The organism is Klebsiella michiganensis, assembly GCA_000963575.1.
Lineage (GTDB): Bacteria > Pseudomonadota > Gammaproteobacteria > Enterobacterales > Enterobacteriaceae > Cedecea > Cedecea michiganensis_A.
In genome coordinates this window covers 1,324,639-1,382,309 of the sequence record CP011077.1, presented here as the reverse complement: position 1 = coordinate 1,382,309, position 57,671 = coordinate 1,324,639, and the positions used below count along the sequence as shown (strand labels likewise).

Here is a 57,671-nt window from a genome sequence, read left to right as displayed (position 1 = left end):
GTTCCAGGTTGCTTTGGCGCTATGAGGGACGCCATCAGGGATCCAGACGCCGCAGTCGGGCGGTACTATCCATATCTCATTTTCCACCCGGCAAACTACCGCCCCGTATAGCGCAATAATAAGTTGCCCCTTACGGTGGACGTGAACAGGCACCTCCTCTCCGTAATCGGCAAAATCAAGCCGGCGCGCTATGGCCGGGCCCGGTGCGGTATCGGGATCGTACAGGGTCGTGGCGGACAGTGGCTTCATGCTGATTGGCAACATTTAGGGATTTTTTGACAGAATAGGATATTTAGCGCTACCTGTAACGCGGCAATAATGGCCGCTATGAACAAAATAAACGTCTGCCGCCTTCCCCCTTTATGGGAAAAGCGTGTTACATCCGGCCTGCGGAATGATGCTAACGCCCTGCTTTATTCAGCCAAAAGCTTTGCGGCAGCTATGCTGGCGTATTACCTCGCTTTGTCTATCGGGCTGGGGACGCCTTCCTGGGCCATCGTCACTGTGTATATTGTGTCGCAAACAACGGTTGGGGCCTCGCTAAGCAAAGGAATTTATCGCCTGGCGGGAACGGTTGTCGGTGCCGCGGCGACCGTTCTGATTGTGCCTGCATGTGTGAATATGCCTGTGCTGTGCAGCGTGGTGCTCACCGGCTGGATAGCCCTGTGCCTTTATTTCTCTCTGCTTGAGCGCACGCCCCGCGCCTACGCCTTTGTGTTAGCGGGTTACACGGCGAGCCTGATAGGCTTCCCCGCCCTGCACGATCCCGGTTCAATTTTCGATACGGCAATCACTCGCGTGCAGGAAATTTCGCTGGGAATACTCTGCGCGAGCCTCGTCCACCGCTATGTTTTGCCAAAGCGAATCGCCGGACTGTTTAACGCCAAAGTCTCAGAAACGCTGCGCTCGGCGCGACAGGCCGTGGCGGCCTCGCTGAGCGGCGGGCCGTCGTCAGGCTCAAAACACCTGCACATGGCCCTGCCGCTTCAGATTTTACAGAGCCTCAACCACCATGTTCCTTTTGACTTTGCCCTTGCCGTTCCCGTCGGGCAGGCCAGAAATAAGCTGCACGATAAGCTCGCGCGCCTGTTAGTGGTGAACAGTGAACTAAACGACCGCAGGCAGTTGATAAACGTGCTGCAACCGCAGTTGCTCCGGCTGGCGAATGACGTCCAAAGCTGGCTCAATGATGCAGATACAGGCGAGCAAGGGATCACGGGCAAAGCGCTGGAAAAACAAAGCTCGGTATTAGCGAAAATGCTGGCTGCAGCGGCGCTTAATCCAGAAGAGGCGCTGCAGGCAAGTTTTGCCGCTTACCTTTATGAAGCCATCACTCTTCTGCTGCAGTGCGACAGGCTATATGAGGCAATCGCGCATTCAGCCCAGGAGCTGGCAGACGAGCCGGCAGCCAAAGGCTATGTGCTTCATCGCGACAGTCTGCCCGCGGCAAAGACCGCGCTGGGCGCTTTCACTCTGGTGTTAGTCGGGTGCCTGGTGTGGATTTATTCGGCCTGGCCGGACGGTGCCACGGCGGTGTCGGTTCTCGGGGTCTGCTGCACGCTGTTTGGCAGCTTCGACACCCCCGCGCCCCACCTTATGAAATACATTATTGGTTCTCTGTATGGCGTGGCGATAAGCCTGCTCTTCAGCTTTGCGGTCCTGCCGCAAATCACCACTTTCAGCGTGCTGGCCGCCTCACTCGCCCCCGTCTATTTACTGGCTGGATCGCTGCAGGCCAGGCCACCGACGACGTTTATGGCCATGGGGATAACCTTAACGCTCCCTATTTTATCCGGACTGGGCCCCCACTACGGCGGTGACTTCGCTGTGGCACTCAACACCGCCACCGCTTTATTCATTGCTATCGGCTTTGCCGTGTTTGGCATGGGGCTGCTGCAAACCGTGCGGGCCGATGCGGCAATAAATCGCCTGCTTCTGCTCTGCCGCCGCGACATCAAACGCAGCGCAAAAGGCACTTTCACGCCGGATGAGGTGTCCTGGACAAACCTGATGATCGACAGAACGGCATTACTGTTGCCGCGCCTGCCGCGAAACGAACAGTGCGCAGAGCAAATACTTAACCAAATGCTGCACTACCTGCGCACGGGCCTGGCCACGCTACATCTGCGGCAGGTACAGGCTCAACTCCCCCGGGAAACCGCCGCACAGATTTATGAGGTGCTTGGCCGGCTGGCCTGCGAAACAGACGTCCAAAAAATACAGGCAGATGTTTTCTCGCTGATAGACGCGCATTCTCCGGCGGCGGATGAGCTGACCCGGCGGCTTATTTGCGGGCTAATGGATTTGCATTGTGCCCTGAATATTTCAGCTAAGGAGCCGGCTAATGATTGGTGACGTAAATATTGGCGGGGTTTATCTCCCCGCCCTGCTGGTCATCGCGCTCGTCGCGCTGCTCTGCACTCTGTTTTTGCTTTCGCTGCTGATGCTCAACGGGGTTTACCGCCGCCTTCCCTGTCGGCCACTGATTGATTTCGCCGCTTATATTTTCACCGCATTCCTGCTAATGCAGGGGCTGAACGCCCTGGGGTTTATCGTATGAAATCGTTTTTTGCTCTCACAGGCCGCTACGCGCTGACGCTTATCGCGACCGCAACGGCCCTATTTATGGCTTTTACGATGTGGAAGCATGAATCACAAAAACCCTGGACGAGGGATGGCCGGGTTCGCGCCGACGTTGTTCAGATTGCGCCAGACGTCTCTGGCCCCGTGAGCAGCGTTGCCGTAAGGGACAACCAATGGGTGAACCGCGGCGATATTCTCTATTCCATCGATCCGCGCTGGCTAAAGCTCGCCGTCAGCAGTGCCCAGTCTGAAGTTGAAGTGAAGCGCCACGAAATGCTGATGCGCCAGGACGCCGCCGCGCGACGCACGCAGCTCCAGAGCGTAATTTCCAAAGAGGATTTACAGCAAACCCGCAGTGCGGCAAACGTAGCCGTGGCCAATTTCCAGGGCGCGCTGGCGGCGCTGGAACTGGCGCAACTCAATTTGGCCCATGCCACCGTTAAAGCACCGGTTGCGGGCTATGTGACGCACCTCAGACTTAGCCCCGGCGACTACGCCACCGCAGGCGTGACAAAAGTCGCCATCATTGATGCAAAGAGCTTCTGGATTGTGGGTTATTTTGAGGAGACGAAGCTGCGACATATCCGCGTGGGGAATCGTGCGCGGATAGCGTTGATGGGATTTGACCCCGTAATACCCGGCCATGTGGAGAGTATCGGCCACGGCATCGGCGACAGCAATGATGAAACCGGCGATCTTGGCCTGCCGGACGTTAATCCAACCTTTAGCTGGGTGCGCCTGGCTCAGCGGGTGCCGGTACGCATTCATATCGACAGGCTGCCTGAAGGCATTGAGTTAGTGGCGGGCTTATCCGCGAGTGTTTCTGTCACGCCTTAGCGCGCTGAATCCGGCTGAACAATGTTATTATCGCGGCCAGGCTAACAAACCCAGAGACCATAATGAACAACGAAATCGACCTGAAATACTATGACATCGCGGACGAGTACTCGACGGAGTCGGCAAAGCCCGTATCTGATGAGGAACGAGACGCCGTGGCGCGCTATTTCCAGCTGCTGATTACCCGCTTAATGAACAACGAGGAAATCAGCGAAGAAGCGCAGGGTGAGATGGCCGTTGAGGCAGGCCTTGCCGAACAGCGCATTGACGAAATCGCTGAGTTTCTCAATCAGTGGGGCAACGAGTAATTTCTGCCGCAACGCGTTTCCCCGTCAGAACGGGCTGTCGCATCTGGCAGCCATCGGATCGCCGCTGACGGGGTGAACAAAATGCAGTTCGCTGGCATGTAGCATCAGCCGCGTTGCCCATTCGGTGCCCGGCAGCGCAAGGCCACCATACAGATCGCAGCCCAGGATCGGATGCCCCAGATACTGCGCATGTATACGTAGCTGGTGAGTGCGTCCGGTTTCCGGTGTAAATTGCACCCTCGTCAACGGCAGCCGTGTGCCATTCTCCAGCTCACGATAAAAACGCGCCATAACCTTGTAACGCGACCGGGCTGGCTTGCCGCTGACGGAACATATCGACATCAGCGGAAACAGCGACGGATCTTTAGCAATCGCCGCGTCGATTACCCCTTCCTCTTTTTCAGGATGCCCGCACAGCAGCGCGGTATACATCTTTGCCACCGAACGCTGGCTGAACTGTTGGCAGAGCAAGGCATTGATCGTCTTATTAAGCGCAATCACCATCAGCCCGGAGGTGCCGAAATCCAGCCGATGCACCAGCGTGCAGCCGGGGAATATCTGTACCAGCCGATGATGCACCGAGTCGAGATTCTGCGGATTTTTCCCCGAAAGACTGAGCAGGCCGGAGGGTTTATTGATCAACGCCAGATGCTCGTCCTGATAAAGAATCTCTATCTCATCAAAGCAAGGCGGGGCAATAAAAGTATCAATAATCGTAGACATCAGGCTGCCCGGCTGGAGAGTGGAGGCGGATGATAGCGAATTTCCCGAGGCATTGCTCAATTATGACCCCCCATCCGGCCTGATAATTGCTCTACTCATTTCAGGAACGGATAATTTTTTCACGTTCTGGAAAACGTGACGCCTGAGCATGGAGTGCGGACTTATGCCTGTCATACTAAGGTAGTTTCTTCTTCTATTCGAATGAAGGAACTCCCCTCGAGCCGCAACACATTCATGTGCGAAACTCAGAGGCCGAAGCTAAATTCTGGCTATGTCCTTTTGTTACGCTTGCACGTAATGATGGTTTCAATTCCAGACAAGTTACCGAACTGGAAGGTTACGTTAAACATCACCGGAAATTATTTACAGAGGCATGGTATGGCTATTTCAGCTAAACATCTGAGCTTTGATGAGCAAAAAATGTGGGTGGAACTGAGAGATGGGCGCACGTTAGGCGTACCGTTGGAATGGTTTCCAAAGTTGCTCCATGCAAACCAGGCGCAGCGCGCCGACGATGAATTAAGCGCACGCGGTATTCACTGGGATGCTCTCAACGAAGACATCTCGATGGAAGGGCTGCTCGCCGGTCGCGGTGATGCAACCTTTCGTCCCCATGACGCGGCCTGAAAATAATAAAAATTCCACTTCGCCCGCCACAAAAAAGGGGCCATAAAGGCCCCGTTTAATGCTTAACTGGCTGAGCTATTTACCCTCACCGGCAATCTTCTTCACCTCATCCTCGGTTGCCGCAGGCGCGCCGTTCCCCCAGGAACCGCGCACGTAGTTCACCACGTCGGTCATCTCTTTATCAGACAACACACCTTTGTAGCCTGGCATCATGAACGGAATATTGCCCTGGGTTTGCGGCGTATGCGCCCCGTCGGCTATCACGCGGATAAGAGAGGACGGATCTTTTGCCATCACCGCCGAGTTGCCCACCAGCGACGGTACGTTAAAGTCCGTACCCTTCCCGTCCGGGCTGTGGCAGGTTGAGCAATAGCGCATGTAGAGGGTTTTACCGTCGGACGGCGACGAAAACACGGCAGCATTCACCGCCGTGGCCGCGTTTTTTTGTGGCTTGAAGTTGGCGATATACAGCGCGATAGCTTCCAGGTCGGCATCCGTCAGGTACTGAGTACTTTGGGTCACCACTTCGCCCATCGGGCCAGCAATAGCGTGATGCTGGCTGCGGCCTTTGCTCAGCAGATCTTTCACTTCCTGGGTGGACATATTCATGCCGCGCAGGGAAGGGGCATACCAGCCGTCGATCATCGCTCCGCTCAGGAACTCAGGGCTGGAATCATCGTAGCCTTTCTCCTGCATTGCCATGCCGCGTGGCGTATGGCAGGCGCCACAGTGGCCTGGGCCCTGTACCAGATAGGCACCTCGTTTGATTTTCTCCGCGTTATCCCCGTGGGCTTCAACCACCTCGCCGCCGGATTTCACATCATCCACGAACAGGCCGTTCCACACGCGCAGCGGCCAGCGGGCCGACAGCAGCAGCGGAATGTCATTCTCTTTGTTAGCGGTCGCCGCCGGGGTGACTTCCTTCATAAAGTAGTCGTACAGCGCCTTCACGTCCTCATCGGTCATTTTGGCGTAGGAAGGATAAGGCATCGCCGGGTAAAGGGCGTGCCCATCTTTGGCAATCCCCCGGCGAACTGCCTTCTCGAAATCTTCATAGCTGTAACTACCAATACCGTGGGTTTTGTCCGGCGTGATATTGGTGGAGTAGATATCGCCCACCGGCGTAGAAAACTTTTTGCCCCCGGCCATTGCCTGCCCGCCGTCTACGGTATGGCAGGCGACACAGTCTGACGCGCGTGCCACATACTCACCTTGCGACACGGCAGCGAAGCCGCTGGCAGAAAAGAGGATTGAGATAGCCGCTAAAATTCGTTTCATTTTTTGGTTACCCCATCGCCACAAGTTCGTTTACTGCACGCCATGCCTGGTCGATAGCCGCGTGGGCGTAGGCACTCCAGTCTGAGTCAGAGTTAGCAATCGTGATGCGGCCTATCGGCTGGCGGGCACGGTTGATAATTTCCGGCATTTTCTCCATGTCATCACTCAGGGAGTTAGCGTAATAGGCGTAACCGTGCGCCCAGCGGTTGACCGTGATTGCCGCGATATCGCGCTGGTGATCAAAGCCGGCGTGGCCCAGCATCTCCTGCAACTGAGAGCGGATCATCTGCTCATGGGCTTCAAAGGTAGAACCAAGCAGGAACGCACGGCCCCGGCGGAACTGCTCGCGCGGAGACATGTTGCTGCCCGGATAAGTCGGCACATACACCATGTGGATGCACATCGGGTCATCCGGCGTCTGCGGGTGATGGTAATCGCCCATGCTGACCGGGTAATCGAGCTTCACTCGGCTGTACGGCGCCGCCGGGGAATAGAATTCATGCACGCCGGTGTTTTTAAAAGCGCGCCAGTTGTTGACCACCACGTTGGTGTAGACCAGCGGCGCTTTGACGTTGAGGCGCAGATCTTCTTTCTGCTGCTCCGGCGCCTCCGGCACGATATACGGGATCATCATGTTGTAGCCCGCCATGATGGCGTTGCGGCTCTTCACGCGGTGCAGCTTGCCGCTCTGATTATTGATGTAGCTCACCACCACCCCGTTATCGGCATTGGCGGCATTAATCACGCTGCTGTTGAGGCGAATGCGGGTGCCGTTTTCCGGGCGATCCAGTAACTCGTAGTGCAGCCTTGCGGTGACGGAATCCTCCATCGTGCTGCCCGGCAGCGCTTCAGGAATCAGTTTGCGTACCATCAGGCGCGTCAGTCCGGCGTTGCCGTCCGGGAAGTGGTAGGTGTACGGCTCTTCAAGGTCAGCCAGCGCCTCTCCATCCAGCGGCGGTAAACCCATCGCCTCCATACCCGGCAGCGCACAGGCCCGGGCGTCGCCGCAGCTCACGCCTTCAATGCCGATGGCGAAGAAGTCGTTGGTACGCTGCTGGAAGTACATCAGCGCCATCTTGCTTAAGCCGACTTTCTTCTCAAGGAATTCATGATAGCTGTGGGTATCCAGCCATTCGCTTTTCTGCTCAACCGTCATGCCTGGCAGGTAATCGGCAGGGTTGACGTGCAGATCCAGCAGCGCCTTGCGGTCTGCCTCGCTGAGCGGGAAGTCGTTGATAAAGGCTTCGATGCTGCGGCCGTTCAGTCTGTCCGGCGGAATATCGTCCGACACCGCCCGGCCCGGGTCGCCGCTAACGATTTTGGTTTCACCGAAGTTCTTTTTATCGAAGAACACGCCGCGGCTCAGGTTCTGATCCGGGTAGAAGGTGGCGTCAAAGCTACTCTTCATTCGCGTGATACTGACGCCCAGAGAATCCATCAGGCCGTGAACTACCGGGCTGAAGTTGCTGTCAGGCGACTGGAATGACTCGCTGCCGCCGTAGCCGAGCAGCGTTTTACCGCCGACATTGAACTGGTTGCGCTTGGCGTGGCCGCCGAAGTCGTCGTGGTTGTCGAGGACCAGGATTTTGGCGTCGTTCCCCATTTTTTCGCGCCAGAAGCAGGCGGCCGCCAGGCCACTAATACCGCCGCCGACAACCACCAGATCGTACTCTTCTTCTACCGGCAGCTTAGCGAAGTCGAACTTTTCGTGCTCGCGGCCCAGGGCGTGCGCCATTTCGAACGAGCCGGGATGATTGCCGCGCAGACCGGTGAGGCCTGGCGGATAGTAATCTGCATTAATCACGGCGCTGCCGGGTGCTTTGCCGTTTGCCCTCACCAGTTCCAGAGGCGTTAAACCAGAGACAATTGCAATTGCCATCCCGTTAAGAAAGTCACGTCGGGTAATAGACATAGATAACCTTTTTTATCAGTCCTTTATACCCGTCATACTTCAAGTTGCATGTGCGTTACCTGCATCCGCTCACCTCAGTCACATAGTTATCTATGCTCCTGAGGATTCACGGCCTTGATGCCTTCCTGCAACTCGAATTATTTAGGGTATAGACATATTGTTAACCAAATGATAACAAACTCCCTGCCGCTTCGCTACGCGATAAGCCTGTTAACTATAGTGTCTTCTCTGGTACCGGGTGGCCTGCTCGCCGCCCGCTGATAACGGTCAGAAAGCGGCGTTCAGCGGGCTATTGGCGCGGCTTGAGCTCTTCGTCGAGTTTCTTCGAGTCGTAATAGTCGCCCTGCCAGCTGATTTTGCCGTGGCTGACTTTGATAAAGCTCACGCCTTCAAACTTGATGGGGTTGTGGGTCGCCGGGCTACCGCCCCACTCGCCGCTGTTGGTGCCGCTGAACGTCCAGCGGAAAGCGATGGTGTCGTGGTTGTAAACCGGCTCGCTGGTCATCTGCCAGTGCAGGTCCGGCACCGCCTTAATAAACGCGCCAATCACCTCTGTCTCGGCTTTGTCTTTCCCTTCCACCGGCGTGCCGACGGCGGCATCGTAATAGACCATATCACTGGCGAGATACTCCGCCGCCTGCCCCGCGTTATGGGCATTCCACGCGGCCATATAATTTTTCACGACGGAAAGCGGAGTGCTTTCGGCCAGCGCCAGGGCTGAAAAGAAAAACAGCGACAGCGCAGCAGCATTGACTATTTTCATCTCTAAGATCCTTATTCAGTGATATCGCACATGATGTGTTTGATCCGGGTGTATTCGTCGAGCGAATAAGACGAGAGGTCTTTGCCGTAGCCGGACTTTTTAAATCCGCCGTGGGGCATTTCCGCGCACAGCGGGATGTGGTTGTTGATCCACACGGTGCCAAAATCGAGGCGGGTACTGAAACGCTGTGCCCGGCCGTGGCTGCTGGTCCAGACGCTCGCCGCGAGGCCATACTCCACGTCGTTGGCTCTGCTGAGCGCTTCTTCTTCGCTGCTGAAAGACTGGATGGTCATCACCGGGCCAAAGACTTCGTGCTGGATAGCCTCATCGTGCTGCTTCAGCCCGGAGATAATCGTCGGCTCAAAGTAGAAGCCCGGGCCCGAGCCCTTTTTGCCGCCGGTTTCAATTTTTGCATGGGCCGGAAGCCGGTCAATAAAGCCCGTCACCTGCTCCAGTTGGTTGCGGCTGTTGAGCGCGCCGTATAAAGCCCCGCGGTCATCCGGCTCGCCGAAGGTGATTGATTTGGTTTTCTGAATCAGCTTTTCGAGGAAAGCCTCATACGCGGAAGCTTCAACGATGATACGCGTGGCGGCGGTGCAATCCTGCCCGGCATTAGAGAAACCGGCGGCGGTAATCACCTCTACAGCTTTGTTCATGTCCGCATCGGCAAACACCACCACCGGCGCTTTGCCGCCTAATTCGAGGTGCGCTTTGGTCAGGTTGGCAGCGGCAGAGGCGGCAACCTGCAGCCCGGCGCGGACGGAACCGGTTATCGACACCAGCGAAGCTTCCGGGTTGGACACCACCAGCGACCCCGTTCCCGCTTTGCCCAACACCACGTTGAATGCGCCCTGAGGGAATAAAGGTGCCGCAATTTCGGCCAGAATCAGCGTGCTGATAGGCGTGGTATCGCTCGGTTTCAGCACCACGGTATTACCCGCCGCAAGCGCCGGAGCGATTTTCCACACCGCCATCATGAACGGGTAGTTCCACGGCGTGACCTGCCCGACAATCCCCAGCGGTTCACGGCGAATGGTTGAGGTAAACCCGGCGGCATATTCCCCGGAAGCTTTGCCTTCCAGACAGCGGGCCGCCCCGGCAAAGAAGCGAATAGCGTCGCAGGAGGCTGCGATTTCATCGCGCTCGATAAAGTGTTTAAGCTGGCCGGTTTCCTGGCTTTGCACCTCCACAATACGCGCGGCGTTACGCTCAATTTCGTCGGCGAGCTTCAGCAGGGCACGCTGCCGCTCGGAAGGCAGGGAATGTTTCCATACTGCGAACGCCGCTTTTGCCGCCGCGTAAGCCTCACGAACCTCTTCTGCTCCGCCGTCAGGCGATTGAGCGTAAACCTCGCCGTTTACCGGGCTGACCAGATCAAACAGCGTGGCTGGCTGGCCCGCCACATATTGCCCATTGATAAAATGCTTCAGGGTTTGCATCGCCTTCTCCTCACATTAAACATAAACAATATTATGTAATATCTTTTGGTTGGCGACTTTTCAATCTGCGCTTTATAGCAACATGATCAACCCCACAATTTAACAATATTTTTACATGGCGATGCCGGGCAAGACGTGAAAACAGCCGTTTCTGGTAGCCCGTCGATGCCTTTCTTAAAGGCCCGGGCTGTGCTATCAATAACCGTTGATTCAGGGAATTTTAATCAGAGAGCACTATGATTACTCACGCAGTAATATTCGCACCTATAGGACAGGCAAGTCGATCCGATCAAATTGTGCAGCGGCTTTCAAATGCAATTATTACTGGTTTGCTTGAGGCAAATGAGCAGCTTCCTAATGAGGCCGACCTTGCCAAAATGATGGGCGTTTCCCACATTACAATACGTGAAGCCCTAAATACGCTGCGGGCGAATAATTTAATCCATACCGTTCGTGGGAGAAATGGCGGCAGCTTTGTTTGCGAAAATAGCGGCGAATTTCAGACGCCGCTTCACCCTTTTAAGACTATCAGTTCAGACTATATTTCAGACCTCGGCGAAATGCATTGCGCCATAATTAGCCACAGCGCCAGGCTCGCCTCCAGACGCATGACCAGCGCGGATATCACCCGACTGCGGGAGTTTGTTGAAGCGCTGAAATCTGCCAGCACGCCGGAGTTAAAAACCCAGGCAGATATGCGCTGCCTGCTGGCGCTTTCCGCCAGTTCCCAGTCAGCAAGGCTTGCCAACCAGGAGCTGCTGCTGCAGGCCGAATGGGCGTCTCTGGTGGCCATTCTTTACCGTGACGAAGCGGTTCATCGAGAAGTGATTGATGTTTATACCGAATTGATTGCTGCGCTGGAAACCCATAATGAGCCGGAGGCAGTGCGATTAGCCACGCAGCTAATTGACACCTTCACCCTCTATCTCATTGAAAGTAAATTAAAATATAAATAAAACCGACACAACAACACGGGCATCACCATGAATGTACCTGCAAGCCTCATCCCTTTTACCCGTAAGATTGACGACATTATTACCACCACCATCAAGGCAACCATTGCGCTTGCCGGGCAGGTTGAGTCCACGCTGGCGGCATTTCACGGCGACGATCACAAACTGCTGCTGGATCCTGCGGTAAAGCGATCCATCCAGGAACATATCAAAGAGACGCTGAACGAAACGCCTTACTGCTCAGGCTCTGGTTTTGCCAGCCACATTGCGGGCAGCACGGAGGAAAAAGAGTACTGGCTGCTGGAGTGGTGGTACAAAAAGGCCGACGGCGTAAAAAAGGTGAATCTCGACCTGGATCAGGCCACCCAACAGCGGCTGGATTTCAGGACCTTTGAGTGGTTTAAAGATGCTCAGGAAAACGGCCAGGCGTATATTCACGGCCCTTATGTCGATTACGTTTGTAATACGTCTTATACCTTAACGTCGGCTATGCCGGTTTATTTTCACCAGCGTTTCATCGGCGTGGCGGCAATTGATGTGCTGGTCAGCGAAGTAGAGGAAGAATTACTTCCGCTGTTCAATAACCACAAAGTTATGCTGACTAATTTAGACAAGCGGATTATTTTCTCTACTTATCCTAAATACCGCGTCGGTGAATTACTGAATACCTCAGAGGCGGTTGAAGTCTATAACACGGAATACTGCACGTTATATGAGCTGGTAACAAAGGGGTCATAAGGCCCTTAAACGTTGCGGTTAAAATAAGTACAAAAGTAAAAGGGCCCGAAGGCCCTTAGATTAATACTCGCGAGAAAGATTGAGCCGTTTGGCGTATTCAATGGCGTCATTTTCAGGCGCATCGGAGTGACCAAAAGGTCTGGCAATCGACATATAAACCAGCCCCGAGCCGATGACCAGCGCCAGGCCGATCAGCACCGTCCAGCGGTCAATAAAGTCCGGGCTGTCCGCAGGCTGGGCCAGCAGCCAGATCCCGCCTATACCGTAGGCCAGCGCCAGCACGTTGACCAGCATCCCCCATGAACCCAGTTTCCACTCTCCCGCAGGCTTCCAGCCCTTGAGCCGCTGGCGCAGAGCAGCCAGAATGACCATCTGGAAGGAGACATAAATCCCAATCACGGCAAACGCGGTGATTCGGGCAAGGTTATCAGGCTGGAAGTAAACCCAGACGCAAATCACCATCGGCAGCAGGCAGCTTATCAGCATCGCGTTATCCGGCACGCTGTGCTTCGAGATTTTCGCCATCCACTCGCTGCCCGGCAGCATTTTGTCGCGGGAGAACGAGAAGATCAGCCGGCTCAGCGCCGCCTGAAGCGACAGGATGCAGGAGAGCATTGCCACAATAGCAATCACGATAAACAGCGTGGCGCCCTTCTCACCCAGCGCGTCATTCAGAATCGCCGGGATCGGATCGGCTATTTTACCGTTCACAATGTTCATCAGATCCGGGGATGACAGTAGATAACCCAGGATAGAGATCACCGCAGAGATAGCCCCAAAGACGATGCTAAGGATCATCGCCACCGGGATCTTACGCCCTGGGTTTTTAACCTCTTCCGCCACGTTACCGCAGGCTTCAAAGCCAAAAAACATAAACAGCCCCATCAGCGACGCCGACATAAACGCCGTGCCGTAGCTGCCGTCTTTCGCCAGCGCGCCCATGGCGTCAAACACCACGGAGAAAGGCTGATTGCGGTGGAAAATCAGCAAATAAATACCGAGGGCAATCACGCTGATGATTTCGCACCAGAAGCCGAAGCGGGCGACCCTCGCCAGGTTTTTCGTCCCCGACATGTTGACGCCCATCATGATGGTGAGCAGCACCACGGATGTGAGCAGCATCGCAAGCGGTGTATCACCGTAATGGAAAAGCGAAGCCACGAAGGTCGACGTGTATTCAACGATGGACGTAATGGTCACCACCAGCGCCCAGAGGTATATCCACGCGGCAATCCAGGCGTATTTTTTCCCCCACAATCTTCTGGCCCAGGGATAAAGGCCTCCGGTAATGGGATATTGCGAAGCGACTTCCCCGAACACCAGGGCAACCAGTAACTGCCCGCAGGCGGCAATCAGGATCCACCAGATGGCGGGTGGCCCGGCGAGGGTTATCGCCAGCGCAAACAGGGAATACACGGCGGTCAACGGTGAGAGGTAGGTAAAACCGAGCGCAAAGTTCGATACCAGGCCGATGGAGCGGTTGAACTGCTGGCCCTTCTCCGGCTGTGGATCGGTACTTTTTGTAGCAGATGTCTGTTCCATATGTCTTTCTCTTTAGGGGGCATAGTTGCAGGCAATGGCTACATTTTATAAAACATATTAAGTTATATGTATATTGTGCTTTGTCACAATTTTGTTAGATATAATGTTATCTTATTGTTAATAAAATAAAGGTGGAAATGATGCCACATCCCTGAAAAATGTCGCTTCATTTTGCTCGCCAGTAGCCATGTCGTGCGGCACCTCTGCGCTTTAGCCGACCCTCTTGCTGAAGCGTTTTGAGATTACACTCTATGGTGCGGCTGGTTAAGCCAGCGGTCTCCACCAGTCGGGCTATGGTTATCGACGGTTCTTCCACAATTAAATTCAGGATTTGCCCGGCCGTTACGCTCAACCGTCCGGCAAAAAACGAGGCTGGCGCTTCCTCCAGCCGGCTGTGGGCCCCCCCTTCTTTCAGTCCCATCGGCAGCATATCCAGCATAAACTCCACAAAAGCAGGACCGCCACTCCGTCGGTCACACGCCCTGAGCACCCGATAATAGGCTTCCTGTCGGTCGTGAATTAGCGTCTCAACCGGCAACCAGTCAAGCCCGGCGCGCCACTCACTCAGGATCAGCGCCTGCCAAAGCCGCCTGCCCTCCACACGCGCAGTCCCCTGTTGAGCGGCTAAGCTGTTGTGCTCTCTTGCCAGAGAAGCATGGATAGTGCGGATACGGTTTTCTTTGCGTAACAGAGGTGAGGTTCGCTGGGCGATCGATGACCGCTGCAGCTCCCCAATTTCAATCGTGCGGCTAAGGATAGAGGAAGTCAGAGAAAAGGGAGGATGGTAGGGCTGCATCGGTTTACTCCGGGGAAAGTTTCTCCGACATTTATACCGACATACCAGCGGGGAGAAAGGCGGGTTCTGGCTCGCCTTAGATTTCAGCCGATCTCACCGAGAGACTGGCCGGCCTCAACAGAAGCCCCTTTTTCTACGCCTTGTTTGAGCCTGCCGCTGCGGTGGGCTATCACCTGAACCTCCATTTTCATGGCTTCCATCACGCCAATGACCTCTCCCTGAGCGACAGTCGCCCCTTCTTCTTTCATCCAGCCGTGAAGCACGCCGGATATAGGCGCCTCGATGGCGGCTTCATGGGTGAGTTCAGGTGTAGCCTTTGGAGCGCCGCCCGTATTCGCCTGGGCGAGGCCGCCCAACAGGCTTGCCGGCAGCCCCAGTTGAACACGACGCCCGTCCAGTTCTATCCAGCTGCGGGTCAGAACCTCATCCGCAGCGGGAACCTGGCGCGGGGCAAATGCAATGCGGCCGGCAAAATCCGTTTCAATCCAGCGAGTATGCACGGCAAAGCTTTCGATGAAATCAGGATCGTCCATCACCGCGCGATGGAACGGCAGCACGGAAGCCACGCCGTCAATCTCGAATTCACGCAGGGCGCGGCGCGCGCGGGCAATGGCCTGCTCACGGCTGCTGCCGGTCACGATCAGTTTTGCCATCAAAGAGTCGTAGCTGCCCGGCACGGAAGAGCCAGCCTCCACGCCGCTGTCAAGACGAACCCCTGCTCCGGACGGCCCACGAAATACGCTAATCTTGCCCGGCGTAGGCAAATAGCCTTTGCCCGCATCCTCGGCATTAATGCGAAACTCAAACGAGTGGCCGCGCGGAACCGGCGTAGCCTGAATGCTCAGCGGCAAACCTTCGGCAATGCGTAACTGCTCAACGACGATATCAATCCCGGTCGTCTCCTCGGTCACCGGATGCTCTACCTGCAGGCGAGTGTTGACCTCAAGGAATGACAGCTTGCCGTCGCGGCTAAGCAAAAATTCAACGGTGCCCGCGCCGACGTAGCCCGCATGAGCGCAAATATCGCGCGCGGCGTTATGAATTTCCTGCCGCTGTGACTTGCTGATAAACGGCGCTGGCGCCTCCTCTACCAGCTTCTGATTGCGGCGCTGCAGCGAACAGTCGCGGGTACCGAGTACCACCACGTTGCCGTGCTTGTCGGCAATCACCTGCGCTTCAATATGCCTTGGGCAGTCGAGATACTGCTCGACATAGCATTCTCCGCGGCCAAAGGCGCTTAACGCCTCTCGCGTCGCCGAATGGTAAAGCTCTTCGACCTCTTCAAGCTTCCAGGCCACCTTCAGCCCTCGCCCGCCGCCGCCGAATGCGGCTTTGATAGCAACCGGCAGGCCATGCGTGGCGGCAAAATCAACAACCTCTCCGGCGCCACTGACCGGATCGGCCGTGCCTTTTACCAGCGGAGCGCCCACCTGCAGGGCAATTTTGCGGGCCTGAACTTTGTCTCCCAGTTGTTCAATTGTCTCCGGCTCGGGGCCAATCCAGATAAGTCCGGCAGCCTGTACCGCACGGGCAAACTCGGCCCTCTCGGAGAGGAAACCGTAGCCCGGGTGAACCATGGTCGCGCCGCTGCGGCGAGCAATATCTACCAGCTGCGGGATATTCAAATAGGTTTCGCCGGACTGGATACCCGGTAGCGCCCAGGCTTCATCGGCCATGTGAACGTGAAGCGCATCGGCGTCGACATCAGAGTAAACCGCCACGGCCTTTACGCCGTAATCACGGCAGGCGCGAATAATACGAACGGCAATTTCGCCCCGGTTGGCGATCAGAACTTTATGCGTCGCGGTGGTCACTGGCTTTACTCCCTGCTATTTCCAAAAAAGGTCGGATAACGTTGAAGCGGATCGAGGCGCCCGGCGGGATCTGTCCGGCCAGGTCAAGATGATATTCAGCCACGGAGGCAATCACCGGATACCCGCCGGTGAGCGGATGGTCGTGCAAAAACAGAACGGGCTGCCCGCTGGCGGGAACCTGGATGGAACCGCTACAGGTGCCTTCACTCGGCAGCTCCTGAGGCTGGCTGCGCGCCAGGGGCTGCTCGCCGGCCAGGCGCAGGCCAATACGGTTCGATTGGGGGGTGACCCGCCAGCACTGGGCCGTGAGTAGCTCAATCGCCTGAGCAGTAAACCAGTCAGTACGCGGCCCGAGCACGATATCCAGCGTAACGGTGTCTTCTGCCGAGGGTAACGGCCACGCCGGGATCTCATTCAGCTGTACCGGGCCTGGATGTGAGTGCGCCCCGACCGCTAAAATATCGCCCACGCCCACCGGTTCAGGACCGACCTTCGCCAGGGTATCGCTCGCGGCGCTGCCCAGACTCTGCGGCACGATAAACCCGCCGCGTATTGCGAGATAACTGCGTAACCCGCGCCCCGGAGTCCCAACATGGATTTCATCACCGGTCGCCAGATTTAGCGGCCGGTAGCCGTCTACCGCATAACGTTCGCCCTCTGCCGTAAGCAGCGTCAGCGGGCACTGCGCCCCGGTCACGCTGATAACCACGTCGCCGGTCGCCCTGGCGCGGAAGCCGCCCTGCGTAATTTCAAGGCACGGCGAGCCGGCGGGATTACCCACAATACGGTTTGCGGCATGAAGCGCAGATTTGTCCATCGCCCCGGATTCGGAAAGACCCACACTGGCCCTTCCCGCCCGGCCATCATCCTGCCAGAGCGTTTGCAGCCCCGTCGCCAGCACCGCCAGGGTTGCGCCAGTACGTTCGGGCAGACTTTGCGGGATGATGCGCGCCGGAAGCGAGATAGTTTTTGTGATTTTCGCCGCGTCGATAAAGTTAACCTGTGCGCCGGGCATCAGCAGCGCGGGCTGTTCGCGGGAGAGATCCCACATTTTCAGCTCGGTCTGGCCAATTAGCTGCCAGCCGCCGGGGCTCGCCTGCGGATAGATACCGCTAAACTCGCCGGCCAGCGCCACGGAACCAGCGGGAATACGGGTGCGTGGCGTACTGCGTCGCGGCGTTTGCCAGCCCCCGGCGTCAGGCACCATGTAGGCGAAACCGGGTGCAAAACCGGTAAACGCGACGTTCCACACGGACTCCTGATGGCGGCGAATCAAAGCCTGAACCTCAATGCCCTGCAGCTCGGCCACGGCAGGCAAATCTTCGCCATTGTAATGCACAGGGACTGTGACCTGTTGGCTGCGGCGTTCTGCACGCTGGGTCAGAGCATGGCGCGATATTTTTTCGGCCAGCGTCGCCAGGCTGGTTTCTCGGGTGCAAAAGCGGATCAGCAAGGTGCGGGCGGCAGGAATCATCTCTTCGATGCCTTTTTCTGGCGCGGCGCTCAGGGAATCAAAAAGCGCCAGCGTTTCGTCGAGCGAGCTGAGTTCCACCAAAAAACTGCTTAGATTAACGGCTAAAAATCTCACGTTATTTCCCCTGCCATGCCGTATCCGGCACGTCGGTGATAAACATGTGTCCCGGCGCATGGCTGATGGCAAAAGGCACGCCCGACTTCATTACCGCCGCCTGAGGCGTTACGCCGCAGGCCCAGAAAACGGGTATCTCTCCGGGCTCGATTCGCACCGGGTCGCCAAAGTCTGGTTGAGAAATATCGTTGATGCCGAGCAGGTGCGGCTCCCCAACGTGAACAGGAGCCCCGTGTACCGCCGGGAAGCGGCCGCTGATCATGACCGCATCGGCGACTCTGTGCGCCGGAATCGGCCGCATAGAAACCACCAGCTCGCCCTGCAGACGCCCGGCCGGGCGACACAGCCGGTTGGTTTTGTACATCGGCACATTTCTGCCGTCGGTGATATGGCGAACGTCAATGCCGGCTTCGCGCAGCGGCGTTTCAAACGTGAAGCTGCAGCCGATTAAAAACGTGACCAGGTCGGGGTGCTGTTCCCACACGGCGCGGGCATCGGTAATTTCATCCACAAGCTGGCCGTGTTTCCAGACGCGATAACGCGGGATATCGGTTCGCAAATCCGCCGCTTCCGCCAGCACGGTTTGGTGCCCGCCGGATTCAATAACGTCCAGTACCGGGCAGCTCTGCGGGTTACGCTGGGCATAGAGCAAGAAATCAAACGCCCATTCTCGCGGCAGGCAAATCATATTCGCCTGGGTCATTCCCGGCGCCATACCTGCCGTGGGCTTATCAAACCCTTCGCGGATGGCTAGCCGGGCTTCACGCGCGACCGCTATCGCTTCCTTGCTGGCTTTCATTAACGTCGACATAAACGCTCCTCAGGGCTGCGGGACAAATGAGCGAATAGCGATTCCCTGGGATTCAAGCAGCTTGCGGATCTCCGCCGCCATCGCAATAGCGCCGGGGCTGTCACCGTGTACGCAAATTGAATCCGCGTTTATCGGGGTAAATTTCCCTTCGATAGATTCCACGCCGCCTTCGGTGATTAACTGCAGCATACGCTGAGCGACCTGCCCGGCGTCGTGAAGCACCGACCCCGCCTCACGGCGTGAAACCAGCGAGCCATCCGCATGGTAGGCGCGGTCAGCAAAAGCTTCGGAGATGACTTTCAATCCTTTTTGCCGGGCCAACGCCAGCACCGGAGAGCCAGCCAGCCCCACGAGCGGTAGCTGCGGATCCACCGCCAGTATTGCGTCGATAACCGCCAGCGCCTGACGTTCATGGTGAGCAATGGTGTTATACAGTGCGCCGTGCGGCTTCACATATCGCACTTCTGTGCCGGCCGCGCGGGCCAGCCCCTGAAGCGCGCCAATCTGGTAAATGACGTCGGCGGTTAGCTCATCGCTTGCCACATCCATATTACGACGACCAAAACCAACAAGGTCCGGGTATGCAACGTGCGCCCCCACCACCACATGCTGTGCCTTCGCGGCTTTCAGCGTTTCTAAAATTCCGGCAGGAGACCCGGCGTGGAAGCCGCAGGCCACGTTGGCACTGCTTACCAGCCTGAGGATTGCCGCATCGTCCCCCATGCTCCACTGCCCAAAGCTTTCACCTAAGTCACTGTTTAAATCGATTTTTTTCAACATCTTTTATTCCTTAGACAATCTTCAGGAAATCAAAAATTGCGCCGACGGAGAGCGCCCCCATATACCAGGTGAGCGCGCAGGTTAACAGCCCCATCCATAGCAGCCAGCGAGGATAACGATAGCCCGCCATCAGATCGGCCCGTTTCCAGCCCACGTAGATAAAGAGCGTCATGCCGATAGGTAAAATCAGGCCGTTAAAACCACCGGCAAAGACCAGCAGCGCCGCCGGAGCCGTGCCTAACATCAGGTAAACCACCAGCGAGACGGCGATAAAAATGACCGTCGCGATGCTGCGCTGGCGCTCGCCCATTTGTTTATTAAAGACCGTCATGAAGGTCACAGAGGTGTAGGCCGCACCAATCACGCTGGTAATCGCCGCAGCCCAGAAAATGAAGCCGAAGAGCTGAACACCGAAGGAACCCACCGCATGCTGAAATGCCTGTAGCGCCGGGTTTGCTACCTGACTGGAGATATCCAGCGTGACGCCGCTGGCAACCACACCCAGCACGGCGAGGAACAGGATATAACGCATTAACCCAACGACCAGTATGCCTTTTGTCGCGCCGGAGGAGACGGCCTGAATATTCTCCACGCCGCCCATGCCTTTATCCAGCAGGCGGTGCGCGCCGGCGTAGGAGATGTAGCCGCCAACGGTACCGCCGACGATAGTGGTAATAGTGGCAAAATTAATGTGATCCGGCAGGACACTCTGGTAGAGGGCATCGCCCACCGGCGGGCCGGAAACGAAGGCCACGTACAGCGTGAGCGCAATCATGACCAGGCCAAGGACGATCATCAGACGGTCAATGGCGGTGCTGGCGCGACGGGAAGAGAAAATATAAATGGCCAGTAGCGCGCTGAGTAATCCCCCCCACTTTGGGGCCAGGCCAAACATGGCATTCAGACCCAGACCGGCACCGGCAATATTGCCGATGTTGAACACCAGCCCACCAAAAATGACCAGCACGGATAACAGATAACCGCTACCCGGCAGCGTTTCGTTAGCAAGATCGGAGGCGCGCATTTTCGTGACCGTGACGACGCGCCAGATGTTCTGCTGCACCACAAAGTCGATGACAATAGAAGCCATAATGCCGAAGGCAAAGGCCGAGCCCATGGTCGCGGTAAAGGTGGCCGTCTGGGTGATAAATCCAGGCCCAATGGCTGAGGTTGCCATCAGGAATATCGCCGCGATCAGCGATGAGCGTCGCTTCTGAACAAAGGATTGGTTTTCAGTTTCATGCGCTGCCATCTTACTCACTCCATTATTAGAATTATGACGTTGTCTGTTAAGCAATAAGCAGGCCATCGTTGAAGTAAACGGCCACATTGTTAATCAAATATGAATTTATTGTTGAACAATAAGCTAATGACTGTTGATTAAACAGACAAACAGAATCGAAAAGTGGATGATAAAAAACCAACGCCGATCACTTTTTGGCATCTTTTAAGAACCTCGCGCACCAAATAAGTGCATAAAAACGCAATGAATCACCAAAAAAGTGCATAACCCGCCGCTTGTTTTGAAATAATCCCGCTACGTCAACGTCTTGCTGCCCCCAGGGGAATATGTAAAGATTGCCGCTTACCCGATCACTCGCGGAAAACCATGAACAAAGAGCAGCCCGCTCAGATGCTGAGCGAGAAAATCGCCGAAACTATTCGCCATAAAATAATCGTTGGGGAACTTGTACCGGGTACGCGTCTGTCGGAGGCCGCGCTCAGCGAGCAGCTCGATATTTCACGCAACACGCTGCGGGAGGTGTTTCGTATGCTGACTCAGGAAGGATTACTGCGCTATGAGCCCAACCGGGGCGTGTATGTTGCGGTCCCGGATATGGCAGACATCCTCGATATCTACCGTATCCGCCGATTGATTGAATGTGATGCGCTAGCCCACGCTTATCCGCTGCATCCCGCCGTCACAAAAATGGAGGCGGCCGTGGAAGAAGCGCGAGAACACCGCCAGACCAGCGACTGGCGCAGCGTGGGAACGGCCAACATGAAGTTTCATACCGCGATTGTTGAACTTGCTGACAGCGACCGCCTGATTCGCCTCTACCGCAATATCTCCGCGGAGCTAAGGCTGGCGTTCGGCCATCTGAACGATCCTGAAATGCTCTATGCCCCATACATCGAAAAAAATGCGCACATACTTGCCCTGCTCAACGACGGCAATAATGCCCAGGCCGCCGCAACGCTCGCCGAGTATCTGGAACTTTCGGAGCGCACGGTGCTGGCGGCGTGGTCACGGCATCAGCAAACCCACTGATACCGCTATTTTCTTAGCGGCTCATTTTTCATAAACAGCGCCAGAATAAAACCCAGCCCCACAACGCCCGCCGAAATAATAAACACGGAATGAATCGCCGAGCCAAAGGCCTGCAGATAATCGATCCGGATGGCCGCAGGCAGCTCGTGTACCGCCTGCGCGCCAAGCTGGCGAGGCAGTTGCGTCCCTTCCGGGATCAGCGTCTCAAGGTTGCCGCGCAGAACGGAGGTGAATACCGCGCCGAACGCGGCCACCCCGATTGAGCCACCAATTGAGCGAAATAGCGTCGCGCTTGAGGTCGCCACGCCGATAAGCTTTATTTCCACGCTGTTCTGCACGGCCAGCACCAACACCTGCATCACCATACCGAGCCCAAGTCCCAAAAGGCCAACGTACAGATAAAGCGTGGGCAGCGGCGTATCCAGCTTTAACGTTCCAAGCAGCGCCATCGCGATAAAACTTAACAGCGTCCCTATGATGGGAAAAATACGGTAGCGGCCTATTTTACTGATGATGCGCCCGCTAATGATGGAGGTCAGGATAAGTCCCCCCATTAGCGGTAACATTTGCATCCCCGCCTGGGACGGCGTAGAGAACTTTACGACCTGCAAATAGAGAGGCAAAAATGTCATCGAGCCAAACAGCGACATGCCGATGATAAACCCAATCAGACAGCTCAATAAAAAGGTGCGGTTACGGAACAGGAACAGCGGGATCATCGGTTCAATCGCCAGTCGCTCTTCATAGATAAAGCCAATGAGCGTCACGACAAAGAACGCAAAAATGCACCACAGCTGCGGGTCAGACCACGCCATTACCGTGCCGCCTTCGCTGGTGAATAAAATCAGGCAGGTCAGTGAAATAGTCAGGTAGCCCGCGCCAAGAAAATCTATTTGGTGACGAATCCGCGAGGTCTGGGATTTCAGCACCGCGCCAATAACAAGCAGAGCAAAAATCCCCAGCGGCAGGTTGATATAGAAAATCCAGCGCCAGGAAAAATGCTCAACCAGAAAACCGCCCATCAGCGGGCCAATCACCGTCGCCAGGCCGAAGACTCCGCCAAATAGTCCCTGGTATTTGCCGCGATCGGCGGGCGGGATCGCGTCCCCCACCGCCGCCATGGTGACCACCAGCAGTCCACCGCCACCGAGCCCCTGCAGCGCACGCATTAAAATAAGCTGCGTCATGTTTTGCGCGAGGCCGCACAGAGCGGAGCCGAGCAGAAAGATAACGATAGCCGTTTGCAGCACGATTTTGCGCCCGAGAAGATCGCCGAATTTACCGTAAAGCGGCACCACTATCGTTGAGGCCAGCAGATACGCCGTGACAACCCAGGAGAGTCTGTCCAGCCCGCCCAATTCACCTACGATAGTCGGTAACGCGGTGGAGACGATGGTTTGGTCCAGCGCGGCCAGCAGCATGACCAGCATAAGAGCAGCGAACAGCAGACGAACGGAGGTCGTGTGCGGCGAGCCTGATGAAGCGGTTTCGGTCGTTGTCATGGTCGTTTTCATTAAAGGGGATCATTTCACCCGGGCGGTTTGCTGAAACCGTAAAGATACCTGCTAAACCGCCGCCTAAACTGCATCAAAACTCTGAAAAGAGCACCGTTACTCGGTCATCGTCAGGTTAACCCTGTCACCCCGGGTTGTTGGCTGGGAAATAACAAGAAACTCGATCTCTTTATCGGAATCATTACGGGCCTGATGTTTCGCCTGCGACGGAATCGGGATCCCCTTCCCCGCAGGAACCACGTAACGCTCTCCTTCCAGCTCCATCGTCAATGCCCCGGATAACACAAAAAAGAACTGCTGTGCCACGGAATGGTAGTGTCTTTGTTCCGCCCGCCCCGCCGGCATACGTTCATGAATCACGCTCAAAGCAGAATCTTTTAGCAAGTGCCACCCATCGCAATCTCCTCCCCAAAGATAGTGTTCCGCATTTTCTTTTGAAACGATCATTTTTCCTCCTGTCTGACGATAAAAATTCATAAATTTTATGATGCGTAAATACACTTATTTTTAGACGGAAAATATCGCCAAAAACAAGATATATCCTCATGTTTTTAATGAAATAAATAAGGTATCACCCACACACAGCAAAAGTTCAAAAAATAGACAACTGTCACAATTTTGAGACACTTGTTTTCATTTTGAATTTGAGAGTACATTAGCGCCGTCCGGGTAAGGTTTTACCTCCGAATACCAGATGGAGCTGCACCATAAAAGCAGTTTGCGGCTTCAGCTTATTATGTACCTGTTAAGATGCGCGTCAGCGCGGAGCGATGTGAAGTGAAATATTTTCTGATGGGTATTTCTGTGATTGTTGTGTTGTGGGCCGGCACCTTCTTCCTGATGGTTGAATAAGCGGTCGCAAACAGCAGCGCAAAAAGAACAGGAGCCAAAAGGCTCCTGTTTTCGTTTCATTATTCGGTGCTTTCCGCAGCGTTCTTCGGCAACGGCGGCAACAGCCCGTCAGCCCGGAACATCCCCTTGATACCGCGCACGGCCTGGCGGATACGATCCCGGTTTTCAATCAGCGCGAAGCGAACGTGAGTATCACCGTAGTCACCGAAGCCAATCCCCGGCGAAACGCAGACTTTCGCTTCCTGTAGCAGCTTCTTGGCGAACTCCAGCGATCCCATCGCCGCGTACTGTTCGGGAATTTTTGCCCAGACGTACATGGAAGCTTTCGGGCACTCCACCATCCAGCCAGCTTCATGCAGCCCTTTTACCAGCACGTCACGACGGCGTTTGTACTGTTCTGCAATATCGCGCACGCACTGCTGGTCCCCTTCAAGGGCTGCAATCGCCGCCACCTGTAGCGGCGTGAAGGTGCCATAGTCGTGGTAGCTCTTGATACGTGCCAGCGCGCTCACCAACTCCTGGTTGCCGACCATGAAGCCAATACGCCAGCCCGCCATGTTGTAACTTTTTGACAGCGTGAAGAACTCAACGGCCACATCACGCGCGCCGGGGACTTCCATAATGGAAGGGGCTTTCCAGCCGTCATACACAATATCGGCGTAGGCGAGGTCATGAATTACCAGCACGTCGTACTGCTTCGCCAGCGCAACAACCTTTTCGAAAAACTCCAGCTCTACGCACTGGGCGGTTGGGTTAGACGGGAAGCCGAGGATCATCATCTTAGGTTTCGGGTAACTTTCGCGAATGGCTCGCTCCAGCTCGGCAAAGAAGTCTACGCCTTCCACCAGCGGCACCGAACGAACCTGCGCCCCGGCTATCACCGCCCCATAAATATGAATCGGGTAGCTTGGGTTCGGCACCAGCACGGTATCACCATGATCCAGCGTCGCCAGCATCAGGTGCGCCAGCCCTTCCTTCGAGCCAATAGTGACAATAGCTTCACTTTCCGGATCGATATCTACGTCGTAGCGATCTTTGTACCAGCGAGAAATGGCGCGGCGCAGACGAGGAATGCCTCGCGAAGTGGAATACCCGTGCGTGTCTTCACGCTGGGCCACGGTGCAAAGTTTTTCGACAATGTGCGGCGGCGTCGCCCCGTCCGGGTTGCCCATGCTGAAATCAATAATATCTTCGCCGCGGCGTCGCGCAGCCATTTTCAGTTCGGCAGTGATGTTAAAAACGTAAGGGGGTAAGCGATCGATACGCGAAAAACGACGTTTTGGACTGGAGTCAGCCATAAATTCCTCAGAGTAACGTGAGCGCCCGGACCGTCCGAGCGACGCTGCCACGCGATGTGGCCTGTTTTGAAAATAGCCTGAATAAAAATCGCCTGTCGAGGGGGAAATGAAAATAATTTTTCCATGGCATAAAACAGGAAGTTTCGAACGAAAGACATCTCTATTTCATTTTTAATGTCGGGCATATATTAACCAAGTAGCAACAACTCAGTAACCTACTCTCTGAAAGATGGAGTCACCTATGCACCTGGAAATTAACGATCTGCCAAAAGCTATCCGCGAGATAAAACAAAAGCTGCGCCGCGATCTGCCCAACTATCGGTCGGTCTTTGCCGAACTCGAGGCCAATATTCGCCAGCAGATCGGGGAGATCCGCGAAGAAATGGCGCGCGGCGAAAACCCTGTTCCGCAGCTTGAGGCCGACGACATTCTGCTGGGCCAGGTCAGTGAGCAGCAAAAAGCGCTGATCCGCCAGCGCGGCTGCTGCACGATCCGGGGCGTTTTCCCCCAGGAACAAGCCCGTAACTGGAATGAAGAGATCGGCAATTATCTGGAACGTAACCACTTTGTTGAACGCCTGAAAAATGCGGCAGAAGACAACTATTTCGGCACGCTGGCCGACAGTAAGCCGCAAATTTACGGGATTTACTGGTCTAAACCGCAGACTGAAGCCCGCCAGCATGAGCGCATGAAAGCAGTGCAAGTGTTCCTCAATAATCTGTGGCAAACGGAGAGTCACGGCAGGCAACACTTCGACCCAGACCGCGTTGTTTCCTACGCGGACCGCACGCGCCGTCGCCCACCGCGCTCAGGCTCGCTGGGGCTCTCCCCGCACGTTGACGGCGGCTCGGTTGAGCGCTGGCTGGATGAAAACTTCCGCCACGTCTACCGTCACGTCTTTTCCGGCAACTGGAAAGATTACGATCCGTTTGCCGCTGAAGGTCGAACGGAGGTGCGTGAGTTCCCGTCTCCTGCCGTCTGTTCGATGTTCCGCACCTTCCAGGGCTGGACGGCGCTTACGCCCCAGCGCAAACACGGCGGCACGTTAAACTTGCTGCCGGTGGCTAACGCAATGGCCTGGATCCTGCTGCGTGCGCTGCAGGACGATGTACCAGAAGAGTCGCTGTGCGAAGCGAAGCCCGGCAGAGCATTATCCATTAACAAAGAGTGGCATCCCCTTTTACTGACTGGGATTTCCTCAATTCCCGATATGGAGCCGGGTGATACCGTTTTCTGGCACTGCGATGTGATTCATGCCGTCGAGAACGAACACCTCGGCGAGTTCGACAGCAACGTGATGTACATCGCCGCCGCCCCGTGGTGCGAGAAGAACGCTGAGTACTTGCCCCGCCAGTGGGAAGCATTTGTCGACGGCAAAACGCCGCCGGATTTCGCCGCGGATGATTTTGAGGTGGATTTTATTGGTCGTGCGACCGGACAGGATTTAACTGCGGCCGGGCAGGAACAGCTTGGCGGGCAGCCATCGCTCCTCCCCAGGGAGGCTAACCCTTAGTCAAAATACCCGTGATTATGTAGAGCGGGCTGAGATGCGTTCCCGACGCTCTTAGCCTGCGGCCTGTCGGTGAGAAAACTGAGGCGATTTAAGCCGGAACCAGCGCCTCGCGGTACGTCCGGTATTTCCTTCAGGCACAACGTCGCGGCTTCCCCTCCCCTCACACGGAGGGTGGGGGAATAAAAAACTCTCTGCAGCTTGTGTTCTCCCTCGCCTCTTCGGGGAGAGGGCCGGAGTGAGGGGAAGATTTGAAAGGAAAATGTGACTAAGAAACCGCTCTGGCACCCGCAGAAATCCCGCCAAAAGAAGCCAAACTCACCAGAACTTACTACAGTTAATAAGGGGCTCCCCTTACGGTATCAGGTGACAATATGGCGCTTTATTCCATTGGAGAAGTGGCTGCGCTTTGCAATATTAATCCGGTAACCCTCCGGGCCTGGCAGCGGCGTTACGGGTTGCTAAAACCTAAACGAAGCGACGGCGGGCACCGCTTGTTCGATTCCGCCGACATCGAGCGTATTCGTGAGATCCAAACCTGGATCGAGCAAGGCGTACAGGTCAGTAAAGTCAAAGGGCTGCTCAGCGGTGAAAACCGGGAAAAAGCGCACGCCTGGGGCGAGCGGCAGGAGACGCTGCTGCGCCATCTGCAAAGCGGCAACCCCAACCTACTTCGCGCCTGGATAGCCGATATCGGGCGCATCTATCCGGCGCAAACTCTTGTGCAACATCTCTATCTTCCGCTGCGACGCCGCCTCTACGGGCAGCAGATTGCGCTGTGTGCGCTGCTTAGCCTGCTGGATGGCGCCCTGATTAACTATATTGCGATGTGCATTGCCACCGCACGCAAGCAAAATGGCAGGGATGCTTTAGTGGTGGGCTGGAACGTGCAGGACACAACGCGGCTGTGGATGGCGGCGTGGATTGCCAGCCAGCAGGGCTGGCGGGTTGATGTCCTGGCTAACTCGCTGAGCAGTCTGAAACCAGAGCTTTTTGACCGGCAGACGCTGCTGGTCTGGTGCGGCGACTGCCCCGGAGAACGGCAGATAGATCAGATTGAATCGTGGCGCAGCGCAGGGCTCCCCGTTTTTGCGCTGGGTAACGTTGAGCACAGGCAGCCCGCCGACTGATGGCGATGAAGAGGGAAAACGGGCTTTTTCCCTCTTCATCACAATCAAAGGTTCATTAACAACCCCGCTTCCCTTTATAATCGCTTCGTTAACAAACGGAGCAACGGATGAAACTGTCAAAAATTGCCCTTGTGGGCGGAATGCTTGTTATGGCGATCGGCGGCATTGGCGGCGTGATGCTGGTCGGCTACATCGTTATTTTGCATGGCGCGTGACGTAACTTTCCAGGCGCTCAAACAGGCGGTCAGTGACAATTGCCGCCAGCGCCACCAGCACCGCGCCCTGAATCACATAGGCGGTATTAAAACCGCTTAGCCCGATAATAATCGGCGATCCCAGCGTATTGGCACCCACGGTGGAGGCAATCGTCGCGGTGCCGATATTAATAATCACCGATGTCCTGATGCCCGCCAGAATGACCGGCGCGGCAAGCGGCAGTTCCACTTTCCGCAGCATTTGCCCGCGGCTCATACCAATGCCAAGCGCAATCTCGCGTGCGGATTCAGGCACGGCCCCAATACCCGCCAGCGTACCTTGTAAAATCGGCAGCAGGCCGTAAATCACCAGCGCGATGATCGCCGGCTCTTGCCCGAATCCCATCACCGGCACCGCCACGGCTAATACGGCCACCGGCGGAAAGGTTTGCCCGGCGGCGGTAATGGTCTCCACCAACGAACGAAACTCCTCTCCTGCCGGGCGTGTGACCAGAATTCCCAGCCCCACGCCAATCACCACCGCAACCACGCTGGAAATGCCCACCAGCGTTAAATGCGCCAGTGCCAGAGAGAGAAAGCTGTCCTGCTGGTACATCGGCCGGGTCAGCTGGGGGAATAGCCAGCTAAACAGCCCGCTGGTATAGGGCAGCAGCAGCAACAGCGCAACAAAAAGCGCGATAAGCCACAGCAAAGGATCACGCAGCAGGCGCATTTTCTCTCCTCCTGACCAGATCGCTAAAATGCAGCACGCCACAGGGCTGATTGCGCGCATCCACCACCGGCAGTTGCTCGCACTGCCTGTCGATAAACAGTGAGAGCGCTTCGCGCAGGGTCATATCTGCCCGGATAGGCTCGCCTTCCAGACGTTCATCGGCGCGAATGCTGTCCGCGACGTGACGCAGCGAGAGCAGCCGTACGCCAAGCTCGCTGCGGCCAAAGAAATCCCGAACAAAATCGTTGGCCGGGTTCGTCAGCAGTTCCAGCGGCGTCCCCTGCTGAATGACTTTGCCGCCGTCCATCAGCACGATGTTGTCGGCAAGCGTCAAAGCCTCGTCGATGTCGTGCGTCACCAGCACGATGGTGCGCCCCAGCAGTTGATGAATGCGGATCATCTCCTGCTGCAGCGTCGCGCGGGTTACCGGATCCAGCGCCCCAAAAGGCTCGTCCATCAGCAGTACTTCCGGGTCAGCGGCCAACGCACGGGCCACGCCCACGCGCTGCTGCTGCCCGCCGGAGAGCTGGTGCGGATAACGGTCGCGGAACTGCGCGGCATCCAGGCCCAACAGCTCCAGCAGCTCATCAATACGTTCGGCGACTCTCGCCTTCGGCCACTTCAGCAGCTCAGGCACCGTGGCAATGTTCTGCGCCACCGTCCAGTGCGGGAACAGGCCGATGGACTGAATGGCGTAGCCCATCCGGCGGCGAAGCACCTTTGGGTCAAAACTGCGGATCTCTTCCCCGGCAAAGCGAATGCGCCCTTCATCATGCTCCACCAGCCGGTTAATCATCTTCAGCGTGGTGGACTTTCCTGAGCCGGAGGTGCCGATCAGCACGGTGAACTGCCCTTCGCGAATGTTCAGCGTCAAATCGCTGACCGCCGCCTCGCCGTGGAAGTATTTGCTGACGCTGTCGAACTCGATCATTATTTTGCCTCCAGCAGAGAAATAAACAGCTTAAATAGCGCGTCGACGATCACCGCCAGGGCGATAACCGGCATCACGCCAAGCAGAACCAAATCCAGCGCGCTGCTCAACAGCCCCTGGAAAATAATCGAGCCAAATCCGCCCGCACCAATCAGCGCGGCGATAACGGCCATCCCGATAGTCTGCACACAGACCACCCGTAAGCTGCGCAGCAGCACCGGCAACGCCAGCGGGACTTCCGCTCGCCAAAAAATTTGCGCCCGCGACATGCCCATGCCCAGCGCGCTTTCCACAATGTTGCGTGGCACCTGCTGCAAACCCGCCACTACGCCGCGCACCAGCGGCAATAGCGCATAAAGCACCAGCGCAATTAGCGCAGGCGCGACGCCAATCCCGCTCACGCCGATTTTCCCGAGCCACGGCAGCCAGGCGGCAAGGCCGGCCAGGGGCGCAATAAGCAGCCCGAACAGCGCCACGGAGGGCACAGTCTGAATCACGTTCAGCAGAGAAAATACGCCGGATTGCCAGGCCGGGCGGCGATAGCAAAGGAGCCCCAGCGGGATGCCAATCAACAGCGCCGGTACCAGCGTGCCGGCCAGTAATGCCAGGTGACGGCTCAGGGCATCGTCAAACACATCCTGGCGGTTGACGTATTCCTTCATCAGCGAAAGATCGCTGAAGTAGCCGGTTGCCAGCAGCACGACGGGGACTATCCAGATTTGCAGGTTCAGCAAGAGCCGCCACAGAGGGTTGGCCGTGAGGCGGTTAGCCGCATCGGCGCACAACAGCAGGCAAACCGCCAGCATTAACCACAGGCCGCTGCCGGGAGAAGTCCGCGCGAGGGAACTGCCCTCCAGGGCAAACTGGCTCGCAATGTGCCCCAGCAGTAACAGCAGGCCAATGAACAGCAGTTCGCCGATCGCAATAATCACCAGTTGAGTGAGGGCTCGCCCCGGCGCCAGCGTCAGGCCAGCCAGCATCAGGAAGGGAAGCGCCAGCCAGTAATGCAGCGTGCCGGGTAACTGGGTGATGCCCAGCGGCTCACCGGAAACCAGGCGGTTAGGCGCGTTGTTGATGATAGGGAGTAACATCCAGGCTGCCGCCAGCAGTAACACCAGCAGCAGCAGTACCCTGTTATGAATTTTTAGCAAACGTTATTCCAGCAGATTGATGACAAACAGCCGAAAACCGACGTTTTCGACTGTTTGAGACAGACCAGATCACAGCATACATGGCTTGTATCAGACCGGGGTTCCGGCTTTTACGCACAATACACGCCGCCAGCAGGCTATTTAACAAAGCCTTTTTGCTTTAAGTAATCGGCGGCTACTTTTTTGGCATCCTGACCTTCCACAGCAATCTTCGCGTTCAGCTGCTGCAGCGTTTTTTGGTCGAGGGAAGTAAAGACCGGTTTCAGCCAGTCGCCAATTTGCGGATATTCTTTCAGCACGGCTTCACGCACCACGGCGGTCGGCGCGGAAACAGCCTGGACGCCTTTCGGGTCAGTCAGCGTTTCCAGCCCCAATGCCGCAACCGGGCCGTCGGTACCGTAAGCCATCGCGGCATTAACGCCGGAGGTTTGCTGCGCCGCCGCTTTAATGGTTACCGCGGTGTCACCCCCGGCCAGGGAAAGCAGCTGGCTTTGTTCCAGCTTAAAGCCGTAGGCTTTTTCAAAGGCCGGTAGCGCGTCGGAACGCTCGATAAACTCGGCGGAAGCCGCAAGCTTAAAGGTGCCGCCCTTTTTCAGGTATTCGCTAAGATCGGCCAGGGAAACCAGGTGGTTTTTCTCCGCCAGATCCTTACGTACCGCGATGGTGTAAGTGTTGTTGGCCGGGGCCGGAGTCAGCCAGACCAGGTGGTTTTTGTCGTAATCCAGCTGCTTAACTTTTTCATAGCCCTTCTGGGCATCTTTCCAGGCCGGATCGTTTTCAGTTTTAAAGAAGAACGCGCCGTTGCCGGTGTATTCAGGATAAATATCCAGTTCACCGGAGGTGATTGCGCCGCGCACAACCGGCGTGGTGCCAAGCTGGACTTTATTGACGGTTTTCACATCGTGGCTTTCCAGCACCTGCAAAATAATATTGCCGAGCAACGAGCCTTCGGTGTCAATTTTCGAGCCGACTTTAACCGGTTCAGCCGCCTGCGCGCCTGTCGCCAACATCACTAACCCTGCTAAACCCCAACGTGTTGATAAGTTCATAGTTATTCCTCGTTGTTCTTTACTTAAAAATCATGCAGTAAACAAAGAATAGCCGAGTTTGAATCAGCTGGGGAAAGCACTAAGCGGTATATGATATGCGAACTCGTTTGAACAGACGGGCTGCCAGAGGCATGGGGATAGTCTTCCCCACCGCCGGGCTAAATCCCCACACTTATTGCCATTTATACTTTTTTTACCCGCCGCTTTGGCTTTTTTACCTTCTTTTTATACGCCAGTGAATATGCTCTTTTCGTCGCCGAGAGGCTTAGAAAAAGACCGCCATGAACTCACTTATTCACCACTCACTCGTTAAAAACATCTTTACGCTTTTCGCTTTTCCGCAGGCCTCATCAAATGAAGAATCTGTCGGCAAGTCAGTGCGGCAAAAACCAGCGGAGGAGCGAGCCAGAGAGTTTGCCGAAGAGGTGCAGCGCTATTTGCAACGTCACCCTGAAACAAAGCACGTTGATATTTACCTCAATGACGTCAACGGTGCTTTTCGCGGCAAACGCATCGCGGTAGACAGCCTGCTATCGCTCTCTGCCGGCTGCTATTTTCCGCAGTCCGTTTACGCGATGGATCACGAGGGCAAGCCGTTTAGCCAGGCGTCGGCAGCCGTGGAATACGACGAACCCGATGGGCTTTGCCTGCCGGTGGCCGGCACGCTGCGGCCCTGCGCCCACGATCCGAAGCATAACGCGCAGCTGCTGCTGACCATGAAGCAGAGCGACGGCAGCGGCTACGCGCTGGAACCCAGAGTGGTGCTGGAAAATGTCCTGCAGAAGTTTCATTACCACGGCTTGTACCCGGTCGCCGCCCCGGAAATAGAGTTTTATCTGGTCAGTAAGGCCCAACAGGACGTGCCGGCCCAGGGCTGTTTTTATATGCCAGTCCCTTCGGATTACACCGCCTTTATTGAAGCGCTGGAGCAGGCGGCCGCCGATCAAAAGCTACCGCTGAGCGGCATCGTCTGCGAAGCGGAAGCCGGGCAGTTTGAGCTGAACCTGAAGCACGGCAAAGACATCGTTGGCGTTTGCGAAAGCGTGCTGGCGCTGCGCCGCCTGACCAGCATCGTGGCCGATAAGTTTGGCTACCAGGCCAATTTCATGGCTAAACCATTTTCGCACCTGGCCGGGAACGGCCTGCATTTTCATATCAGCCTGAACGACCGCAAAGGCGACAACGTCTTCGCCTCACCGGCGGAAGCCCTGAACGAAATGACCCAGCTCTGCCTTGCGGGGATGCTGCAAACAATGCCCGCCGCTGTGGCCGTCATTGCCCCGCACGTAAACTCATTCCGAAGGCTTCGCAAAAATCTTAACGAGCCGCTGTTCAGCTCCTGGGGCTACAACAAGCGCAGCGCCGCCTTGCGCATCCCCTGCTCTGACGATAGCAACCGCCGTATTGAGTATCGCCTCGCCGGGGCGGACGTGAACCCGTATCTGGCGATGGCCACCATCCTCACAGGCATGCTTTACGGGCTGGAAAATATCGACAGCGACACCCTGAAAAATTCGGCGCTGTTTGCCCCTGAGCTGCCGCTGTTCCAGCACATCGCGATCGAAGAGTTTCAGCAAAGCCATTACATGACCGAAAGTCTGGGGGAAGCGTTCTCCCGGCAGTGGGTAACCCACAAGCTGTCTGAACTGGCGTGGTTTGAAACTATTGTGACCCAGCAAGAAGCGGTGCTGTCCCGCTAACGTCCGTGCGCTATCAACCTGAATACTAACCTGAGGTGATGTATGTCTCGTCTTATTATGCTGTCTAATCGCTGCCAGCCAGAACGCGGACAGCGTGGCGATCCTTTACTTCCGGTTCTTCATGCCGTTCTGAAGAAACATTCAGGCCTGTGGTTTGGCTGGAACGGTGAAATAGCCGCAGGGAATAAGCAGAGAAAAGAGCGTTTTTTCAGCCAGACAGGCTACCAGCAATACAGCTGGGCGCTGACCCCCAACGAGTATGACAACTTCTACCAGGGCTATATTCATCAGGTACTGTGGCCGGTTTTCCACAATCGCCCGGACCTGATCCACTATAAAAAAGAGTATTTCACCACCTGGAAAAATTATAACCATGACGTGAAGACGCGGGTGGCCGCCAAAATTGAGCCCGGCGATATCGTCTGGGTGCAGGACTATCATCTGTTGTTCACCGGCAAGATGCTCAAAGAGGATGGCTATGCCAACCGCAGCGGCTTCTTCCTGCATCAGCCCTTCCCACCTGGCGATGTGCTGCGCTCTGTGCCAGAGCACGACGGTCTAATGCAGGCCCTGTTCAGCTACGACCTGCTCGGCTTCCAGTCGAGCGGGGACGTGAATAACTTCCTGGCCTATGCGTTACGGTTTTATCGCGTGGAACGGCTGGCGGACAATCTTATTCAGCTTAACGGACACGCTATCAGACTGGGGATTTTCCCGTGCGGGGTAGATAAAACTATGCCGCCGCTTTCGCACACCAACGCCGAGGCGGTGCGCAACTACCCTCGCCAGATAGTGATCGGCAACGACACCATCAGTGATATCAGCGGCGTGCATTGCCACCTGAATACGATGGAAACGTTCCTGAATACACACCCCGAGTACCTGCGAGACGTCAGCCTGCTACAAATTTCTGATGCTTCAAGGGGATATTCGTGGTCGGCAGGCGATCTCTGCGACCGACTTGAACACCAGTGCGCTGAAATTAACGCCCGTTTTGGGGATGCCTCCTGGTACCCCATCAACTACATTCGCAACCACCTGTGCCATTCAGATTTGATTTATGCTTTCTACCGCAACGCCCATGTGGCGATGTTCACCCCGCTTTCTGAGGGGATGAGCCTTGAGGCCAAAGCCTTTGTTCTCGCGCAGGATGCAGAAGATCCCGGGGTGCTCATGCTGTCGGCTCTGACCGGCACGGCGGAACAGCTGACGGATGCGGTGTTGATTAACCCCTACGATGCCAACGAAGCAAGCCATGCGCTCTATTCCGCGCTAACAATGCCGCTGCATGAGCGGAAACGCCGGCACCAGCAGCTGCTGGCCAAAGTGGAAAGGTATGACAGCCAGTGGTGGGCCAGAGCCTTTCTTGATTCACTCAATGCAGAGCCAGCTCAGGCGCCTGCGACGGCGATCCCTTTCCGCGCCTCTCATCACGGTATTTTCACGCCGCAGAGTTTGTATTAATGGTCAGAATTATGCGCTTTGGGCAGTGAACCCACCGGCGCCCCCCTAACATTCGGGATCGAGAAGAGCCTGACAAGATCCTTCCCCTCACCCCGGCCCTCTTCCCGAAGGGGCGAGGGGGAAAGAAACGACGGGGCACTATTTATCCCCTCTTCCTTCCGGGGAGAGGGTAAGAAGCAACATAGTGGTTTAAGTCAGTGTGGGAGATAAAACTGAGGCCTGCCGCTTTAGCGATCAATTTATTTGGCCGGAAGTCAGAGTACTCAGGAGAATGACGGTGATTCCCCTGACACATTCACCGGTACGATGGCCGCAGTTGATATTCCACTAGCCAGCCAACCGAGCCCTCGCACGGATTTTTATTTCAATCGCAATACTGTCATCCACCACAGCCTCAAATTTATCCATATTAAAAGCGGCGCGCGAAATAACCGTTGTGGCCCGCAAAGAGAGGGCCTTTTTATCTGCGCCAGCGGTGGGAGCGTTATCCATGCTGGCGTCAAGAATCACCGGACGCTGGACATTTTTTACCTGCAGCAGGCCAAAAATTCGATAACGCCCGGGGCCCAGGGCCACAACTCTGGTGCTGGTAAAGGATAGCGTCGGGTAATGTGCCGTATCAAAGAATAACCCGCCCTGCAGCTGATAAGTTAACACGCTATTGGACGCCTGAAGCGTTGAGACGGGGATGCGCACGCTGATGCTGTCATGCAAATCGTTTCCCCTGTCCAGCAAAAGAGAACCGGTAACGCCGTCGAGGTGTGCCTGCGATGTGCTGCCGAAAGCATGCCACGAGAGCGCAATGCCGGTTTGAGGCGTGATGATGCTGTAATTTTCCGGCGCGGCATACAGCAACGGGCTGACCAGCAGGCCGAGGATTGTTTTCAGAAGAATACGCAGCATGGAGTATGTCCGTTAGCAAACATACTCAGCTAACGTTTCACCGCCGAATTTTATTCATATTTATTTTATGAATTTTTTATTATGCAAGAGACGACAAAAAGTAGATAAACCCGCAAAGTTAGACATCTAATTTCTTAATAACCACACAAAAACAATTAAACCAAAAACAATACACTTCATTACACTAATTCCAGAATAAGACATTTTAAGTTTAAAAAGTCGGTGTCACATTGTTTGTCCTTTACCCTACACCTCGTGACAGCGAGACATAATAAAATGTTAAACCTTGATGATAAAAATATTACCGAGGAAGTTCTCTCCAAAATTTCAATCCCCACCGACGACCGTATGCATAAGATTTTTACTGGCCTGATCGAGCATTTGCATTCTTTTGCCCGGGAAGTCCAGTTGACGGAACAGGAGTGGGAGCAAGGCATTGAGTTTCTTACCCAGGTGGGAAAACACTGCAGCCCCGAGCGCCAGGAGTTTATTTTGCTTTCCGATGTGCTGGGATTATCTTCTTTGGTCATTGCGCAAAATAATCGAAAACCCATTGGATGCACCGAATCCACCGTATTTGGGCCTTTTCATGTGGCAGAAGCTCCGCAGCTTGCACCGGGAGAAGATTTTTCACAGGGTGCGCCGGGCACACCCTGGTTTGTAAAAGGCAAAGTAACCGGGTTGGGCGGGGAAATCATCGCCAATGCAACGATTGATATCTGGCATGCCGACGGCGATGGCCAATACGATGTGCAGGCATTGGGCATTCACGGGCTTCGGTGTCGCGGAGTCCTGAAAGCAGACTCACAGGGAGACTTCTTTTTTAGAACCGTTGTTCCGGAGGCTTACGAGATCCCCCGCGACGGCCCGGTTGGCAGCCTGCTTGCGGCCCAGGGGAGAGGGGCGTGGCGCCCGGCGCATTTACATTTCATGATCAATGCGGAGGGATACCAGCGTTTAATTACGCATATCTTCAATAAAGATGACGACCACCTCAATTCGGATAGCGTTTTTGGGGTACGAACGTCATTGATTGCCGACTGGGTTAAACACGAGCCGGGCATTGCCCCTGACGGTACGATTTGTCCGCAACCTTTCTGCACCCTGGACTTCAACTTTGTCCTGAACCCGGTCAGCTAAAGTTAAATAAAAGACCGCATATTTTTCTCTCGAGAAAATAAAAACCGCTGCCCCGAATGACTCACAGCAGCGGTTTATCCATTACAAAACATTCCTTGCCCTCCTGGCATCGGTAACCCGGTATTAAATACCCGGCGCAGACAGTTTGATTTTAAATTAATGCATTGTTTGAGACGACCGGGATTGCTTGACCTGCTTAGTCGTCTTGTCAATCAGGCGAAGCAAACGGGCATGCAAAACTTCCCCAACCACGGTAATCTCAGGCACGTTATAGCTGCCGAAAATAGACGTTGGCAAATCAAACTCAACGGCTAACGCACTTTTATCGACTTCATACATTAACACTGTTAGCGGAGCTGACAGCCCGGCACGAATATCATACTGGTTCATTGAAGACAATATCAGTGGATTACCAATATAGTATCGACAAGCTTTTTTTCTTTCCTCACTCACGGGGAAAAGCGCGCCATGTTTTTGCTTTCCGAATATCATAAACCCCTCCTCCCCTTCCATTTTGGCTATCTCACCAGGAATATCTTCCGTGGAAACAGAACGAATTTTCTCCTCATCAAATTGCCCTGTCAGCGATTCGAAGTGGTGGGTAAAGTCATCATATGCGACGCTAATGATGACGGTAGCATGAGATACCGATAACGTTTTAACATTATAAATATGCATATAAACCACACTGTACCAATACGCCGGGTCATATAACCGCAGCAGACAACGGTAAATAAAGAGAAAGAAAATAATATTTCCCCTCGCCAGACTTGCCTTAACACTTACTTAACTACCAGGCAGAAAGATAATAGGGTTTCTAATAGTTTTAAACTCGTTGGCGTCTGGCTAGTTGTAAGCAAAGGTTACTCTAAACAAGTGGATTAAATAATTTACAGGGCTGGCATTAGACGTCCAGCAACGTTCCTCATCCGGCATTCACAACCAAAAAGATGCTTAAAATGAAAGGCAGAAATATAGAGAGAAAAACACTACACACTCGCAATGACATTGAAAAATATCACTATTTCAAAAACCCACACCACATATTCTGGCTTAACAGGCAAAGTGTTCTCGATGTTGAAAACATCCTTAGATTGCCAGCCCATAACTCAGTGAGATAAATATTCAATATTGCTTCAAAAGTGCATTATTTGTTTCTTACAACTACAGCATCTTATTTTTTCTTCTATGAGTACTATAACCTGGCGTAGGCACATTGTTCAGATAGCGTAGATGTTTAACCAAGGAATATTTCATGAGCAACAGCACAAGCATTCCCGATCTCACCTCTGATTTACCTCGTTGGCTTGCTTATATCGATAGCCTTCACTCGCAGGTCATTGATATGGGTTTAGACAGAATAAAAGACGTCGCCGCGAAACTCGCAGTGTTGAAGCCCGCTCCTTTCGTGTTTTTAGTGGGCGGGACCAACGGTAAAGGCACCACCTGCCATACCCTTGAAAAAGTTCTGATGAAATCTGGATACAAAGTGGGCGTATTCAGTTCACCCCACATGATTCACTATACAGAGACCGTGCGCATTCAGGGCAAGGAGCTGTCGGATGCGGCCCACATCGCCGCTTTTGTTGAAATAGAAAAAGCACGCCAGGCCACGACGCTTACGCCTTTCGAATTCAATACCCTGGGCGCATTCTGCCTGATCAAATGGGCTCAGGTAGACGTTGCCATTATTGAGGTTGGCATGGGAGGCCGGGACGATGCAACAAACATTCTCACCCCCGACGTCTCCGTTATCACCAACGTCGCCCTGGATCACGAAGACTGGTTAGGCAAAGGCACCGAAGCTATCGGTGAGATCAAAGCCGGCATCTTCCGCAGCGGGCGTCCGGCGGTGATTGGGCAACACCAGGCCCCGGAATCAATGCTTCGTCATGCACAGCAAATAGGGGCTATTCCCCATCAAAATGGCGTGGACTGGCACATAACAGAGAGTGGAGATGAATGGGCGTTTAGCGATAAACTCGGCGAAATCACCCCGTTAAGCCCACCTAAAATGCCGCGCGATAACGTGGCTACCGCAATCGCCGCGCTGCGTGTCAGCGGGCTTAAATTTGAACGGGCGGCGCTGCATGACGTTATCCATGAGGCCAATTTACCCGGCCGTTTTCAGATAATTGACCATCATCCTGCCGTGATTTTAGATGTGGCGCATAACCCTCACGCTGCGGCGTACCTGGCGGAAAGGTTGCGTAACTACCCTAAAAAAGGAAAATATCTCTTTGTTATTGGCATGCTTATTAATAAAGACATTAAAGGCACCGTCGATTATTTAAAAGACCTTTCCGAGGAGTGGTATTGCTGTGGCATTCAGGCCGGCCCGAGAAGCTCTAAGGCGGAGGATACTGCGCAATATTTACCGGCGGCAAAACTTTTCCCGGATATTTTATCCGGCTGGGATGCGGCCAAAAGTGATGCCAATCCAGGCGATGTTATCGTTGTTTGCGGGTCGTTCTATTCAGTAGCGCCTGTGCTGAACGAACTGAATCCGGCCATAGCGCAAAGCTGAGAACCACAATGAGCCACCATACATCAATCAACCTCAAGCATCGAAAAAGAATGTTAACAACCGACAACGCCACGATTCATAGAATATTTAATGCGCAAAAATATTTTTTCAAAACGGGCGCAACAAAAAGCATTTCATTCAGGAAAGAGAGTTTACAAAGGCTTAGGCAGTCTATCCTCAATCACGCCGAGGATTTATATCTCGCACTCGACAAAGATCTGGGGAAATCAAAAGATCTTGTTGACCGCACAGAGATTGGCCGGGTCATTTCAGAACTCGATTTTATGCTTGCCCACCTTGATGAATGGGCACGCCCGGAAGCCGTTCCTGAGTATCCAGGAACCACTTTTTCAGAGGCTTTTATTGAGCATGAAGCATTTGGCGTGAGCTATATTATCGGCCCTTTCAACTACCCGATAAATCTTGTTTTTTGCCCATTACTTGGTGCCATTGTGGGCGGTAATACGGCGATTATAAAACCTTCAGATCTCACCCCTGAGAGCGCCAAAGTTATCGAAAAAATCATTGCATCCACTTTTCACGAAGAATACATCGCGGTAATACAAGGGGGTAAAGATGAAAATACTTATCTTCTTAGCTTACCGTTTGATTTTATATTTTTCACCGGCAGCCCTGCTACCGGGAAAATTGTCATGGCCGCGGCCGCAAAGAATCTCACCCCTGTCATTCTCGAGTTAGGGGGTAAATCGCCATTTATTGTGTTAAGCGATGCCGATATCGACCGTACCGTTAACATGCTGGCGTTTGGCCGATTTTCTAATAGCGGCCAGACATGCGTAGCTCCAGACTATGTTTTGGCCGATGAAAGCATCAAGGACATGCTGCTGAGCAAACTTCTTGAAAAAATAAAAACGACAATTCCAGGCATCGACGCTATTGGAAAACTGGTATCAGAAAAACAGGTAGAATATTTAACCGGGATGCTGACGCATACCCAAGGAAAAATAATCTTTGGCGGCCAGGCAAATGTAGCAACCCGACATATGCAGGCTACGGTCGTTACCGAAGTAAATTGGCATGATGAATTAATGCGTAGTGAGTTATTTGGCCCAATACTTCCAGTTCTGACTTTTACTGATATTAACGATGCCGTGGAGTCCATTAATCAATATCACCCCAAACCTTTAGCCGCCTACGTTTTTACCAATAACATCGAACAAGGCAAAGAAATAATATCCCGAATCCCGTCAGGAGATGCCATAATAAATGGCGTAATGCAGCAGGCAACGTCCCCTTACTTGCCCTTCGGCGGCACAGGCATGTCCGGCATGGGCGAATACCGCGGCTATTACAGCTACCTGGCTTTCACTCATCGAAAATCCATTGTTATTAATAAATGACTTTCTATCTTGATGAAAAATGAAATTACCCGCAAACGTTAACCTCTGTTAAATACAGGGCTTACGCTGCTTCTGAAAGCGTTAGAGTGTGAAAAAAGCCACCCCTGGAGGTGGCTTTATTTAACGATAACCGGCTTATTTCAGCTCAAACTCACCCTGCTTCACGCGGGCGGAATCCAGGCCGATAAACACGTTGAACTTGCCCGGTTCCGCGTCATACTTCATCTTCGCGTTCCAGAACTTCAGGGCGCTGATGTCGATTGGGAAGCTGACCGTCTGGCTTTCACCTGCTTTTAGCGCCACTTTCTTAAAGCCTTTCAGCTCTTTCACCGGGCGGCTCATGGAAGCGGTCACGTCCTGCAGATACATCTGCACCACGGTTTCCCCTTCGCGGTCGCCGGTATTGGTGACGGTCACCGAAGCTTCTACTTTGCCGTCGCGTTTCATGGTTGGTGCAGAAAGCTTCACGTCCCCCACTTTAAAGGTGGTGTAGCTCAGCCCGTAGCCAAACGGATACAGCGGCCCGTTCGCTTCATCGAAGTAGCGCGAGGTGTATTTGTTTGGTTTTTCCGGATCGTAAGGGCGACCGGTATTCAGGTGGCTGTAGTAGGTCGGGATTTGCCCCACGGAGCGTGGGAAGGACATTGGCAGTTTACCTGACGGGTTGTAGTCGCCGAACAGAATGTCAGCGATGGCGTTGCCGCCTTCGGTACCGCCGTACCAGGCTTCAAGCAGCGCGTCCGCCTGCTGATCTTCTTTCACCAGCGCCAGAGGACGCCCGTTCATCAGCACCAGCACCAGCGGTTTACCGGTGGCTTTCAGGGCGGCAATCAGGTCACGCTGGCTCTGCGGCAGCGTCAGGTTGGTGCGGCTGGAGGCCTCGTGCGCCATACCCTGAGCTTCACCCACTACGGCCACCACTACGTCGGCATTTTTCGCCGTATTCACCGCTTCATCGAGCATCGCCTTAGGCGTGCGCGGGTCAACGGTAACGGCGGGTTCGTACTGGTTCAGGAACTCGACGATGTCTTTTTCATCGGTAACGTTAGCGCCTTTCGCAAACACCACTTTGCCCTGCTGGCCAACGGCATTTTTGATACCTTCCAGCGGCGTCACGGACTGCGCGGCCACGCCTGCGGCAGACCAGCTGCCCATCGCATCACGCTTGCTGTCCGCCAATGGACCAATCACCGCAATGGTGGCGGTCTTTTTCAGCGGCAGAGTCTGGAGACGGTTTTTCAGCAGTACCATGCTTTCACGCGCCACTTCACGCGCTTCTTTACGGTGCAGACGGCTTTCGGCGTTGGTATCCACCGGGTCAGAGTCCTTCGGCCCGAGGTGGCTGTACGGATCGTTGAACAACCCCATGTCGTATTTCACGTTCAGTACGTGGCGAGTGGCGTCATCCAGCTCTTTCATCGGCACCGCGCCGCTCTTCACCAGCTCCGGCAGGTATTTGCTGTAGTACTCATCGCTCATACTCATGTTGATGCCGGAGTTGAGCGCAATGCGCACCGCGTCTTTCGGGTCGCTGGCCACGCCGTGTTTGATAAGTTCCTTAATCGCCCCGTGGTCGGAAATGGTAATGCCTTTGAATTTCCATTCGTCACGCAGCAAATCTTTCAGCAACCAGCTGTCTGCGGAAGCAGGCGTACCGTTCAGGGAGTTCAGCGCGACCATCACGCCGCCGCTGCCCGCGTCCAGCGCGGCTTTGTAAGGCGGCATGTAGTCGTTGAACAGCCGCTGCGGGCTCATGTCGACGGTGTTGTACTCTTTCCCGCCCTCTACTGCGCCATAGGCCGCGAAGTGTTTCACGCTGGTCATCACCGAATAGCGATCCGCCGGGCTTTTGCCCTGCATCGCTTCAACCATGGTCCGCCCCATAATCGAGGTCAGATAAGTGTCTTCCCCGAAACCTTCGGACACGCGGCCCCAGCGCGGATCGCGCGAGACATCCACCATTGGCGCCCAGGTCATGTTCAGGCCGTCATCTGCGGCTTCATAGGCGGAAATACGACCCACGGTTTTGACCGCATCAAGGTTGAAAGAGGACGCCAGGCCAAGGCTTATCGGGAAAACGGTGCGCTGGCCGTGCACCACATCGTAGGCGAAGAAGAGAGGAATTTTCAGGCGGCTGAGCTGCATCACCTGATCCTGCATGGTGCGGATGTCCTGGCGGGTGACGGTGTTGAAAATGGCCCCCACCTGCCCGGCTTTGATCATTTCACGGATGGCTTCTTTCGGGTTATCCGGGCCGACGCTTATCAAACGTAGCTGACCGATTTTTTCATCGGTGGTCATTTTTTTCAGCAGGTCGGTGACGTAGGCATCACGCGCTTCCGGCGTTAAAGGGTGCGGGCCAAACATTTCGTCGGCCAGCGCAGGCTGCAGCGCCAGGCTTACGGCAATCCCTACAGAACAGAGCCATTTCATCGGATTCACTCTCACAAGCTTTTGTTAAGGCGTGCAGTTTGCCACATCGCCACCACGGTAAGAAGAGCGTAGCAAAGCCTGGCTTCTGATTTCGTGGAGATTTCCTCGTTACGCTCACGTTTTTCAGCGCTATGCTTAACGGCAAGCTTTTGATGCCACCACAAGGAGTGGATCCATGTCTGTTTTGATGACTTCCGATAATAAAACGCTGATAAACGAACTCTCTCGCCACGTTGGCTCTCACCATGTTTTAACCGACCCGGCTAAAACGGCCCGCTACCGCAAAGGCTTCCGTTCCGGCCAGGGGGAAGCGCTGGCCGTGGTGTTCCCCGGCTCGTTGCTGGAGCTGTGGCGCGTATTAAGCGCCTGCGTCACGGCCGATAAAATCATTATTATGCAGGCCGCCAACACAAGCCTGACAGAAGGCTCTACGCCAAGCGGCAACGACTACGATCGCGATATTGTGATTATCAGTACGCTGCGCCTCGACAAGCTGCACCTGCTGGATAAAGGTGAGCAGGTACTGGCCTACCCTGGCACCACGCTCTACTCGCTGGAAAAAGCGCTTAAGCCCCTCGGGCGTGAGCCTCATTCGGTGATTGGCTCCTCCTGCATTGGGGCGTCAGTTATCGGCGGAATTTGCAATAATTCCGGCGGTTCACTGGTACAGCGCGGCCCGGCCTATACCGAAATGTCGCTTTTCGCACGCATTGATGAAAGTGGCAAGCTGCAGTTGGTTAACCATCTGGGAATTAACCTCGGCACCACGCCGGAACAAATTCTCGGCGCGCTGGATGACGAGCGTCTGAAAGACAGCGACGTGCAGCACGATGGCCGCCACGCTCACGACCACGATTATGTAACCCGCGTGCGCGACGTTGAGGCCGACACGCCCGCGCGCTATAACGCTGACCCCGACCGCCTGTTCGAATCCTCCGGCTGCGCGGGAAAATTAGCTGTCTTCGCGGTACGCCTCGACACCTTCCCGGCGGAAAAGCGCCAACAGGTATTTTACATCGGCACCAACCAGCCCAGCGTACTGACCGAAATCCGCCGGCACATTCTGGCCAGCTTCGAAAATCTGCCGGTCGCCGGGGAGTACATGCACCGCGACATTTACGACATCGCGGAGAAATACGGCAAAGACACGTTCCTGATGATAGACAAACTCGGCACCGACAAAATGCCGTTCTTCTTCACCATGAAGGGGCGCACCGATGCGATGCTGGACAAAGTTTCACTGTTTAAGCCGCACTTTACCGACCGCTTTATGCAAAAGCTTGGCGGCGTCTTCCCGGCTCACCTGCCGGAACGCATGAAATCCTGGCGGGATAAATATCCTCACCACCTGCTGTTGAAAATGGCCGGAGACGGGATCGATGAGGCCAAGGCGTGGCTGAGCGAATATTTTAAAACCGCCGAAGGTGACTTTTTCGTTTGTACCGCGGAAGAAGGCAGCAAAGCCTTCCTGCACCGCTTTGCCGCTGCCGGGGCCGCCATTCGCTATCACGCCGTGCATGCGGATGAGGTGGAAGATATCCTGGCGCTGGATATCGCGCTGCGCCGCAACGACGAAGACTGGTTCGAAGAGCTGCCCCCGGAAATCGGCGATAAGCTTATCCACCGCCTCTACTACGGCCATTTTATGTGTCATGTCTTCCACCAGGATTACATCGTCAAAAAAGGCGTGGACGTTCACGAGCTGAAAGAGCAGATGCTGGCGCTGTTGCACGAACGCGGGGCGCAGTATCCCGCTGAGCATAACGTCGGTCATCTCTACAAAGCCCCGGAAACGCTGAAGCAGTTCTACAAGACCAACGATCCGACCAACAGTATGAACCCGGGTATTGGCAAAACAACACGTCGTAAAGGCTGGGCCGAGGACGATAACGTTCATAAGCCCGGCTGACAGAGATAAGTTTCTCCTATGACGGGCAATCTATGTTTCACACTTTTTTGGGCATAGATTAGTGCAACGGGGTGAAGAGTAACTTCACCCTTTTTTCTGCCCAAGGAGCGAAAGATGTCCGCAGTAGAAACGTTGCCTCTCCCTTTAGTCCTGGTCAGGGAAGCGACACCCGACGATATCCCTGCCATTACAACGATTTATGCCTGGCACGTACTGAACGGCAAAGGATCGTTTGAAGAAACCCCGCCTGATGTAAAACAGATGACCGAGCGCCTCGCGGCAGTTCGCAGTTATGGTCTGCCGTGGCTGGTTGCGGTGATTAACAAACAAGTCGTTGGCTACTGTTACGCCACGATTTATCGCCCTCGCCCCGGCTACCGCTATACGGTAGAAGATTCGGTGTATATCGACGCCAGTATGACTGGGCGTGGCATTGGCAAGGCTCTGCTGAGTGAGCTAATCGCACGCTGTGAAAAAGGGCCCTGGCGGCAGATGATTGCGGTGATTGGCGACGGGGAAAACAATACCGGATCATGCAAATTACATAGCCAGAACGGGTTTGAAACCGTCGGACGGCTGCGAAGCGTCGGGTTTAAGCTGGGGGACTGGCGGGATACCGTGATGATGCAGCGCCCCCTCAACGGTGGAGACGGGACGCTGCCGGACTGATTACTCTTCTTCTGAACCTGCTGCGGTGTTACTTGCCATTTGCGCCGCTTTAGAGCGCTTGTAGCTTAACGCCGCCGCCGGAACCGGGGTCACTTTACCGGTTTCCATCCAGTTTCGCAGGCGGTTGGCGTCGGCGAAGTGGGTATATTTCCCGAACGCATCCAGCACCACCAGCGCCACTGGGCGGCCGTTGATCACAGTGCGCATCACCAGGCAGTGGCCTGCGTTATTGGTAAAACCGGTCTTCGTCAGCTGGATATTCCAGTTCTCGCGGTACACCAGGTGGTTGGTGTTACGGAACGGCAGCGTATAAGCCGGGTTGCGGAAGGTTGCCATATCTTCATGGGTGGTGCTGAGTTGCCCCAGCAGAGGATACTTCTGCGTGGCAATCAGCAGCTTAGTCAGGTCGCTCGCGGTCGATACGTTCTCAATCGACAGGCCGGTCGGCTCCACATAGCGGGTATGAGTCATGCCAAGGGACTTCGCCTTCGCATTCATCGCGCGGATAAACGCGTCGTAGCCGCCAGGATAGTGGTGCGCCAGGCTTGCCGCCGCGCGGTTTTCAGACGACATCAGCGCCAGCAGCATCATATTTTTGCGGCTGATCTCGCTGTTCAGACGAACGCGAGAGTAAACGCCTTTCATTTCAGGCGTGTGGCTGATGTCCACTTTCAGCATTTCATCCATCGGCAGATGGGCGTCCAGCACCACCATCGCTGTCATCAGCTTGGTGATGGAGGCAATAGGACGAACCAGATCCGGATGGCTGGAATAGAGAATCTTGTTGGTTTGCAGATCGACAATCATGGCGCTGCCGGAGGCAATCTCCTGGCCGGCGCTGGCCGCGTGGGTGGCGACCTTACTGGCCTCTGCCTGCGGGGCAAAAGGCACAGTCATCATCAGCGCAAGGCTGAACAACGATAAACGGATTTTTGTCGGCATGGTGACACTTCTGTAATGATTCCGGAAAAGTAGAGGCTCACCGCTAATCGTCATCAGGATGACATAAACGTGCGGGGCGCCGGAATCATACTCCGCCGCCCCGCTTGACTGCCAGTTAAGAATCGTAACGTTATATCAAAAGTGTCCGTCAATTTGACTCGTCAGAACAAACGGTAGCCGTAGCCCCAAAGAATAACCGCGACGGCCAGCAGAACTTCCAGTACCAACACGCCAATGGCCAGGGTTGAGCTGGAAAAACTCATCCCCTCTTCTTTGTCGATGCCAAGGAAGTCCGGCACGCCGACATAGAGCAGATAGCCGGTGTAGACCAGCGCCAGGGCACCTACCGCCACGCACAGCCAGACCAGCGGATAAAGCGCCACAATCCCGCTTAAGAACAGCGGCGTGGCCACATAGCCGGCAAAGACCATACAGCGGGCAAGCGACGGACGCTGCGGATAGTTACGGGCCATCCACCAGATAACCCGCCCCATCACCGCGACGCCGCCCAGCATCAGGGCGTAGAAAACAATGCCCAGATACAGGCCGGTAAACATAGAGAGCTGAACGTAGGTGCCGTCCCCGAAGTTCCAGCCGATTTGCGTGGTGCCGATAAACGCGCAGATGACGGGGATGGCCGCCATCAACAGCACATGGTGAGTGTAGTGATGCGAGACGGACTCGTTCTCGCGCTTAATTTCCTGCATTTCCCGATTAGGATGGGAGAACAATCCCCAGACATGGCTCATACAACCTCCGGACCTGCGGCGCAAATGCTTGCGATACTCCAAGTATAATTCACCTTCAGGTTATTATTTAACCAGGCGAAAAAAATCTCCGATTCTGTGCCAGCCCGGCGGCGATGAGTTGTATGCTTTAAGAAAACGTTTCATCCCTACATAATTCAAGTTGCAGGCAGGCGGCAAGGCCGGGACAAATTCGTCAGGAACCAATTTGAATCGCCAAAGGCGAGCCGGCGGTGAGAGACAGGGTGCCTCTCAGTAATCTTCAGGAGCATGGATACCTATGTGACTGGAGTGACAAATCTGCCGGGAGCAGATTTGAATGCTGCTTGCATCGGCCCTGCAAGGGCGAAGCTCAAGGATGAGCGGAATAAACTGGGTGCAGCCAGCGCACCTGCAGCTTGAAGTATGACGGATATGCATGGAGGAAAGTCCAACTTAATGGATATCAATGGCTTAATAGAACAATACGGCTACGCCGCGCTGATTATCGGCAGCATGGCTGAGGGGGAAACCATTACCCTGCTAGGCGGCGTGGCCGCGCATCAGGGGCTTTTGACCTTCCCACTGGTGGTGCTGTCTGTCGCGCTTGGCGGCATGATTGGCGATCAGGTTCTGTTCCTGGTCGGCAGGCATTTCGGCAGTGCCCTGCTGGCTCGGTTTAAAAAGCATCAAAAGAAAGTGGCCAAAGCACAGGCCCTGATCAACCGCCATCCGTATTTATTCGTGATTGGCAGCCGCTTTATGTACGGGTTTCGCATCGTCGGGCCGATTATCATCGGCGCCAGCAAGCTGCCGCCAAAGTTGTTTATCCCGCTGAATATCTGCGGCGCCATTTTGTGGGCCACGCTGTTTACGACGCTGGGCTATCTGGGCGGCGAAGTCGTCGGCCCCTGGCTGCACAGCCTGGATGCGCATCTGCGCCACTGGATTTGGCTTATTGTTGCCGTGGGGCTGGTCGTGGGCATCCGCCTGTGGTTTAAGCACCGGCAAAAAGACGACTAACTTTCTGCCGCGGGCAGCAACGCCAGCCATGCCCGCAGCAGAAGCAGTGCCTCTTCGCCATCACCATCGCGCTGGGCTTTGACTATCGCCCCGTCAATCACCAGCGCCAGCATCTCCGCCAGCCGCCGGCCGCCTGCATTATCGGGCAAATAACCGGCCAGGCATTGCACCATCGCCTGCTTGTGGGCGCGGGCGATCGGCAGCGTTTCCGGCAGCGCCTCGGCCATTTCCACCGCCGAGTTGATAAACGCACAGCCGCGAAACGCCTCGTCGTCAAACCAGTTTTGCAAAGTAGCCGCTAACGCTTCCGCCAGCCCTTTACGCTCACCGATTTGCGCTTCAAGCGTGCGGCCAAACCACGCCATCCAGCGCTGATGCCGATAATCCAGAAAGGCCCGGATCAGGTCATCTTTTGCCGGAAAATGCCGGTAGAAGGTCACTTTAGTGACGCAGGCTTCTTTGATTATTCGGTCGATACCGGTGGCACGAATGCCATCGCGGTAAAACAAATCGTGCGCGGTGTGCAAAATGCGATCGCGGGCGCCGGGGGTCGCAATAGGCATGATCTCTCCTGTCAAAAAACTATCATGCCGTATGTAGACAAATCTGTCTACCCAGGATAGCTTAGCTAAGTAGACAGACCTGTCTACACATTTACAGGAGCAGATCATGACGATAAAACCCCCGGTTCCCCCCTTTACGCTCGAAACGGCAAAACAAAAAGTTCGCCTGGCGGAAGACGCCTGGAACAGCCGCGATCCTGAACGCGTCTCGCAGGTTTACGCCCTGAATACCCACTGGCGCAACCGGGCTGAGTTTGTTGATGGCCGTGAGGCTGTTGTCGGCTTTTTAACGCGCAAGTGGCAGCGAGAGCTGGACTACCGGCTAATCAAAGAAATCTGGGCGCACGACGGAAACCGTATTGCGGTACGCTTCGCCTACGAATGGCACGATGATTCCGGCAACTGGTTCCGCAGCTTCGGCAACGAAAACTGGGAGTTTGACGAACAGGGCCTGATGATTAACCGTCACGCCTGTATCAACGACACGCCTATCAAAGAGAGCGAACGCGCCTTCTTCTGGCCGCTGGGCCGCCGCCCGGACGATCATCCTGAACTAAGTCATTTCGGTTTTTAACGGTTTTGCCGCCGGAGTCGGTTTTCTTTCCGGCGGCGTCGCGTCTAAAATTCCTGCTGGCCAATGATGGCCTGACAAATGCGGAGGATTTATGACGCAAAATATCTATGACGACCCGGCCTTTTTTGCCGGTTATGCCACGCTGGACCGCTCGATAAAAGGTCTGGATGGCGCCCCCGAGTGGGCAAAAGTTCAGGCAATGCTGCCGCCGCTGGCGGGCAAGCAGGTACTGGATTTAGGCTGCGGCTACGGCTGGTTTTGCCGCTACGCGAGAGATGCCGGTGCGGCCAGAACGGTCGGGCTGGATGTATCCACTCTGATGCTCGCCAAAGCCCGTGAAATGACTGATGGCCCAGGGATTGAATACCGACGGGAAGATCTTTCCACGCTGCGGCTGCCGGCAAACAGCATCGACGTCGCCTACAGTTCGCTGGCACTTCACTACCTGGAGGACATTCATCCGCTGTTTGCCACGCTTGAGCAGGCGCTGGTGCCGGGCGGCAAGCTGGTGTTTACCGCCGAACACCCGATCTATACCGCACCGCTGGAGCAGGCCTGGTTACAGGATCGGACCGGGCAACGCAGCTGGCCGGTCAATCATTATCAACAAGAAGGCGAACGCCTCAGCAACTGGTTTGCAGAAGGCGTGAAGAAGCAGCACCGCAGGCTGGCCACCTGGATTAATGCCCTGATTGAAAGCGGCTTTGTAATTGAAAAGCTCGACGAATGGGGCCCGGAGGCTGAACAAATCGCCCTCAACCCAGCGCTGGCAGAAGAGGCCGAGCGACCAATGATCTTCCTGCTCGCGGCCGGTAAACCACAGCGTTAAGCTCAGCTTCACCCTTTTATCGATTATTCCGTCTACGGGGAGGCAACTCCCCCCTGTCCGCTCATCCTTGCCTATACTCAAAAAGAACCAACTAAAAGGTAAGGAGCGCTAATGAAAATTATTTTATGGGCCATTCTGATCATTTTCCTCATCGGGCTGCTGGTGGTGACCGGCGTATTCAAAATGATCTTTTAACTGCGCTGGCGCCACGTTGATGTGGCGCCTGTTTCTACTTTCCGGCCTGACTGCTGTAATTTATCGGCACCCAGCGCCAGGCTTTCCCTTCTTCTTTCACATGGCCAAACCCCGGGAAAGCAATGTGCGCCGCCGCTACCCAGTCACCTTCCTGAGCCGCCAGTTTTAATACCTTTTCACGCGTGGCAATCGCCTGGGGCTGGTTAACGTCGAAATGAATCGCCACCTCAGGATCGGGCATCTGCACCGCTTTAGCATGAATAATATCGCCCCACATCAGCATGTTTTGCCCGCCACGGCTGAGGCGATAAATCACGCTGCCCGGCGTGTGCCCCGCGGCAGGAATGGCCTCGATGCCCGGCAGGATTTCAGCCGGGGCATGGAAGGTGCTTAGCTTACCGGCGTCAATAACCGGGCGCAGCGAGCGTTCGGATTCCGCAAAGGTGTGACGCTGGCCCGGCTCAACGTCGCTGAGATGCGCGGGGTTGAGCCAGAAATCGACATCTTTCTGCTCAACGCGAACCGTCGCATTGGGGAAGGTGGGCTTGCCACCGTATTCCACTCCGCCGGAGTGGTCGGCGTGGATATGGGTCAGCAGCACCAGAGAAATATCCTCAGGGGCAATCCCCGCCGCCCGCAGATTCTCCAGCAGGTGTCCGCCCGCCTGGCCGAATAGCGGCCCGGCCCCCGTATCCACCAGAATCAGCTCACTTCCCGTGTTGATGACAAAGGCATTAATCGACGTTTCTGCGGCGGGCGTCATCGCGTCTTCCGCCATACGCTGGCGTAACTTCTGCGGCGTAATATGCGTCAGCAGTTTATCCAGCGGCACCACCACGGTGCCGTCCGACACCGCCGTAATTTGCCAGTCCCCCAGCATCATGCGGTAATACCCAGGCGATTGCTGCTGTGTAATAGCCTGAGTCCTGGCCAGAACAGGAGTGGAAATCGCGCCGCTTAAAAGCGTAAGAAGCATGAGCAAAGTTTTCATTTTATTCCCCGAGCAGGTGTTCAACTTGCCGCCAGTATCCCGTCGGGCGTATCATCACGCCAATTGATTGGAGAAATAATGACTATCAAAGAAAATGATTTCCGCAAGATCGATCTTAATTTGCTGATCGCTTTTGCCGTGCTGTTCCGCGAACAAAGCGTTTCGCTGGCCGCCGACAAGCTGCATCTCGGGCAGCCGGCGGTCAGCGGCGCGCTGGCAAGGCTGCGGGATATGTTCGACGACCCGCTATTTATTCGCAGCGGTCACCGCATGCAGCCCACCGCCCGCGCAAGCGAGCTGCACACCGAACTGATGCCCCTGCTGGAGCAACTGCAAAGCGCCCTCTTCCAGCAGGCGGAATTTTGCCCGGCCAGCGCCAAAGCAACCGTCACTATCGGCATGACCGACTGGGTTGAAATGTGGCTGATGCCAAAACTCATTCCCGCGCTAAAACAGGACGCGCCGGGCATGCGCATTAACGTCGTGGCAAGCGATCCGTTTACCGATGCGCAAAGGCTTGAAGGCGGCGAGCTGGATATGGCGATAAGCGTGGCGAACCAAAGCGCCCGCTGGCTGGAGCGTGAGGTGCTGACCAGCATGAATTTTGTGACGCTCTGGCAACCGCAGCAAATCGAAGCCAGCGCGCCGCTGTCGTTAGAAGCCTATGTAGCCCACCAGCACGCGCTGGTCAGCTATCGTGAAGCCAACAGCAGCCAGATAGACACCCTGCTGGCGAAGCTTGGGCTGACGCGCCACATCAGCTACACAACGCCGCATTTTGCCGCCCTGCCGGGCCTGTTGATGCAGATGCCTGCGCTGGCCACTGTACCTGAGGGGCTGTCAGAAGGCTGGCAGAAAACCTGGGGACTGACTGCGAGTCCGGTTCCCGTTGAGGTGCCACCGTTTGAGGTCGCCCTGCTGTGGCACCAGCGCCATAACAGCGACGCCGCGCTGATGTGGCTGCGCGGGTTTATTCAGCGGCTGGTGAATGTGGCTTAGCAGGAGACAAGATGAAGAGGGAAAACGTGTTTTCCCTCCTGTGGCTACGGCTTAGGGCTTCAGGCTGCCGCCGTTGGTGGCAATCACCTCTTTGTACCAGTGGAAGCTTTTCTTTCTTGAACGCGACAGCGAGCCATTTCCCTGGTCATCACGGTCAACATAGATAAACCCGTAGCGCTTCGACAGTTCAGCCTTCGAGGCGCTGACCAGGTCGATTGGCCCCCAGCTGGTGTAACCCATCATTTCTACCCCGTCCTCAATCGCTTCACCCACCTGTACCAGATGGTCGTTCAGGTAGCTGATGCGATAGTCATCGTTGATCGTGCCGTCACCTTCGGGTTTGTCTTTTGCCCCAAGGCCGTTTTCAACAATAAATAGCGGCTTCTGGTAGCGATCCCACAGGGTGTTGAGCAAAATGCGCAGCCCGACCGGGTCAATCTGCCAGCCCCATTCGGAGCTTGCCAGATGCGGGTTCGGCACCATGCTAAGAATGTTGCCGCGCGCCTTCGCGTTAAGCTCTTCATCCGCCGTGACGCAGCCGGTCATGTAATAGCTGAACGAAATAAAATCGACGGTATTTTTCAGGATCGCACGATCGTGCTCGCTAATTTCAAGCTGAATACCGTTGTCGCGGAAGTAGCGCAGCATATAGCCCGGATAGCTGCCCCGGCACTGAACGTCGCCGAAGAACAGCCAGCTGCGATTTTCCTGCAGCGTTTCCAGCACGTCATCCGGCTTGCAGGTGAGCGGGTACATCAGGCCGCCCAGCAGCATATTGCCAATTTTGGCGTCCGGGATGATGTCATGGCAGGCCTTAACCGCCAGGCTGCTGGCAACCAGCTGATGATGAATCGCCTGATAAATTGCACCTTTTTCCGGCTCGCCTTCGAGCCCAACGCCGGTCAACGGCGCGTGCAGCGACATGTTGATCTCATTAAACGTCAGCCACAGCTTGACCTTATGCTGATAGCGGGTGAACACACAGCGGGCATAGCGTTCAAAGCAGTCGATAACTTTACGATTGCCCCAGCCACCGTATTGCTTAACCAGCCCCCACGGCATCTCGTAGTGAGACAGCGTCACCATCGGCTGAATCCCGTGCCGCGCCAGCTCATCAAACAGTTTGTCGTAAAACGCCAGCCCGGCTTCGTTCGGTACAAGCTCGTCACCCTGCGGGAAGATACGCGTCCAGGCGATAGAAACGCGTAAGCAGCTGAACCCCATTTCGGCAAACAGCGCAATATCCTGCGGGTAGCGGTGGTAAAAATCGATAGCGATATCTTTTAGTCCGCAGTCTCCCGGTACGCGCTCTTTCACCGGGCCAAAGACGCCCTGTGGCTGGACGTCCGAGGTTGAAATTCCCTTCCCGTCCTCCTGCCATGCCCCTTCAACTTGGTTTGCGGCAATGGCACCGCCCCACAGAAATGTTTTCGGAAATGCTGTCATGTCACTCTCCTTTGCTTAACGTTCTACCGCCAGGAACGGCGTACCTGAATTGATGGTGGGCTGCTGCGTCACGCGCGTAACGTCCCGGTAATCATCGCTATTACTGATGATTACCGGCGTGGCCAGATCGTAACCGGCGGCAAGAATTGCCTCGCGGTCAAACTCAATCAGCAGATCGCCGGGTTTAATTTTGTCTCCGGGCCGGACGTGGGCGGTGAAGTACTGCCCGTCCAGCTTTACAGTGTCGATCCCAATGTGGATTAAGACTTCGATGCCGCTGTCGCTCAGCAGCCCAATAGCATGGCGAGTCTGGAATAACGAGGCCACCTCACCGTAAAACGGCGCGCGTACTTCGTTGTTCAGCGGAATGATGGCCGCACCTTTCCCCAGCAGTCCGCCAGCAAACGTGGCATCCGGGACCTGATCCATCGCCAGCACGGTGCCGCTCATCGGCGCCAGGATGTCTTCGTCTCCGGCAATTGCCGTTGGTAATGAAGCGGACTGTGCGCTGCGCGGCAGGCCGAAGGCCCAGGTCAATCCGCAGGCCAGCACCAGCGACAGCCCGGTGCCGATAATCGCGCCCCACACCGTACTGTTCATGCCGCCCGGCGGAAGCATCTGCGCAAGGCTGAAAATGCTCGCCAAACCAAAGGAGTAAAGATTGCTCTGGCTGAAGCCGACGATAGCCCCGCCGATCCCCCCGGCTATACAGCCGAAGATAAAGGGACGGCGATTGGGCAAGGTCACACCATACACCGCGGGCTCGGTGATGCCGAAGATCCCGGCGGTGACCGCCGAGCCGGACAGCACTTTAAGTTTGGCGTCTCTTGTGGAGAGGAATACCCCCAGCGCAGCCCCCACCTGCCCCATCACCGCCGGCAGCAGCAGCGGCATCAGCGTGTCGTAGCCCAGCACGCTGAGGTTGTTGATCATAATAGGCACCAGCCCCCAGTGCAGGCCAAAGATCACGCAGATCTGCCAGATTGCGCCCATCACAGTTCCGGCAAGCCACGGCGCAAAGGCATAAATGGCCTGGTAGCCGTACGCCAGCATCTGGCTAAGCCAGGTAGCCGCCGGGCCGATGATAAGGAAGGTCAGCGGCACCACTACTCCCAGACACACCAGCGGAGTGAAGAAGTTCTTCATTGCCGACGGGAATATCCTGTTGCAGCGCTTTTCCAGCCAGCAGCTGGCCCAGGCGGCGAAGATAATCGGAATCACCGAGGAGCTGTAGTTGATGAAGGTCACGGGTATGCCCAAAAAGCGTTCAGGCTGGGCGGTAACTTCCAGGGCCTGGGTGATGAGCGGATGCGTTAAGGCGCCGCCGATGGCCATGGTGAGGAACGGGCTGCCGCCAAATTTTTTCCCTGCGGTATAGCCGAGCACCAGCGGGAAGAAATAAAACAGTGAATCGCTGGCCGCAAACCAGATCTTATAAGTGGCTGATTCGGTATTTAGCCAGCCACAAACCACGCTGAGCGCCAGCATCCCTTTGAGAATACCGGAGGCGGCCATCACCCCGAGGAAAGGCGTAAAGATCGCCGAAACGATATCAATCAGGCGGTTAAGCAGGTTACTTTTTTCCCCCTGACCTTCCTGGGGCGTAGCTTCTTCGCTGATGCCCGCCGCCTGACACACTGCGGTATAAACATCGTGAACATGATTGCCAATGACTACCTGAAATTGCCCCCCGCTCTCCACCACCATAATCACCCCGGGATTGTTCTTTAACCCGGCATCCGCAAGGGCGTTGTCTTTCAGCTTAAAGCGCAGCCTGGTAGCACAGTGCACCAGGCTGACGATGTTTTCCTTCCCGCCGACATGCCTCAGGATCTCCTGCGCCAGCCCTTTATAGTCCATAACCGCTTTCCTTCTACGTCACGCCCGCAGGCGAAATGTGCTGAGTAAGGTAAAAAAAAAACCTGAGCCAGCCGCCCTCAAGGGGAGCTAACGCTCAGGTTTTGCCTGCCGAAGCAGTAACAATCCGTCTTGTTGTTTAAGCCTTACGGCTCTCTTTACGCACTCGCTCAATATGAATCGCGAGGAACATGATCTCTTCGTTGGTCAGCTCACGCTGATAGCTTTTTGCCAGGTGCCGCTGAAGCTTCTCCGCACAGCGCCACGCCAGCGGGTAGTTGTCCTTCACCGCCGCATGCAGCGTCTCGTCGTCATCTGCCACCGTGGTGCGGTTCAGCATTCTTTGGGCAAAGAATTTTAAATGCGTCACGAAGCGCTGGTAGCTCAGGCTCTCTTCCTGGTACTCGATTTGGAGCTGGTACTTCACGATATGCAGGATTTCCTGCATTACGCGGGTGACGTCCATCACCTCCGGCATCTCCCCTTCGAGCTGGGCGGTGACCAGGTGCAGCGCAATAAACCCTGCCTCATCCTCCGCCAGCCGTACCCCAAGGCGCCGGTCGATAATGCCAAGCGCCTCAACGCCCAGGGCAAACTCCTTTGGATACAGGCGCTTGATCTCCCAGAGCAGCACGTTGCGGATGGCCATGCCTTTCTTCTGTCGCTCAATGGCAAAATGGCAGTGGTCAGTAAGCGAAATGTAGAGGCTTTCCTGCAGCTTGCCCAGCCGCTCGCGCGCCAGTTGAATAATCCTGTCGCAGGTGGTCATCACCTCCAGCGGGATCTGGTTCAGCAGCTCGCTTAGCCTCGCCACCAGCTCGTCGCTCTGCAGGGCAAAAACCTTTTCTATTTTGCTGCGGTCGAGGCTGTCTCCCGGCTGTTTTTGAAAGCCCAGCCCCTTTCCCATCACCACCTGCTCGCGCTGGTGCTCGTCGAGGATAACCACTACGTTGTTGTTCAGTATCCTGGTGATTTCCATGGTTACCCCAAAAACAAAAAAACCTGACCCCTGGCAGAGCCAGATAATCAGGTTTTGCCTGCGATGTGCAGTAACAATCCAACCTTTACACTCTATCACGGAGGATATATCCCTCAAGCCACCAAGGCGAAAAGCGTGATAGCGATCGCTGCTATTGAGTTTTAACCTCCGCAGCAAAAAGCTTGCGGTACTGGTCGTCAAACTGCGTCGCGTTCCACTCCCCGTCAAACACAGTCCAGGTAATGTACCCCCGGTTCAGCCAGCCGGTATCGGTATCTGAGTCCACCGGCGTCAGCACTTTTTCACTCATGATTTG

General features: G+C 55.3%; 54 protein-coding genes (2 of these 54 only partly in view). 23 read left to right on the top strand and 31 right to left on the bottom strand.

Annotation, left to right across the window (positions count from 1 at the left end):
• Positions 1–249, bottom strand: partial view of an AraC family transcriptional regulator gene (locus tag VW41_06565; GenBank protein ID AJZ91880.1) — the start only. Its footprint begins 546 nt before the window's first position; only the first 249 of its 795 coding nucleotides appear in the window; its start codon is at positions 247–249; the stop codon falls past the left edge of the window.
• A 69-nt stretch (positions 250–318) separates the two neighbouring features.
• On the opposite strand from VW41_06565, the gene VW41_06560 reads away from it, so the two are divergent.
• The 4 genes from VW41_06560 to VW41_06545 all read left to right on the top strand — a co-directional run bounded on the left by VW41_06560 (position 319) and on the right by VW41_06545 (position 3,728).
• Complete coding sequence (locus VW41_06560) at positions 319–2,355, top strand: fusaric acid resistance protein (protein AJZ88719.1); 2,037 nt, start codon at positions 319–321, stop codon at positions 2,353–2,355.
• Positions 2,345–2,560: a hypothetical protein gene (locus VW41_06555; GenBank protein ID AJZ88718.1), complete on the top strand. Its 216-nt coding sequence runs from the start codon at positions 2,345–2,347 to the stop codon at positions 2,558–2,560. The genes VW41_06560 and VW41_06555 overlap by 11 nt, the downstream gene beginning before the upstream one ends.
• On the top strand, positions 2,557–3,420 hold the full coding sequence (locus tag VW41_06550) for a membrane protein (GenBank protein AJZ88717.1): 864 nt from the start codon (positions 2,557–2,559) through the stop codon (positions 3,418–3,420). The genes VW41_06555 and VW41_06550 overlap by 4 nt, the downstream gene beginning before the upstream one ends.
• A gap of 62 nt (positions 3,421–3,482) precedes the next feature.
• Positions 3,483–3,728: a hypothetical protein gene (locus tag VW41_06545; protein AJZ88716.1), complete on the top strand. Its 246-nt coding sequence runs from the start codon at positions 3,483–3,485 to the stop codon at positions 3,726–3,728.
• A gap of 24 nt (positions 3,729–3,752) precedes the next feature.
• Here the strand turns inward: VW41_06545 and VW41_06540 are convergent, their stop codons facing one another.
• A complete protein-coding gene (locus tag VW41_06540; protein AJZ88715.1) occupies positions 3,753–4,451 on the bottom strand; it encodes a pseudouridylate synthase in 699 nt (232 codons plus the stop codon).
• Positions 4,452–4,829: 378 nt separating this feature from the next.
• Here VW41_06540 and VW41_06535 point away from each other — a divergent pair, with 378 nt between their 5' ends.
• A complete protein-coding gene (locus VW41_06535; protein AJZ88714.1) occupies positions 4,830–5,078 on the top strand; it encodes a hypothetical protein in 249 nt (82 codons plus the stop codon).
• Between the two features lie 75 nt (positions 5,079–5,153).
• On the opposite strand, the gene VW41_06530 is transcribed toward VW41_06535, so the two are convergent.
• The 4 genes from VW41_06530 to VW41_06515 all read right to left on the bottom strand — a co-directional run bounded on the left by VW41_06530 (position 5,154) and on the right by VW41_06515 (position 10,470).
• The gene (locus VW41_06530) at positions 5,154–6,356 is read right to left on the bottom strand and encodes an alcohol dehydrogenase (GenBank protein AJZ88713.1); all 1,203 of its coding nucleotides are present in this window, start codon (positions 6,354–6,356) and stop codon (positions 5,154–5,156) included.
• A 7-nt stretch (positions 6,357–6,363) separates the two neighbouring features.
• Positions 6,364–8,268 (bottom strand): spermidine dehydrogenase, encoded by a 1,905-nt coding sequence (locus VW41_06525; GenBank protein ID AJZ88712.1) that lies wholly within the window; start codon positions 8,266–8,268, stop codon positions 6,364–6,366.
• Between the two features lie 289 nt (positions 8,269–8,557).
• Positions 8,558–9,007 (bottom strand): polyketide cyclase, encoded by a 450-nt coding sequence (locus tag VW41_06520; protein ID AJZ91879.1) that lies wholly within the window; start codon positions 9,005–9,007, stop codon positions 8,558–8,560.
• A 35-nt stretch (positions 9,008–9,042) separates the two neighbouring features.
• Positions 9,043–10,470, bottom strand: a complete 1,428-nt coding sequence (locus tag VW41_06515; GenBank protein ID AJZ88711.1) for a phenylacetaldehyde dehydrogenase — start codon at positions 10,468–10,470, stop codon at positions 9,043–9,045.
• Between the two features lie 236 nt (positions 10,471–10,706).
• Between VW41_06515 and VW41_06510 the strand changes: the two genes are divergently transcribed.
• The gene (locus VW41_06510; GenBank protein AJZ88710.1) at positions 10,707–11,426 is read left to right on the top strand and encodes a GntR family transcriptional regulator; all 720 of its coding nucleotides are present in this window, start codon (positions 10,707–10,709) and stop codon (positions 11,424–11,426) included.
• 27 nt (positions 11,427–11,453) lie between these two features.
• Positions 11,454–12,161, top strand: a complete 708-nt coding sequence (locus tag VW41_06505) for a hypothetical protein (protein ID AJZ88709.1) — start codon at positions 11,454–11,456, stop codon at positions 12,159–12,161.
• 60 nt (positions 12,162–12,221) lie between these two features.
• On the opposite strand, the gene VW41_06500 is transcribed toward VW41_06505, so the two are convergent.
• The 7 genes from VW41_06500 to VW41_06470 all read right to left on the bottom strand — a co-directional run bounded on the left by VW41_06500 (position 12,222) and on the right by VW41_06470 (position 20,744).
• Positions 12,222–13,703, bottom strand: coding sequence for an amino acid permease (locus VW41_06500; protein ID AJZ88708.1), 1,482 nt, complete (start codon positions 13,701–13,703; stop codon positions 12,222–12,224).
• Between the two features lie 166 nt (positions 13,704–13,869).
• Positions 13,870–14,499: a hypothetical protein gene (locus tag VW41_06495; GenBank protein ID AJZ88707.1), complete on the bottom strand. Its 630-nt coding sequence runs from the start codon at positions 14,497–14,499 to the stop codon at positions 13,870–13,872.
• Between the two features lie 83 nt (positions 14,500–14,582).
• Positions 14,583–16,313, bottom strand: coding sequence for an acetyl-CoA carboxylase (locus VW41_06490; protein ID AJZ88706.1), 1,731 nt, complete (start codon positions 16,311–16,313; stop codon positions 14,583–14,585).
• On the bottom strand, positions 16,294–17,901 hold the full coding sequence (locus VW41_06485; protein AJZ88705.1) for an acetyl-COA carboxylase: 1,608 nt from the start codon (positions 17,899–17,901) through the stop codon (positions 16,294–16,296). Before VW41_06485 ends, VW41_06490 begins: the two co-directional genes overlap by 20 nt.
• 1 nt (position 17,902) lies before the next feature.
• The gene (locus tag VW41_06480) at positions 17,903–18,712 is read right to left on the bottom strand and encodes a hypothetical protein (GenBank protein ID AJZ88704.1); all 810 of its coding nucleotides are present in this window, start codon (positions 18,710–18,712) and stop codon (positions 17,903–17,905) included.
• 9 nt (positions 18,713–18,721) lie between these two features.
• A complete protein-coding gene (locus tag VW41_06475; protein AJZ88703.1) occupies positions 18,722–19,492 on the bottom strand; it encodes a hypothetical protein in 771 nt (256 codons plus the stop codon).
• 10 nt (positions 19,493–19,502) lie between these two features.
• A complete protein-coding gene (locus VW41_06470; GenBank protein AJZ88702.1) occupies positions 19,503–20,744 on the bottom strand; it encodes a membrane protein in 1,242 nt (413 codons plus the stop codon).
• Positions 20,745–21,101: 357 nt separating this feature from the next.
• Here VW41_06470 and VW41_06465 point away from each other — a divergent pair, with 357 nt between their 5' ends.
• Complete coding sequence (locus VW41_06465; GenBank protein AJZ88701.1) at positions 21,102–21,764, top strand: GntR family transcriptional regulator; 663 nt, start codon at positions 21,102–21,104, stop codon at positions 21,762–21,764.
• 5 nt (positions 21,765–21,769) lie between these two features.
• Here VW41_06465 and VW41_06460 read toward each other — a convergent pair whose 3' ends face one another.
• Complete coding sequence (locus tag VW41_06460) at positions 21,770–23,266, bottom strand: DSBA oxidoreductase (protein ID AJZ91878.1); 1,497 nt, start codon at positions 23,264–23,266, stop codon at positions 21,770–21,772.
• A gap of 108 nt (positions 23,267–23,374) precedes the next feature.
• Complete coding sequence (locus VW41_06455; protein AJZ88700.1) at positions 23,375–23,725, bottom strand: cupin; 351 nt, start codon at positions 23,723–23,725, stop codon at positions 23,375–23,377.
• Between the two features lie 303 nt (positions 23,726–24,028).
• Here VW41_06455 and VW41_06450 point away from each other — a divergent pair, with 303 nt between their 5' ends.
• On the top strand, positions 24,029–24,130 hold the full coding sequence (locus tag VW41_06450; protein ID AJZ88699.1) for a membrane protein: 102 nt from the start codon (positions 24,029–24,031) through the stop codon (positions 24,128–24,130).
• A 59-nt stretch (positions 24,131–24,189) separates the two neighbouring features.
• Here the strand turns inward: VW41_06450 and VW41_06445 are convergent, their stop codons facing one another.
• Positions 24,190–25,428, bottom strand: coding sequence for a glutamate-pyruvate aminotransferase (locus VW41_06445; GenBank protein ID AJZ88698.1), 1,239 nt, complete (start codon positions 25,426–25,428; stop codon positions 24,190–24,192).
• A gap of 241 nt (positions 25,429–25,669) precedes the next feature.
• On the opposite strand from VW41_06445, the gene VW41_06440 reads away from it, so the two are divergent.
• The 3 genes from VW41_06440 (at position 25,670) to VW41_06430 (ending at position 28,283) form a co-directional block, all read left to right on the top strand.
• Positions 25,670–26,941 (top strand): hypothetical protein, encoded by a 1,272-nt coding sequence (locus tag VW41_06440; GenBank protein ID AJZ88697.1) that lies wholly within the window; start codon positions 25,670–25,672, stop codon positions 26,939–26,941.
• Between the two features lie 371 nt (positions 26,942–27,312).
• Entirely contained in the window at positions 27,313–28,068 is a 756-nt protein-coding gene (locus tag VW41_06435) for a transcriptional regulator (protein AJZ88696.1), read from the top strand.
• 107 nt (positions 28,069–28,175) lie between these two features.
• Positions 28,176–28,283, top strand: a complete 108-nt coding sequence (locus VW41_06430; protein AJZ88695.1) for a membrane protein — start codon at positions 28,176–28,178, stop codon at positions 28,281–28,283.
• Here VW41_06430 and VW41_06425 read toward each other — a convergent pair.
• The 4 genes from VW41_06425 to VW41_06410 form a co-directional block, all read right to left on the bottom strand.
• Positions 28,264–28,995: an osmoprotectant uptake system permease gene (locus VW41_06425; protein AJZ88694.1), complete on the bottom strand. Its 732-nt coding sequence runs from the start codon at positions 28,993–28,995 to the stop codon at positions 28,264–28,266. The two genes, VW41_06430 and VW41_06425, sit on opposite strands and share 20 nt — an antisense overlap.
• Positions 28,979–29,926 (bottom strand): ATP-binding protein, encoded by a 948-nt coding sequence (locus VW41_06420; GenBank protein AJZ88693.1) that lies wholly within the window; start codon positions 29,924–29,926, stop codon positions 28,979–28,981. The genes VW41_06425 and VW41_06420 overlap by 17 nt, the downstream gene beginning before the upstream one ends.
• Positions 29,926–31,077, bottom strand: coding sequence for an osmoprotectant uptake system permease (locus VW41_06415; GenBank protein ID AJZ88692.1), 1,152 nt, complete (start codon positions 31,075–31,077; stop codon positions 29,926–29,928). Before VW41_06415 ends, VW41_06420 begins: the two co-directional genes overlap by 1 nt.
• A gap of 137 nt (positions 31,078–31,214) precedes the next feature.
• Positions 31,215–32,126: an osmoprotectant uptake system substrate-binding protein gene (locus VW41_06410; protein AJZ88691.1), complete on the bottom strand. Its 912-nt coding sequence runs from the start codon at positions 32,124–32,126 to the stop codon at positions 31,215–31,217.
• A 281-nt stretch (positions 32,127–32,407) separates the two neighbouring features.
• On the opposite strand from VW41_06410, the gene VW41_06405 reads away from it, so the two are divergent.
• Positions 32,408–33,826 (top strand): glutamine synthetase, encoded by a 1,419-nt coding sequence (locus tag VW41_06405; protein AJZ88690.1) that lies wholly within the window; start codon positions 32,408–32,410, stop codon positions 33,824–33,826.
• 42 nt (positions 33,827–33,868) lie between these two features.
• Positions 33,869–35,290 (top strand): alpha,alpha-trehalose-phosphate synthase, encoded by a 1,422-nt coding sequence (locus VW41_06400; GenBank protein AJZ88689.1) that lies wholly within the window; start codon positions 33,869–33,871, stop codon positions 35,288–35,290.
• A 327-nt stretch (positions 35,291–35,617) separates the two neighbouring features.
• On the opposite strand, the gene VW41_06395 is transcribed toward VW41_06400, so the two are convergent.
• Positions 35,618–36,193: a hypothetical protein gene (locus VW41_06395; protein AJZ88688.1), complete on the bottom strand. Its 576-nt coding sequence runs from the start codon at positions 36,191–36,193 to the stop codon at positions 35,618–35,620.
• 276 nt (positions 36,194–36,469) lie between these two features.
• Between VW41_06395 and VW41_06390 the strand changes: the two genes are divergently transcribed.
• The gene (locus VW41_06390) at positions 36,470–37,333 is read left to right on the top strand and encodes a hydroxyquinol 1,2-dioxygenase (GenBank protein ID AJZ88687.1); all 864 of its coding nucleotides are present in this window, start codon (positions 36,470–36,472) and stop codon (positions 37,331–37,333) included.
• A 156-nt stretch (positions 37,334–37,489) separates the two neighbouring features.
• Here the strand turns inward: VW41_06390 and VW41_06385 are convergent, their stop codons facing one another.
• On the bottom strand, positions 37,490–38,011 hold the full coding sequence (locus VW41_06385; GenBank protein AJZ88686.1) for a hypothetical protein: 522 nt from the start codon (positions 38,009–38,011) through the stop codon (positions 37,490–37,492).
• A gap of 577 nt (positions 38,012–38,588) precedes the next feature.
• Here VW41_06385 and VW41_06380 point away from each other — a divergent pair.
• Complete coding sequence (locus tag VW41_06380; GenBank protein ID AJZ88685.1) at positions 38,589–39,860, top strand: bifunctional folylpolyglutamate synthase/ dihydrofolate synthase; 1,272 nt, start codon at positions 38,589–38,591, stop codon at positions 39,858–39,860.
• A gap of 50 nt (positions 39,861–39,910) precedes the next feature.
• Positions 39,911–41,221 carry an aldehyde dehydrogenase gene (locus VW41_06375; protein ID AJZ88684.1) on the top strand — a complete coding sequence of 437 codons (1,311 nt, stop codon included), beginning with the start codon at positions 39,911–39,913 and terminating at the stop codon, positions 41,219–41,221.
• A gap of 135 nt (positions 41,222–41,356) precedes the next feature.
• On the opposite strand, the gene VW41_06370 is transcribed toward VW41_06375, so the two are convergent.
• On the bottom strand, positions 41,357–43,654 hold the full coding sequence (locus VW41_06370) for a beta-D-glucoside glucohydrolase (GenBank protein AJZ88683.1): 2,298 nt from the start codon (positions 43,652–43,654) through the stop codon (positions 41,357–41,359).
• A gap of 175 nt (positions 43,655–43,829) precedes the next feature.
• Here VW41_06370 and VW41_06365 point away from each other — a divergent pair, with 175 nt between their 5' ends.
• Positions 43,830–45,563 carry a lactate dehydrogenase gene (locus VW41_06365; protein ID AJZ88682.1) on the top strand — a complete coding sequence of 578 codons (1,734 nt, stop codon included), beginning with the start codon at positions 43,830–43,832 and terminating at the stop codon, positions 45,561–45,563.
• Between the two features lie 114 nt (positions 45,564–45,677).
• Positions 45,678–46,232 (top strand): GCN5 family acetyltransferase, encoded by a 555-nt coding sequence (locus tag VW41_06360; GenBank protein ID AJZ88681.1) that lies wholly within the window; start codon positions 45,678–45,680, stop codon positions 46,230–46,232.
• Here the strand turns inward: VW41_06360 and pbpG are convergent, their stop codons facing one another.
• Both pbpG and VW41_06350 read right to left on the bottom strand, forming a co-directional pair.
• Positions 46,233–47,174, bottom strand: coding sequence for a D-alanyl-D-alanine endopeptidase (gene pbpG / locus VW41_06355; protein ID AJZ88680.1), 942 nt, complete (start codon positions 47,172–47,174; stop codon positions 46,233–46,235).
• 161 nt (positions 47,175–47,335) lie between these two features.
• Complete coding sequence (locus VW41_06350) at positions 47,336–47,923, bottom strand: membrane protein (GenBank protein ID AJZ88679.1); 588 nt, start codon at positions 47,921–47,923, stop codon at positions 47,336–47,338.
• A 435-nt stretch (positions 47,924–48,358) separates the two neighbouring features.
• Here VW41_06350 and VW41_06345 point away from each other — a divergent pair, with 435 nt between their 5' ends.
• Positions 48,359–48,922, top strand: coding sequence for a membrane protein (locus VW41_06345; GenBank protein AJZ88678.1), 564 nt, complete (start codon positions 48,359–48,361; stop codon positions 48,920–48,922).
• Here the strand turns inward: VW41_06345 and VW41_06340 are convergent.
• Positions 48,919–49,485: a TetR family transcriptional regulator gene (locus VW41_06340; protein AJZ88677.1), complete on the bottom strand. Its 567-nt coding sequence runs from the start codon at positions 49,483–49,485 to the stop codon at positions 48,919–48,921. The genes VW41_06345 and VW41_06340 overlap by 4 nt on opposite strands.
• 106 nt (positions 49,486–49,591) lie before the next feature.
• Between VW41_06340 and VW41_06335 the strand changes: the two genes are divergently transcribed.
• Positions 49,592–50,059 (top strand): 50S ribosomal protein L21, encoded by a 468-nt coding sequence (locus tag VW41_06335; GenBank protein ID AJZ88676.1) that lies wholly within the window; start codon positions 49,592–49,594, stop codon positions 50,057–50,059.
• A 91-nt stretch (positions 50,060–50,150) separates the two neighbouring features.
• Entirely contained in the window at positions 50,151–50,888 is a 738-nt protein-coding gene (locus tag VW41_06330; protein ID AJZ88675.1) for an SAM-dependent methyltransferase, read from the top strand.
• A gap of 229 nt (positions 50,889–51,117) precedes the next feature.
• Here the strand turns inward: VW41_06330 and VW41_06325 are convergent, their stop codons facing one another.
• Entirely contained in the window at positions 51,118–52,074 is a 957-nt protein-coding gene (locus VW41_06325; GenBank protein ID AJZ88674.1) for a beta-lactamase, read from the bottom strand.
• Positions 52,075–52,152: 78 nt separating this feature from the next.
• Here VW41_06325 and VW41_06320 point away from each other — a divergent pair, with 78 nt between their 5' ends.
• Positions 52,153–53,073, top strand: coding sequence for a LysR family transcriptional regulator (locus VW41_06320; protein AJZ88673.1), 921 nt, complete (start codon positions 52,153–52,155; stop codon positions 53,071–53,073).
• Positions 53,074–53,124: 51 nt separating this feature from the next.
• Here VW41_06320 and VW41_06315 read toward each other — a convergent pair whose 3' ends face one another.
• The 4 genes from VW41_06315 to VW41_06300 all read right to left on the bottom strand — a co-directional run.
• Entirely contained in the window at positions 53,125–54,519 is a 1,395-nt protein-coding gene (locus tag VW41_06315; protein ID AJZ88672.1) for a 6-phospho-beta-glucosidase, read from the bottom strand.
• Positions 54,520–54,534: 15 nt separating this feature from the next.
• Positions 54,535–56,379: a PTS beta-glucoside transporter subunit IIABC gene (locus VW41_06310; protein ID AJZ88671.1), complete on the bottom strand. Its 1,845-nt coding sequence runs from the start codon at positions 56,377–56,379 to the stop codon at positions 54,535–54,537.
• Between the two features lie 136 nt (positions 56,380–56,515).
• Entirely contained in the window at positions 56,516–57,355 is an 840-nt protein-coding gene (locus VW41_06305) for a transcription antiterminator LicT (protein AJZ88670.1), read from the bottom strand.
• Between the two features lie 151 nt (positions 57,356–57,506).
• Positions 57,507–57,671 carry the 3' portion of a 5'-nucleotidase gene (locus VW41_06300; GenBank protein AJZ88669.1) on the bottom strand. The gene runs 726 nt beyond the window's last position, so only the last 165 of its 891 coding nucleotides appear in the window; the start codon falls outside the window, past its right edge — the gene reads right to left on this strand; the stop codon is at positions 57,507–57,509.

Bases quoted from the DNA above. Each gene is read 5' to 3' on its own strand.
- VW41_06320 (AJZ88673.1), top strand. From the start codon at position 52,153: ATGACTATCAAAGAAAATGATTTCCGCAAGATCGATCTTAATTTGCTG.
- VW41_06360 (AJZ88681.1), top strand. From the start codon at position 45,678: ATGTCCGCAGTAGAAACGTTGCCTCTCCCTTTAGTCCTGGTCAGGGAA.
- VW41_06560 (AJZ88719.1), top strand. From the start codon at position 319: ATGGCCGCTATGAACAAAATAAACGTCTGCCGCCTTCCCCCTTTATGG.
- VW41_06530 (AJZ88713.1), bottom strand. From the start codon at position 6,356: ATGAAACGAATTTTAGCGGCTATCTCAATCCTCTTTTCTGCCAGCGGC.
- VW41_06420 (AJZ88693.1), bottom strand. From the start codon at position 29,926: ATGATCGAGTTCGACAGCGTCAGCAAATACTTCCACGGCGAGGCGGCG.
- VW41_06515 (AJZ88711.1), bottom strand. From the start codon at position 10,470: ATGCAAACCCTGAAGCATTTTATCAATGGGCAATATGTGGCGGGCCAG.
- VW41_06460 (AJZ91878.1), bottom strand. From the start codon at position 23,266: ATGACAACGACCGAAACCGCTTCATCAGGCTCGCCGCACACGACCTCC.
- VW41_06525 (AJZ88712.1), bottom strand. From the start codon at position 8,268: ATGTCTATTACCCGACGTGACTTTCTTAACGGGATGGCAATTGCAATT.
- VW41_06450 (AJZ88699.1), top strand. From the start codon at position 24,029: ATGCGCGTCAGCGCGGAGCGATGTGAAGTGAAATATTTTCTGATGGGT.
- VW41_06510 (AJZ88710.1), top strand. From the start codon at position 10,707: ATGATTACTCACGCAGTAATATTCGCACCTATAGGACAGGCAAGTCGA.
- VW41_06325 (AJZ88674.1), bottom strand. From the start codon at position 52,074: ATGAAAACTTTGCTCATGCTTCTTACGCTTTTAAGCGGCGCGATTTCC.
- VW41_06495 (AJZ88707.1), bottom strand. From the start codon at position 14,499: ATGCAGCCCTACCATCCTCCCTTTTCTCTGACTTCCTCTATCCTTAGC.
- VW41_06545 (AJZ88716.1), top strand. From the start codon at position 3,483: ATGAACAACGAAATCGACCTGAAATACTATGACATCGCGGACGAGTAC.
- VW41_06345 (AJZ88678.1), top strand. From the start codon at position 48,359: ATGGATATCAATGGCTTAATAGAACAATACGGCTACGCCGCGCTGATT.
- VW41_06305 (AJZ88670.1), bottom strand. From the start codon at position 57,355: ATGGAAATCACCAGGATACTGAACAACAACGTAGTGGTTATCCTCGAC.
- VW41_06435 (AJZ88696.1), top strand. From the start codon at position 27,313: ATGGCGCTTTATTCCATTGGAGAAGTGGCTGCGCTTTGCAATATTAAT.
- VW41_06380 (AJZ88685.1), top strand. From the start codon at position 38,589: ATGAGCAACAGCACAAGCATTCCCGATCTCACCTCTGATTTACCTCGT.
- VW41_06465 (AJZ88701.1), top strand. From the start codon at position 21,102: ATGAACAAAGAGCAGCCCGCTCAGATGCTGAGCGAGAAAATCGCCGAA.
- VW41_06470 (AJZ88702.1), bottom strand. From the start codon at position 20,744: ATGGCAGCGCATGAAACTGAAAACCAATCCTTTGTTCAGAAGCGACGC.
- VW41_06310 (AJZ88671.1), bottom strand. From the start codon at position 56,379: ATGGACTATAAAGGGCTGGCGCAGGAGATCCTGAGGCATGTCGGCGGG.
- VW41_06555 (AJZ88718.1), top strand. From the start codon at position 2,345: ATGATTGGTGACGTAAATATTGGCGGGGTTTATCTCCCCGCCCTGCTG.
- VW41_06385 (AJZ88686.1), bottom strand. From the start codon at position 38,011: ATGCATATTTATAATGTTAAAACGTTATCGGTATCTCATGCTACCGTC.
- VW41_06455 (AJZ88700.1), bottom strand. From the start codon at position 23,725: ATGATCGTTTCAAAAGAAAATGCGGAACACTATCTTTGGGGAGGAGAT.
- VW41_06315 (AJZ88672.1), bottom strand. From the start codon at position 54,519: ATGACAGCATTTCCGAAAACATTTCTGTGGGGCGGTGCCATTGCCGCA.
- VW41_06395 (AJZ88688.1), bottom strand. From the start codon at position 36,193: ATGCTGCGTATTCTTCTGAAAACAATCCTCGGCCTGCTGGTCAGCCCG.
- VW41_06365 (AJZ88682.1), top strand. From the start codon at position 43,830: ATGTCTGTTTTGATGACTTCCGATAATAAAACGCTGATAAACGAACTC.
- VW41_06405 (AJZ88690.1), top strand. From the start codon at position 32,408: ATGAACTCACTTATTCACCACTCACTCGTTAAAAACATCTTTACGCTT.
- VW41_06375 (AJZ88684.1), top strand. From the start codon at position 39,911: ATGTTAACAACCGACAACGCCACGATTCATAGAATATTTAATGCGCAA.
- VW41_06500 (AJZ88708.1), bottom strand. From the start codon at position 13,703: ATGGAACAGACATCTGCTACAAAAAGTACCGATCCACAGCCGGAGAAG.
- VW41_06540 (AJZ88715.1), bottom strand. From the start codon at position 4,451: ATGTCTACGATTATTGATACTTTTATTGCCCCGCCTTGCTTTGATGAG.
- VW41_06340 (AJZ88677.1), bottom strand. From the start codon at position 49,485: ATGCCTATTGCGACCCCCGGCGCCCGCGATCGCATTTTGCACACCGCG.
- VW41_06550 (AJZ88717.1), top strand. From the start codon at position 2,557: ATGAAATCGTTTTTTGCTCTCACAGGCCGCTACGCGCTGACGCTTATC.
- VW41_06480 (AJZ88704.1), bottom strand. From the start codon at position 18,712: ATGTCGACGTTAATGAAAGCCAGCAAGGAAGCGATAGCGGTCGCGCGT.
- VW41_06430 (AJZ88695.1), top strand. From the start codon at position 28,176: ATGAAACTGTCAAAAATTGCCCTTGTGGGCGGAATGCTTGTTATGGCG.
- VW41_06390 (AJZ88687.1), top strand. From the start codon at position 36,470: ATGTTAAACCTTGATGATAAAAATATTACCGAGGAAGTTCTCTCCAAA.
- VW41_06410 (AJZ88691.1), bottom strand. From the start codon at position 32,126: ATGAACTTATCAACACGTTGGGGTTTAGCAGGGTTAGTGATGTTGGCG.
- pbpG (AJZ88680.1), bottom strand. From the start codon at position 47,174: ATGCCGACAAAAATCCGTTTATCGTTGTTCAGCCTTGCGCTGATGATG.
- VW41_06330 (AJZ88675.1), top strand. From the start codon at position 50,151: ATGACGCAAAATATCTATGACGACCCGGCCTTTTTTGCCGGTTATGCC.
- VW41_06425 (AJZ88694.1), bottom strand. From the start codon at position 28,995: ATGCGCCTGCTGCGTGATCCTTTGCTGTGGCTTATCGCGCTTTTTGTT.
- VW41_06440 (AJZ88697.1), top strand. From the start codon at position 25,670: ATGCACCTGGAAATTAACGATCTGCCAAAAGCTATCCGCGAGATAAAA.
- VW41_06370 (AJZ88683.1), bottom strand. From the start codon at position 43,654: ATGAAATGGCTCTGTTCTGTAGGGATTGCCGTAAGCCTGGCGCTGCAG.
- VW41_06475 (AJZ88703.1), bottom strand. From the start codon at position 19,492: ATGTTGAAAAAAATCGATTTAAACAGTGACTTAGGTGAAAGCTTTGGG.
- VW41_06350 (AJZ88679.1), bottom strand. From the start codon at position 47,923: ATGAGCCATGTCTGGGGATTGTTCTCCCATCCTAATCGGGAAATGCAG.
- VW41_06335 (AJZ88676.1), top strand. From the start codon at position 49,592: ATGACGATAAAACCCCCGGTTCCCCCCTTTACGCTCGAAACGGCAAAA.
- VW41_06445 (AJZ88698.1), bottom strand. From the start codon at position 25,428: ATGGCTGACTCCAGTCCAAAACGTCGTTTTTCGCGTATCGATCGCTTA.
- VW41_06535 (AJZ88714.1), top strand. From the start codon at position 4,830: ATGGCTATTTCAGCTAAACATCTGAGCTTTGATGAGCAAAAAATGTGG.
- VW41_06505 (AJZ88709.1), top strand. From the start codon at position 11,454: ATGAATGTACCTGCAAGCCTCATCCCTTTTACCCGTAAGATTGACGAC.
- VW41_06400 (AJZ88689.1), top strand. From the start codon at position 33,869: ATGTCTCGTCTTATTATGCTGTCTAATCGCTGCCAGCCAGAACGCGGA.